This window comes from Microbacterium aquilitoris (assembly GCF_031932285.1).
Lineage (GTDB): Bacteria > Actinomycetota > Actinomycetes > Actinomycetales > Microbacteriaceae > Microbacterium > Microbacterium aquilitoris.
Genome location: NZ_JAUZVT010000002.1, coordinates 842,663 through 898,862, shown reverse-complemented (window position 1 = coordinate 898,862; position 56,200 = coordinate 842,663). Strand labels below are relative to the sequence as shown.

The following is a 56,200-nucleotide window of genomic DNA, read 5'->3' as shown; positions in this document are numbered from 1 at the left end:
GGCACGTACTCCCCCATCGGCACGGGATGGGTCTTGTCGTGGATCGCCAGCGGGTTCTTCCGGCCTGCCTGCCACAGCATCGAGGTGTTGTAGACGAGCGAGTCGCGCTCGGTGGCGGCATTCACGAGTAGGGGCGCCTCCACCTCCCGGGACAGGTCGTCCAACGCTCCTGCGATGGAGCTGTTGTTCAGCGGGTCGGCGTCGACACCGCCCTCGGGCCACAGCAGGACGTCGAGCTTCTTCCCGATGAGGGGCTGTGTCGCGGCGAGCTGGGCCCGGAACACGTCGTAGGGCTCACGCCTGTCGAAGAAGCCCGAGGGTCCGTTGCCCTGCACCGCGCCGACGCGCATGGTTCCGGCATCCGTCGTCGGGAACTGCGGGATGAGGACCAGGACGGCGGCAGCGACGGCGGCGGGTGCGAGCAGGCGTACGCGACGCCACACGCGCAGGCGTACGGCTTCGATGGCAGCGGCGACGACGAACACCATCACGAAGGTGAGACCACTCACACCGAGCCACGACGCGAGCTCCGCGAGCGGACTGTCGGCCTGGCTCATTCCGAGTCGTGCCCAGGGGAAGCCGGTGTAGGGCCACGAGCCCATGAACTGCTCGCGCGCCGTCCACGCTGCGGCGACGAGCGCCGGAAGGAGGGTCACGCGTGCCCAGGACCCGGGGAGCAGACGCGGTAGCCATCGGTAGGACAGCGTGATGACGATCGCTCCGACCGCGCTGAGGATCGTCTCCACCCCCGCGAGAGCGAACCACGGGACAGCGCCGAGGTAGCGGGTGATCCACGCGATGTGGAGCAGGTAGAAGGATGCCGCGAACACGGCGCCCACGGCGACGGAACCCCACGCGGAGCGGCCGATCAGGGTCACGAGCGTGAGCGCGGCGCCGACGAACGCGAGCGGCCAGATGCCGATGTCGGGGAAGGCGAGGTCCAGCACCGCTCCCCCGGCGATCGCGACGGGCAACGCGAGCCACAGGGGCAGCAGGGGGCGTTCGGGCACGGACGGAAGCCTAGATGAGTCGGGCTATGGCGAGGCTGGAGACGGTCCCGGTCGCCAGACGGTCCCGGTCACGAGACAGCACCGTGCCGCTCGGCGTGACCGAGGTAGATCTCCGCGTTGCGGAGGATCCCGGAGCGCTCCTCGTCGGTCAGCTCACGTCGAACGCGCGCGGGCACACCCGCCACGAGCGACCCGCTCGGGATGACCGTCCCCTCGAGGACCACGGCGCCGGCGGCGATGAGGCATCCGGGTCCGATGTCGGCACCGGACAGGACGACCGCCCCCAAGCCGACGAGCGTTCCGTCGCCGATGCGGCAGCCGTGGACGACGGCGTTGTGGCCGATCGAGACGTCCTCTCCGACGTCCACCCCGTGCGCGGCATCGACGTGGATCGCGACGCCGTCCTGCACATTGCTCCGCGCCCCGATCGCGATCGGCGCGCTGTCGCCCCGGAGGACGGCGTTGCACCAGATGCTCGCGCGCTCTCCGAGGGAGACGGCGCCGACGAGGCGGGCGCCCGCGGCGACGAAGGCCGAGTCGGGGACGGACGGGACGCCGCCCGCCACGGAGATCACAGTGGCGTCAGGTGACACGGTCATGGTTCTGCTCCTCAGCCGTCGATGTGGGTGAGGCGGCCGGCGAGGATCGTCGCTGCCGCGCGCGTCGTCCGCAGCTCGGGGTCCGTCGCGGTCAGCGGGTCTCTGTCGACGACGACGAGGTCGGCGGTGCCCCCGGGCTCGAGGGCGCTCCCCGTCAGCGAACCTCCGGCGGTGGATGCCGCGAGCGCGATCGCTGCAGACAGTCCCTGATCCGGTCGCCACGGCTCACGTCCCCCGCGCGTGCGGTGGACCGCCGCAGCCATCGCGGCCCAGGGGTCGAGCGGCGAGACCGGGGCATCCGAACCGAACAGGAGGTTGGCACCGGAGTCGGCGAGCGAGCGGAGCGGGTAGGGCAGGGCGGTCTGCGCGGACCAGACGGAATCGGTCAGGTCGCGGTCGTCGATCGCGTGCTCCGGCTGCACGCTCGCTCCCACCCCCAGCCGGGCGAACCGGGGGATGTCGGCATGGGCGACGAGCTGCGCGTGCTCGATCGTGCCCGTCGCGCCCGTGGCTGCGAACGCGTCGAGCGCGTGGGAGTTGGCGACGTCGCCGATCGCGTGGATCGCGCAGGACAGCCCCGCACCGGTCGCCCGCACCATCAGGGCACGGAGATCGTCCGGTGCCACCGTCATGACGCCCGTGTTGTGCGGATCGTCGGGGTAGGGATGCGAGCACGCCGCAGTGCGGGTCCCCAGTGATCCGTCGGTGATCACCTTCAGCGATCCCACCCGGATGAGGCCGCGGGGATCGAGCGCATCGCCGGTCGCGAGTCCCTCGGCGACGGCCCGTTCGAGGAACTCCGGGTACACGCCGAAGGCGACGCGCACGGCATCGAAGCCGGCCGCGACTCGGCGAGCCCAGGCATCCGCGTTCCACGCCATGTCGAGGTCGACGATGCCGGTGACACCGCGGGATGCCGCGCGGTCGAGCGCCGCGACCACGTACCGATCCACCACTGCCGGCTCGAGGTCGTTGAGGCGCCGGGAGATCTCGAACGCGGGTTTCTCGCGCAGGATCCCGTCGGCGGTGGGAGCGATCGATTCCCGGCGGAACGCGGCGCTGTTCAGCCACACACTGTGGACGTCGGCGTTGATGAGGTAGGTCGGAACCTCCCCCGTCGCCGCGTCGAGCAGATCGAGCGTGGGGGCGTCCGCCCAGAACGCGTCGCGGAAGCCGGTGCCGATACGACGCCCGTCGTCGAGGACGGGGGCGCGTCCAATGACGGATGCCGCCTCCACAGCACTCGCGACGTCGCCGAGCGGCGTCCGCTGTGCGGTGAGGGCCCATTGGACCGTGTGCACATGGTGATCCCAGAGGCCCGGCAGGAGCCACCCACCGGCGCCGTCGACGACGGTCCCGCGGGCGGGCAAGGCACCCGCGGGTGCGATGTCGGCGATCACGCCGCCTCGCACGTGAACGTCGACGGGGTCGTCACCGAACGGGTCGACGCGGTCGGCCCCCGTCAGACGGACCCCTGCGATGACGCCGACCTCATCGCCCCGTTCGGCACTCATCCTTGCCCCTCACGCGCCCGGCGCATGGCGTCGCGCGAACGGCGCATCTCGTCGGCGAGGCGGGGATCCGCGTAGGGGCTCGCCCCGGCATCCAGTCGATCGATGATCGTGTCGACCACCTCGTCCGGCCGGTTCTGGCTGAGCTTGCGCTTCGCCGTGACGTGAGTGGGCGTGAGCCGGAAGCCGACGGTGCCCTTCTCGAGCCGACGGACGAACTCCTCGTCGTTGGGCGCCTGCCACATCGGTCGCGGTTCGGGCAGCCCCGATTCGAAGCGGTCGACCAGGCGCTCGAGCACCTCGAGGTTCTCCTCCGAAGTCAGGATCTCGGGAACGCCGCGGAGGTGGACCGAGACGAAGTTCCACGTCGGCACCGCCGGGCCGTCGCCGTACCAGCCGGGCGAGATGTACCCGTGCGGGCCTTGGACGATCACGAGGAGCTCGGACTGCCCCAGTCCGTGGATGAGGTCGTCGGGCCGCCCGACATGGCCGACGATCGTCAGATCGTCCCGCGTCGGGTCGAGGAGGACGGCGTAGTGCGAGGCGACGAGGCCCGCCTCGGTGTCGCTGACGATCGTGACCCACGGATGAGCGTCGATGAGGCGGCGCATCTCGGTCACGTCGGTCATGGCGAAGCTCGGATTCTGCCTCATCGCCGCTGCCCCTCCCCCGCCGTCACGCCTGGCACCGCGGGCACCAGTACAGCTTGCGGGCCGCCATCTCCTCGAGGACGATCTCCGTCCCGCACACCCGGCACGGCAGACCGGCCCGGTGGTAGACCCAGTGGCGGTCGTCGCGATGCGCCATGGCGCGTCGGTACGCCTCGGGGTCGAGGTCGTCCATCGTCATCATCTGACCGGTCTCGACACCGATGGCCAGGAGGCGCACCCAGTCCTGCCAGAGCAGTCGGAGGGTCTCCTCCGGGACGTCGCGGCCGGGGGTGTGGGGGTTCAGGTTCGCGCGGAAGAGCATCTCGGCGCGGTAGACGTTGCCGATCCCGCTGACGACCTTCTGGTCCATCAGCAGCTGCCCGATGGGGGTGGGCTTGCGGCGCGCGGCGGCGACGAAACGCTCCTCGCCCTCGGCGACGTCGTCGACGAGCGGGTCGGGCCCGAGAGCTGCGACGGTGGCGAGCATCTCGTCGACCGTCTGCACCTGACAGGCGGTGGGGCCGCGCAGGTCCGCGCACGTCGAGTCGGTCAGCAGGCGCAGACGCACCTGGCCGACGACGGGCGGCGGCCACTCGGCATCCGTCTGGCCGTCGAGACCTCGGGTCTGCTCGCTCATACGGACGGCGCCGCGGGCCCGCCGCGGCGCGCCGATGGACGCGAGCGAGTTCTCGCCGGCGGCGTCGTAAACGGGGTCGACGCCGCGCTGGTTCGTCTGCCCCATGCGTCCGTTCGCCGAGGCGATCGTCGGATCGAGCAGGATCTCGCCGGCGAAATCCCACGCGCCGTAGATGCCCAGGTGCACGCGCAGCCACACGTCCTCGTCGAAGGCCAGGAACATCTGCTTGCCGACCGCGCGCGCCTCGGTCGGTGTGCGTCCATCGAGGACGGCAGCCCCTTCGGAGAAACGCCCCTGAGGGCTCGAGGCGGACACGGGCCGCCCCACGAAGTTGCGGTCGAACTGGCGGGCGATGCGGTGGACGGAATGCCCCTCGGGCATCAGCCGGCTTCCGGGTCGAACGTCTCCGAGGCGTCGAGCACGTCGGGCGTCACGGCGCGAGGGTCGGCCTCGAGCGTGCCGTCGGTCTCGTACGCGGCGAGCTGGGCGATGCGCCTCGCGTGGCGCTCCTCGCCCGAGAACGGTGTGGCGATGAATCGATCGATGAACCCGACGGCCTCATCGAACGTGTGCTGGCGGGCGCCGATCGCGATGACGTTCGCGTCGTTGTGCTCGCGGGCCAGCTCGGCCGTCGCGATGCTCCAGACGAGGGCCGCACGGATGCCGCGCACCTTGTTCGCCGCGATCTGCTCGCCGTTGCCGGAGCCGCCGAAGACGACGCCGAGCGTCTCGACGCCGCGCGCCTGATCCTCGGCCACGGCCTGTGCCGCGCGGATGCAGAAAGAGGGGTAGTCGTCGAGGGGGTCGTACTCGATCGGCCCGTGGTCGACGACGTCGTGACCGCCCTCGGCCAGGTGGTGCTGCAGGCGGGTCGAGAACTCCATGCCCGCGTGATCGGTCGCGATGTGGATGCGCATGTGACGATTCTAGGGACGCCGGTACCACGTTCCGGCGAGACGGCGGCGTAGGCTGTGACGGTTGCCGTCGGCGCCAGCAGCGCCCGTCCGCGGCACCCCACCCTCACCCCTGGGAGACACGAACGTGCCTGGAGAGAACCTCACCCGCATCGAAGCGCAGGAGCGCCGCGCGACCGTCGAGACGCATTCGTACGACGTCACGCTCGATCTGACCACCGGTGACGAGGTCTTCGAGTCTCGGAGCGTCATCCGCTTCGCCGCGACCGCCGGCGCCTCGACCTTCGTCGATCTGATCGCCCGCGGCATCCGCGAGATCACCCTCAACGGCCGGATGCTCGACCCCTCCGCCGTCTACGCGGACTCCCGCATCGCCCTCGAAGGCCTCACCGACGAGAACGAGCTCGTCGTCGTCGCCGACTGCGAGTACACCAACACGGGCGAGGGCCTCCACCGCTTCGTCGACCCCGTCGACGGCGAGGTCTACCTCTATTCGCAGTTCGAGGTGCCGGATTCCCGGCGCGTCTTCGCCGTCTTCGAGCAGCCCGACCTGAAGGCGACGTTCCGCTTCACCGTCACCGCTCCGGACGCGTGGAAGGTCGTCTCTAACTCCCCGACCCCCGAGCCGCAGCCCGCCGGCGACGGCGTCGCGACCTGGTCGTTCGACCCGACCCCGCGCATCTCCTCCTACATCACGGCGCTCGTCGCCGGTCCTTACGAGCAGGTGTTCTCCGAGCTCACGAGTTCGGATGGTCGCACTATCCCGCTCGGCGTTTACGCGCGCAAGAGCCTGTGGCAGTACCTCGACGCCGACTACGTTTTCGAGAAGACGCGGCAGGGCTTCGCCTACTTCGAGGACAAGTTCGGCGTCCCCTACCCGTTCGCGAAGTACGACCAGCTGTTCGTTCCCGAGTTCAACGCAGGTGCGATGGAGAACGCCGGCGCGGTGACCTTCACCGAGACCTATGTCTTCCGCTCCAAGGTGACGGATGCCGTCAAGGAACGTCGCGTCGTCACGATCCTCCACGAGCTCGCCCACATGTGGTTCGGCGACCTCGTCACCATGAAGTGGTGGAACGACCTCTGGCTGAACGAGTCGTTCGCCGAGTGGGCCTCCACGATCGCGACCGCCGAGGCGACCGAATGGACCGAGGCGTGGACGACGTTCAACGCCATGGAGAAGACCTGGGCGTACCGCCAGGACCAGCTCCCCTCGACCCACCCGGTCTTCGCCGAGATCAACGACCTCGAGGACGTGCAGGTCAACTTCGACGGCATCACCTATGCCAAGGGCGGCTCCGTCCTCAAGCAGCTCGCCGCATGGGTCGGCATCGAGGCGTTCTTCGCCGGGGTGTCGGCCTACTTCCAGAAGAACGCCTGGGGCAACACGGAGCTCAGCGACCTGCTCGTCGAGCTCGAGGCCACCAGCGGCCGCGAGCTGACGACCTGGTCGAAGAAGTGGCTCGAGACCGCGGGCGTGAACACGCTCGCCCCCGAGATCCGCGTCGACGGCGACGGCACCATCACGCGTTTCGCCATCGTGCAGACGGCGCCCGCCGACTACCCGACGATCCGCCCGCACCGCCTCGGGGTCGGCTTCTACTCGCTCCAGGCAGACGCGCTCGTCCGGACCCACCACGTCGAACTCGACGTCGATGGCGACCTCACCGAGGCGCCCGAGCTCGTCGGCCTCACCCAGCCCGACCTCGTTCTCCTCAACGATGACGACCTGGCGTACGCGAAGATCCGGCTCGACGAGCGGTCGCTCAAGACGGCGACGGCCCACCTGAGCAAGATCAGCGACCCGCTCGCCCGTTCGCTCGTCTGGGGTGCCGCGTGGGATCAGACGCGCGACGCGGAAGCCTCGGCATCCGAGTACATCGATCTCGTGCTCCAGAACATCGGGACCGAGACGGAGTCCACGACCGTCCGCACGACGCTCGGGCAGCTCCAGTTGGCCGCGAACTCGTACGTGTCGCCGGAGAAGCGGGATGCCGCGCGCCGGCGTGTCGCCGACGGCCTGTGGGATCTCGCCCGCGATGCCGAGGCGGGAAGCGACAGCCAGCTGCAGTTCGTGACGGCCTACGCCTCGGCGGCCGCGACCGCCGCGGACTGGGAGCGAGTCGGACAGCTGCGCTCGGGTGAACTCACCCTCCCCGGACTCGACATCGATGCGGACCTCTCGTGGGCCCTCCTCGTGTCGCTCGCCGCCGGTGGCGTCGTCTCGGCTGCCGACATCGACGACGCGCTGGCGTCCGACAACACCGCCAAGGGCGGCGAGTTCGCCGCACAGGCGCGCGCCGCGCTGCCCACGGTCGACGCGAAGCGTGCCGCGTGGGCGTCGCTCATCGACAACGCCGATCTTCCGAACACGGTCGTCCGTTCGGCGGCGGCCGGCTTCGTCCACCCCGCCGGGATCGAGGCTCTCGGCGACTTCGTCGGCGCGTACTTCGACATGCTGCTGCCCGTCTGGGAGTCGCGCACGTACCAGATCGCGCAGTACCTCATCGTGGGCCTGTTCCCGGCGCCGCTGGCGAACACCGCGCTGCGCGACGCGACGCGTGGATGGCTCGCAGACCACCGCGACGCACCCGCGGCCCTGCGTCGTCTCGTGAACGAGAACCTCGCGGGCGTCGAGCGCGCCCTCTCGGTGCAGGAGCGCGACGCGCAGGACTGAGCACGGCCGCGGCGGGGCATGTCGTACCACAGGGGGACATGCCCCGCCGCGATCTCCCGCTCACGGGGGACGCGGGGTGGGCCAGCCGCTCCGTAGCGTGGGCTGCATGATCGTTGCAGAAGGCCTCACGAAGAGGTACGGAGACAAGACAGCCGTCGATGGCGTGAACTTCACGGTCCAATCCGGCAAGGTGACGGGGTTCCTGGGGCCGAACGGCGCCGGCAAGTCCACCACCATGCGGATGATCGTGGGACTCGACAAGCCGACCGCCGGACGCGTCACGCTGGACGGACGCGACTACCGATCGCTGCGTTCGCCTCTAACCGAGGTGGGGATCCTCCTCGACGCGAAGGCGGTGCACACCGGTCGGAGCGCGCGCAACCACCTGCTGGCCATGGCGGCGACCCACGGCATCCCGCGTTCACGCGTGGACGCGGTGATCGAGATCACCGGCCTGCAGAGCGTCGCGAAGCGCCGCGCCGGCAAGTTCTCGCTCGGCATGGGACAGCGGCTCGGAATCGCGGCGGCTCTCCTCGGCGACCCGCAGACGCTCATCCTCGACGAGCCCGTGAACGGCCTCGACCCCGAGGGCGTGCGCTGGGTGCGCCAGTTTGTGCGCGCACAGGCGGCATCCGGCCGCACCGTGCTGCTGTCGAGTCACCTCATGAGCGAGATGTCCCTCACGGCGGACCACGTCATCGTCCTCGGCCGCGGTCGAGTGCTGGCCGACGCCAGCATCTCGGATCTCGTCGCGGCATGGACACGGAGCGCCGTCAGCGTCCGTTCCCCGCGCGCCGCCGAACTCGCGCAGCTTGTCGCGGGAACCGGGATCACCGTCACGTCGTCGGAACCCGGCCTCCTCGACATCGCCGGCACCACGGCTGCCGCCGTCGGCGAGATCGCGGCGCAGCACGGCATCGCCCTCCACGAGTTGACCCCGCGCAGCGGATCGCTCGAGGACGCCTATCTCGCCCTCACCGAGGGATCCGTCGAATACCGCACGCAGGGGGCCGCATCATGACCATCACGACCGAGTCCCGCGCCGCGGCTCGGCCCACGGCACCATCGTCCTACCGTCTGGGCTTCTTCCGCCTGGTGCAGAGCGAACTGCTCAAGCTGTTCACCCTGCGTTCCACGTGGTGGTCGCTGATCGTCACGGTCGTCCTGGCGGTCGGCATCTCGCTGCTGATCGCGCTGGTCATGAACAGCCTTGGCGACTCCGCCGGTCAGATGTCGTTGAATCCGACGACCGCCGTCGTGTCGCCGCTGCAGTTCACGATGCTCGTGGCGGGCATCCTCGGGGCGATGGCGATCACGGGCGAATACTCCACCGGGATGATCCGGTCGAGCCTGACGGCTGAGCCGCGACGAGGTGCGGTGCTGCTCGCCAAGGCGCTGGTCGTGACCGTCACCCTGGTGGCCACCACCGTCGTGACCTCGCTCATCTCCGTGCTCGTCGTCACACCGATCTACGGTGAGAACGGTTTCGAATGGGGCGACGCGGAACGGACCTGGATCCCCCTCGGCTGGGCGGTCATCTCGATGGCGACGTTCGCCCTGCTGGGCCTGGGGTGGGGATTTCTCATCCGGAACGGCGCCGGGGCGATCGCGGCGACCGTCGGCATCCTCTTCGTGCTGCCGATCGTCGTGAGCCTGTTCTCGTTCGGCGGTGAGTCGTGGCAATGGCTCATCGACCTCTACAACTACCTGCCGTCGTCCGCCGCGGCGGCCCTGACGACGAACCCCGCGAACGAGACCGTGCGGAACGTCATCGTGCTGCTCGCCTGGCCTGCGGCAGCTCTCGTCGGGGGCTGGGCAGTCCTGCGGACGCGGGACGCGTAGGGTCTTGGCGTGACGAATCGAAGCCGCAGCTCCTCCTCCAGCGAGGGGGAGCTGCGGCTTCCGCGTCCGCCGGGGCTCCTCCGGCGGTACTGGGCACGGCATCCGCTGTTCGCAGACATCCTCGTCGTGGTCGTGTGCCTCCTCGTGTCAACGATTCCGGTGATCGCTACGCCGATCCTGCCCGAGGGCATCGGTACCAACTCGCGGGAGTGGCAGAGCGTGCTGCCCGCGCTGAGCGTCGTCGTCGTCCTGGGGTGCCTGGCTCTCCTCATCCGGCGACGGCATCCCCTCATCGTCCTCGCCGCCTCGTGCGTCGTGTCTCTCGCGTACATGTTCGCGCCGGCGCCGATCAACGGTCCGCTCCTGCTCGTCGCCACCTACACGGTCGCCGTCCACGTCGGTTCTCGCGCGGCTCTCATCGGAGCCGGGACCGTCATGACCGTCCTCACAGGTGCCGGTCTCGTCCTGATCGCGACCGATCTCAGCTCGACGACCGTCGTCTGGGGCTCGCTCGTCAACGAGGGCCTCAACGCGGTGATCGGCGGGCTGATCGGAGCCAACGTCGGTTCCCGCGCCAGGTACGTGAAGGCGCTGATCGACCATTCGCAACGCCTCGTCGTCGAGCGCGACCAGCAGGCTCAGCTCGCCGCTTCGACCGAACGCGAGCGCATCGCGCGGGAGCTCCACGACATCGTCGCCCACTCGCTCACCGTCATGGTCGCCCTGGCCGAAGGCGTGGCAGCCTCGAACGATGCCGAGCGCACGCGCCCCGGCGTCGAGGCCATCGCGGCGACGGGCAGAGAGGCGCTGAAAGACATGCGGGCGACCCTCGGCATCCTGCGCGACGCGGATGCGGCTCCGCTCGCGCCGCTCGCCCGGGACACCACGACGGAGACCGTCGCGTCCGCGCGTGCGGCCGGGTTCGACACCCGATTGGTCGTCTCGGGTGATCCGGCAGATCTCGACTCCCGCACTCAGCTCGCCGTCTCGCGGATCGTGCAGGAGAGCGTGACGAACGTCCTCCGCCATGCGTCGGCGGCCACTCGCATCGACGTGGCGATCCAGCACGATCCGGACGGCGTGTCCGTCACCGTCACGGACGACGGCCTTCCGACGTCCGCCTCGGAGCACACCGCCGGCTTCGGCCTGCGCGGTCTGCGAGAGCGCGTCGGGCTCGCGGGAGGCAGCATCACGGCAGGTCCGCGCCGTCCGCACGGCTGGTCGGTCGCCGCCCGCATTCCCCGACAGGAGTCCACCTCATGAGTACGTCCCCCTCCGCCGCGGTGCGGGTGCTGATCGTCGACGACCAATCGCTCATCCGCCTCGGGTTCCGCATGGTACTCGAAGCCGCCGACGGGATCGAGGTGGTCGGCGAGGCCGGGGACGGTGCGGAGGCCATCGAGGCGACGGCACGCCTGCGTCCCGATGTGGTCCTGATGGACGTCCGGATGCCGGGGGTCGACGGGATCGAGGCCACGGCGACGATCGCTCGGGACCACCCCGGCGTCCGCGTGCTCGTGCTCACCACGTTCGATCTGGACGAGTACGCGTTCGGCGCCCTCCGCGCCGGAGCGGGCGGCTTCCTCCTGAAGGATGCTGGGAGGGATGAGCTCGTCGCCGCTGTCCGCGCCGTCGCCGCGGGGGAAGCCACTCTCGCCCCTCGCATCGTCCGGCGGATGATCGAACTCGTGACCGCAGGACAGGGAGCGGATGCCGCTCCCCCGGCGGCGACGGGGTCGGCCGGGCTCGACCTCCTCACGTCGCGCGAGCAGGACGTGCTGCAGGCGATGGCGCGGGGCCTCACGAACACCGAGATCGCCGAGGAACTGTTCCTCGGCGAGTCGACGGTCAAGACGCACGTCGGCCGGATCCTCGCGAAGCTCCCGGCCCGCGACCGCGTCCACGCCGTCCTCATCGCCCACGGGCTGGCGAGTCCGTGGGAGCACGCCGCCGAGGGCGTTCAGGTGGACGGCGGGACCCGTCGTTAGGATCGAGACGATGACCACGATCGTTGACGCCGCATCCGCTTCGACCCCTCCCGAAGGGTGGGAGGCCATCCGCGACGGATTCTTCGCCTTCCTCGTCTCGGCCGGCTGGAGCTTCCTGTGGGTCGTCGTCACCGTCGTGCTCGCGCTGCTCCTCTCGTGGATCATGCGCCGGCTGATCGGCCGGGTCGTCGATCGCATCGTCACCGGCGCCAAGTCGCGCGCCGCGGCGGAGGACACGCGCGCGATCGACATGTCGCCGCTCGCACAGGTCCGCGTCGTGCAGCGCACCCGCACCCTGGGGTCGATCCTCACCAACATCGTCAACGTCGCGATCGTCATCATCGCCGCGCTGACGATCGTCTACATCCTGAACCCGGGTGTCCTCGCATCGTTCACGCTGCTGTCGGCGGCGATCGGCGCCGGCCTCGGTTTCGGTGCGCAGAACATCGTCAAGGACGTCCTCAACGGCATCTTCATCGTCGCGGAGGACCAGATCGGCATCGGCGACGTCGTCGATGTGGGGCTGGCGACCGGCGTCGTCGAATACGTGAGCGTGCGCGTGACGCACGTGCGCGACGTCAACGGCACCCTGTGGTTCGTCCGAAACGGCGAGATCACCCGCATCGGCAACATGTCGCAGGGCTGGGCGCGCGTCGTCATCGACGTGGGTGTGCCCACCGATGCCGACCTGGATGCCGTCGAGGACGCGATGCTGTCGGCCGCGAAGGACCTCGTCCGCGAACCGAAGTGGCGCACGCGCATCATCGACAAGCCCGAGGTCTGGGGTCTCGAGTCCATCGGCGGCGAGACCATCGTCACGCGCCTCGTGGTGAGGACCCGCCCGAACGCGAAGGACGACGTGTCCCGTGCGCTGCGCACGCGATTGAAGAAGGCACTCGACGAGCTGGGCGTCCCCCTCCCCCAGCTCGATTCCGTTTTCCTCACCGGCGCGGACGCGGCACAGAGCGTGCGGGGCGCGAACCCGCCAAAGACGAAGCCTCAGCAGATCACGCCGCCGGCGACGCCGCCGCGTCTCGCATGGCGGCCGAAGAAGCGGGGACGGACCGACGGGGACGCCCCCGAGGGGAGCGCGGCGCCGTGAGCGAGCAGACGAGCTTCTATGACGAGGTCGGCGGACACGACGTGTTCCGTCGCATCGTCGACGCGTTCTACCGCGAAGTGGCCGCCGACGACATCCTGCGGCCGATGTACCCCGAGGAGGACCTCGGACCCGCCGCCGAGCGGCTGCTGCTTTTCCTCGAGCAGTACTGGGGCGGACCGACGACGTATGGCGAGACGCGGGGTCATCCGCGCCTGCGCATGCGTCACATGCCTTTCCACGTCAACCCCGAGGCGCGCGACCGCTGGCTGCGCGCGATGCGGATCGCGGTCGACGAAGCACAGCTGTCGCCGCTGCACGAAGCGACCCTCTGGGACTATCTCCAGCGCGCCGCCCACGCGATGGTGAACACATTCGAACCGACCGGCGCCGGCCCGACAACCGAACCACGCGGCGGCACGAACCTGCCGTTGCACCCCGGGGCGTGAGTCCCCACGCGGTCAGCGACCGCCGGTCGAGCGGACCATGGTCAGTCCGGTCGGGTTGCCGGCCCGGACCAGCACGTGTCCGCGGGACAGGCTGACACGGGTCCACGTCCCGGTCCGTCGGACGGATGCTTCCTCGTTCCCGTCCGCGCCGAGGAACCCGAGGGCATCCGCCGCGAACGCCACTCCCGCGACGAGACCGTCCAGCTCCGCGTCGGGTGCGCCCCACACGACGGCTCGGACCGTCCGGACGAGGTCCTCGCCGGGTGCCGCCGGCAGCGCCGACGCCACGGCATCCACTCCGCGACGGACCGACCGTGCGAGCGCATCGACCGCGATCGGCGAGCCGGGAACCCAGCCCGAGCGGGGCGGCGAGATGCCCGCCCACGCGGCGGAGACGCCGCTGTCGGGAAGTCCCACACGCGTTGGGTCCTCGCCGGCGCGGAGGGCACCGGCATCCACGACGAGGTCGCACTCCAGTTCGGGGTCGATGGAGAGGAAGCGCATCCCGAGGACCGTCGGGGTGTCGTCGCCGAAGCCGCGCGGTGACAGCGGGGCCGCGGAGACGGCCAGGGTCCCGCCGGCGGCCCGCAGCCGCACCGCCGGGTCGCCCAGCCGGGCGGCCCGCCCGGCGAACGTGAGGAGGTCGGCCGCCGAGCGCGGGTCGGGGAAAACGAGCTGCGGGGACATCCGACCTAAACTACCAACCGGGCGCCCACGGGATGACATCGGGCTCCCCGGAAAGGAACGCCGTGAGCGAATCGGGCCACGTCGACGGGCTGCTGGCCGTCCTGGATCTGTCCTCGAGCGACGCCCGCACCACGGAGGACATCTTCACCGGGGTGTCGCAGGCGATGCCGTTGGGTCGGGTGTTCGGCGGTCAGGTCCTCGCGCAGGCGGTCATCGCGGCGGAACGGACGGTCGACGACGGCCGCGCCGCCCACTCGATGCACGGGTACTTCCTCCGCCCGGGTGACTCGACGCGCGGCATGACCTTCTCGGTTGATCGCATCCACGACGGGCGGTCATTCTCCACGCGGCGCACCCAGGCCTTCCAGGAGGGCGTGCCGATCTTCTCCATGATCGCGTCCTTCGAGATCGACGCGACGGGACTCGAGCACCAGGACGAGATGCCGAGCGGCATCCCCGGACCGGATGACCTGTCCGATGACTCCGTCCTGGCGGGGCTGCACCCGATGAGCAAGCGCCACTTCGATCAGAGCCCCGTCGAGGTGCGCCACGTCGAAGATCCCGTCTATGCGAGCGTCGGCAGCGACCGCGTCGCGCACCAGTCGGTGTGGGTGCGCACGCGCGGCGAGGTTCCCGACGATCCGCGCGTGCACCGGGCCGCGCTCGCGTACATGAGCGATCTGACGATCCAGGAATCGGTCCTCCGTGCCCACGGAGCCTCGTGGGCCACGCCCGGACTGAAGGTCGCGAGTCTCGACCACGCCATGTGGTGGCACCGTCCCGCCCGCGTCGACGAGTGGCTGCTGTACGTCCAGCAGTCGCCGAGCGCGCAGGGCGGCCGAGGGCTCGCGACGGGGCGGATCTTCTCTCGCGAGGGAGAACTGGTCGCCTCCGTCGCTCAGGAGATCATGGTCCGCATCCCGGACGCGGACTGACCGGACTCAGCGTCGTCCGAGCGGCGGCAGCGGTTCGCCGAGGAACGGCTCCCAGGCCTTCCGCGTTTCGGGCGACAACCGCACGGGACGGCCGGTCCCGGCATCCACCTGGACGATGACGGTGGATGCCCGGGCGTACAGCGTCTGCGGCTCCTGGCCCGCGGGCGTGAAGACCTCGTAGTGGACCTCGGCGCTCGATCCGCCGATCTTCCCGAACCACATCTGCACGTCGATCGGATCGCGCTGGTAGGGAACCGGTGCGAGGTACTCGATCTCCTGGCGGGCGATGAGGGTCAGCTGCGCCGCGCCGTGGCTCGCGTCGATGACCGCGGTCGGGACGACCCGCTCCCCCGCGCCGGGCACCCAGAAGGCGCGCACGCGCGCCTCCTCGAGGAGCTTCAGCATCGCCGCGTTGTTGACGTGGTTGTACGCGTCGAGATCGCCCCACCGCAGGTGGATGGGAACGCGGATGCGGGGGTCAGTCACGCGTGAGCTTGCGGTACGTCGACTTCGCGGGGTTCGCCGCGTCGGCGCCGAGCCGCTCGATCTTGTTCGCCTCGTACGCCTCGAAGTTGCCCTCGAACCAGTACCACTGGTCGGGCTTGTCGGCGGTGCCCTCGTACGCGAGGATGTGCGTCGCGATGCGGTCGAGGAACCACCGGTCGTGGGTGATGACCACGGCGCAGCCGGGGAACTCCAGCAGAGCGTTCTCGAGGGAGCTCAGGGTCTCGACATCGAGGTCGTTCGTGGGCTCGTCGAGGAGGAGCAGGTTCCCGCCCTCCTTCAGCGTGAGCGCGAGGTTCAGGCGGTTGCGCTCACCGCCGGAGAGCACGCCCGCCTTCTTCTGCTGGTCCGGCCCCTTGAAGCCGAACTTCGAGACGTAGGCGCGCGAGGGGATCTCAGTCTTGCCGACCGTGATGATGTCGAGGCCGTCCGAGACGACCTCCCACAGCGTCTTGTTCGGGTCGATGTTCGAGCGCGACTGGTCGACGTAGCTGATCTTGACCGTCTCGCCGATCTTCAGGTCACCGCCATCGAGGGGCTCGAGGCCGACGATCGTCTTGAAGAGCGTGGTCTTGCCGACGCCGTTCGGGCCGATGACGCCGACGATGCCGTTCGGCGGCAGGCTGAAGCTGAGGCCGTCGATGAGCGAGCGGCCGTCGAAGCCCTTCTGGAGCTTCTTGGCTTCGATCACGACACTTCCCAGGCGCGGCCCGGGCGGGATCGAGATCTCCTCGAAGTCGAGCTTCCTCGTCCGCTCCGCCTCGGCCGCCATCTCCTCGTAGCGGGCCAGGCGCGCCTTCGACTTCGTCTGGCGGCCCTTCGCGCTCGAGCGGACCCACTCGAGCTCTTCCTTCAGGCGCTTCGCGAGCTTGGCGTCCTTCTTGCCCTGGACTTCGAGACGCTCGCCCTTCTTCTCGAGGTAGGTCGAGTAGTTGCCCTCGTAGCCGATGAGGCGGCCGCGGTCGACCTCCGCGATCCACTCCGCGACGTTGTCGAGGAAGTACCGGTCGTGGGTGATGGCGATGACCGCACCCTTGTAGGCCTGCAGGTGCTGCTCGAGCCAGAGCACGCTCTCGGCGTCGAGGTGGTTGGTGGGCTCGTCGAGGAGCAGAAGGTCCGGCTTCTGGAGCAGGAGCTTGGCGAGGGCGACGCGGCGCTTCTCGCCACCGGAGAGCGGGGCGATCGCGGCGTCTGCCGGAGGCGTGCGAAGCGCGTCCATTGCCTGCGACAGCTGCGAGTCGAGGTCCCAGCCGTCCGCGGCGTCGATCTCCTCCTGCAGCGTCCCCATTTCGGCGAGGAGCGCGTCGAAGTCGGCGTCGGGATCGGCCATGAGCGCGGAGATCTCGTTGAACCGGTCGAGCTTGGGCTTGATCGCCACGCCGTCCTGGATGTTCTCGAGGACGGTCTTCGACTCGTCGAGCTCGGGTTCCTGCATGAGGATGCCGACCGAGAACCCGGGCGAGAGCTTCGCCTCGCCGTTGGACGGTGTGTCGAGACCCGCCATGATCTTCAGGATCGTCGACTTACCGGCGCCGTTCGGGCCGACCATGCCGATCTTGGCGCCGGGCAGGAACGCCATCGTGACGTCGTCGAGGATGAGCTTTTCGCCGACGGCCTTGCGGGCGCGGACCATGGAGTAGATGTATTCGGCCATAACGGCCCAAGTCTACGTGGGTCGTCCCTCGTGACGGGACGGTCCGGGTGTCACCAATCGATCGATCGGGTCTGTCCCAGCAGGCACGCGCCGTCGGCGAGGCCGGGCATCACGAGCGCCGTCGGCTTCGCCACCGACGGACCGACCTGTCCGACGAGGCACTCGTCGCCGATTCGGACGGAGAACTGGATGCTGTCCGCGGGATTGCCGATCGAGGTCTCGTCCTCCGTGACCTGCATCGCCTTCTTCGGGAACCCCGCCGCCACCAGGGCGTCGACGTAGACGCGCCCCTTGACGGATGCCGAGTCCCGCCAGACGGCATCCATCACCGACGTGAAGTCGGGCAGACGCGCCTCGGCGGAGTCCGCAGCGGCTGTGGGGGTGGGTGTCGCCGACCCCGAGGGGCGGGGCGCAGCCGCAGAGGACGTCGCGGGCTCAGAGGGCGCCGGGCTCGACCCGGGTGCACATGCGGCGAGCGTCACCACCACCACGGGCGAGAGCGCGAGCAGGAGCAGGCGGGATCCCCGGGAGGGCTGGTGTCTGCGCACGGGCGAGAGTCTAGGGCGTGCGGCCTCCGAGCCGGCTGGGTGCGAGTCAGAACGGCGTGGCGGCGGGTTCGGCCTGCCAGGTCCGCTCGTCCGCGCTGTCTGCGTCGGCCCCGGATTCCGCGCCCGGCGCCGCCCACTCCGTCGCCGATTCGCCGGTGTCGGCCTGACCGCGCGGCTTCTCGTCGCGCGTGAACACCGACGTCCCGAAGGCGAGGTCGTGTCCCAGTGCGACGGCGTCGATCTCGGCATCCGTTCCGGACTTGTCACCGGCCTCCCACCGCTTGATGGCGAGGGTTCCGTGCACGACGATGCGCTGACCTCGACGGACGGAAGCGGCGACGTGCTCTCCGAGCGTCCGGAAGACCGAGACGCGGTACCAGCTGGTGAGCCCGTCGACCCACGCGCCCGCCTTCACGTCGTAACGGCGGTCGGTGCTGGCGACCCGCAGCGACACGACGGGCGTGCCGTCGGGAAGTCGACGGTACTCGGGGTCGGCCCCGACGTTGCCGACGATCGTGATGTGATCCTTCATTTCGACTCCTTCAGTCGTCGGGGCACGGCTGTGCCCGCTCGATGCTCCGACGCCCGCGTGCCCGGCGGGCGTCGGAGCCCCTTCAGGATTCCGTTGACGCCCGGCACGACGGCGCCCCGGTCGCCGAACGGTGGAAACCGTCGGCGACCGGGGCGCGTGGGGAGAAGACGGAGACCATGAGGTCCGCCGGGGAGGATCAGCGGCGGGCGTACTCCCCGAACCGGGCCCGGACCTTGTTCACCTTCGGCACCGCGACGGCCAGGCAGTAGCCCTGGCCCGGGTTCTTGGTGAAGAAGTCCTGGTGGTAGTCCTCGGCGGGGTACCACTCGCCGAGGGGCTCCATCGTGGTGACCAGTCCGCCACCCCACCAATCCGCGGCACGTTCCGCGGCGCGCTGGAACTCCTCGCGCTGCGCGTCATCGGCGGGGAACATGGCGGAGCGGTACTGGGTGCCGACGTCGTTGCCCTGCCGGTTGAGCTGGCGCGGGTCGTGCATGGTGAAGAACGCATCGAGGATGACGTCGGAAGGGATGATCTCCTCGTCGAACGTCACCTTGACGGCCTCAGCGTGACCGGTCGTGCCGGTGCACACCTGCTCGTACGTGGGCGACGCCACGGAACCGCCGATGTAGCCAGATTCGACCGACTCGACTCCCTCGAGAGCGCGGTACGCGGCGTCGAGACACCAGAAGCAGCCTCCGGCAAGCACATAGGTCTGCATGCGAGACCTTCCTTTCACTGTGGGATCGTCACGAGGGACAACGCCGACGGCGGGCGCGATGTTCCGTCCCGAAGGTGCGTGTCGGTGGCCGAGCGTACCCTGCGAATCGACGCAGAGGAGGCCCCGTGACCACCATCGCACCGAACACCGATGTCCGGCTCCGCCGATATCGCCTCACACCTGTCTCCGACCGCCTGTCGCGCGTCGTCGACCCCGAGGGCCGGGTCGTCGGACACGTGGCCCGCATCGGCGACGACCTCGCCACGCGCTATCGCGCGCGCCGGTTCCGCCCTGCGGCCGGTGGCTTCGTCGAGCTCGGCGATTTCTGGCGGATGGAGGACGCGGTGGCCGTCCTCCACGACTCGCGCTGACGCGCTCAGACGATGGCGGCGACGGCCTCGCTCTCGTCCTGCGCGTGCCCCGCGCCGGCGCCGCCCACTTCGGGCCACAGTCGTGCCAGCACCGTGATCGCGTCGCGCAGTTGCTCGGGCGGGGCGGTGAAGGGCACGCGAAGGTGCGCGTCGTATCCGCCGTCGACGGAGAAGCGTGGGCCCGCCGACAGGAGGACTCCCTCGCGCCGAGCCGCCAGGACGAGCGATCCGCTGAGCGGAGCGTCCATCCCCACCCACAACGAGACGCCGCCCGCCGGGACGGGGACATCCCACGTCGGGAACGATGCGCGGAGCGCGGCCACGGCGGCATCCCTCCCCCGGCCGAGCAGCTCGGCGCGCTGCGGCAGGATGTCGGGCATCAGACGCATGAGACGCGCGGCGACGGCTTGCTCGAACTCGGCGGTACCGAGATCGCGACGGGGGCGAGAAGCCACGAGTCGCCGCACGAAGGTTCGGTCCGCCCGCACCCAGCCGACCCGCAGCCCACCCCACACCGTCTTGCCCAGTGAACCGATCCGCACGGCATGGGGTCCGAAGTCCAACGGTTCCGGCGCGGTGCCGTCGATCATCAGCTCGGCGGTCGTCTCGTCGATCACGAGCACCGTCCCCGCGCGTTCGGCTGCGGCGCGGAAGGTCGCGGCATCCGTCGGGGACATCGACCGCCCCGTCGGGTTCTGGAACCACGGCATGAGATAGGCGAGGGTCGGACGCGCACGCCGGAAGGTCTGCTCGGCACGATCGAGGTCCCAGCCGCCGTCGACGGTCACCGGTGTTCCGGTCACGCGCGCTCCCGTGGCCTTGATCGCCTCGGTCGCATGCGGGTACGTGGGCGTCTCGAGCAGCGCCGTCATCCCCGGCCCGAGGAGAGCGGCCGTGACGAGGTGGATGGCGTGCTGTCCCCCGTTCGTGACCAGGATCTCGTCCGGGGCAGTCGGAATCCCGCGTGCGGTGTAGCGGTCGGCGATGGCCGTCCGGAGTTCGCTGCTGCCGACGATGTCGTAACCGGGCCGGCCGACGAGGGATGCGGCATCCGCTCCGACCTCGGCGATGACGCCCGCAAGGCCGGGCCACGCCGCCGGACTGGCCTGCTGCAGGTCGATGCCCTCGCCGTCGTCGAACACTCGACCGGCTCCTCGGCGCACCTGGGGAAGCGTGATGCTGCCCGATCCCCGCGTGCTCTCGATGTGACCGCTCTCGCGGAGCGAGCGATAGGCCGCCGCGACCGTCGCCCGACTCAGGCCGAGTGTCGCCGCGAGTTCGCGCTCGGCGGGCAGGGCGGTGTGGGCGGCGACGCGGTTATCGAGACAGAGAAGACGGATGCCGTCGGCCAGGGCCTCGTAGGTGGGCGTCCTGGTCCGCCAGCCACCGAGTGCAGCGGCGAGGCTTCGGGCACCGATCCGAGAGTCCATGGTCCACCTTTTCGAGATTGGACTGCATACAGAAGGCCAATCTTACGGTGGAATGGGTCCATGCTTCTGCGCCTCCTCCGCCTCGTCATCGGACTCGCCCTGTTCGGCATCGGCTGCGCCGTCCTCGTCCAGGCCGGCATCGGACTCGACCCCTGGACGGTCCTCGCCGAGGGACTCTCCGTGCAGACGGGTATCGGGATCGGCTGGATCGTCGTCATCACCGGCGCGCTCGTCCTCCTCGCCTGGATCCCGCTCCGTCAACGCCCCGGCATCGGCACGATCGCGAACATCCTCGTCGTCGGAACCGTCATGCAGGGGGCGCTTGCGGTCATCCCGCCCGTCGAGAACTACCTCTGGGGCGTTCTCGTCTTCGTGTTCGGTATCGCGCTCATCGCCGCGGCATCCGGGATCTACCTCGGCGCCGACCTCGGGCCGGGGCCGCGCGACGGGTTGATGACGGGCCTCCACGCTCGGTTCGGATGGCCGATCTGGGTCTGCCGGTTCGCCGTCGAAGGGAGCGTCCTCGTCACCGGGTGGTTGCTCGGCGGAACGGTGGGCCTCGGCACGGTGCTGTTCGCGGTCCTCATCGGTCCCGGCGTGCACGTCGCCCTCGATGTGTCGGCCCGGTGGCGCGCCCTGCGCGTGCGCCGCGCGACGATCTCGGTCTGAGCGGTAGCCTGGGGGACGAGCATCCTTCCCTCCATAGCTCAGTGGACAGAGCGAGCGGTTTCTACCCGCAAGGTCGGGGGTTCGAATCCTCCTGGAGGGGCTCCGAGTCGCCGCATCTGCGGTCGGCTCCTGTGGGAGGAGACCACGTGTCAGCTGCGGAGAACGACCGCCTCGTCTGGATCGACTGCGAGATGACGGGCCTCGACCTGTCGGTCGACGAGCTCGTGGAGGTCGCCGTCGTCATCACCGATTTCGAGCTCAACGTCCTCGACCCCGGCTTCCAGATCGTGATCAAGCCCGACGACTCCGCCCTCGCGCACATGAACGACTTCGTGACGAAGATGCACGAGAGCTCCGGCCTTCTCGCAGAGATCCCGAACGGGGTGAGCCTCGCCGACGCCGAATTCCAGGTGCTCGAGTACATCCAGCGGTTCGTCCCCGAAGGCAAGGCCCCGCTCGCCGGGAACACGATCGGCACCGACCGCATGTTCCTCGCGCGCTACATGCCCCGCGTCGATCGGTGGCTGCATTACCGCAACGTCGACGTGTCGAGCGTGAAGGAGCTCGCCCGCCGGTGGTACCCCCGCGCCTACTTCAACGCTCCGGCGAAGGACGGCGGCCATCGCGCCCTCGCGGACATCCGCGAGAGCGTCCGCGAGCTCGCGTACTACCGCGAGACGGTCTTCGTGGACGCCCCCGGACCGTCGAGCGACGACGCGCGCACCGCCGCGGCATCCGCCGTGTCGTCGTTCGCCTCCGGACTGTAATACACTTGTGGGGTTGCCCGGAGACGGGCACATGGTGGGTATAGCTCAGTTGGTAGAGCACCTGGTTGTGGTCCAGGGGGTCGCGGGTTCAAGTCCCGTTACTCACCCCATATCTTCTCCGCGTGAGGCGTGGTCATGATCGATATGGATGCCGAGGCATTCGAGGATCTGGTTGCGTCCGAACTCGATGGGTTGCCCGACGACATGGTCGCGGGGCTCGACAACGTCGTGTTCGTCGTCGAGGACCGTCCCGAGGACGGCTCGCTCGACCTGTTGGGGCTGTACGACGGTCTCGCGTTGACGGAGCGGGATCAGTACGGCATGGGTGACCTCCCCGATCGCATCATCCTCTACCGGGAACCGCACCTGGACGCGTGCGATGACATCGACGACCTCCGTGATGAGGTGCACACGACCCTCGTCCACGAGATCGCCCACTTCTACGGCATCGACGATGCCCGACTGCACGAGCTGGGGTGGGCCTGATGAGCATCGCGTCGCCGGAGATTGACGAGCGGACGGACCTGCAGGCATCCACCTCGGGACCCTGGCAGACCGTCGTCTGGAACGATCCCGTCAACCTCATGAGCTACGTCGAGCACATCTTCCGCCAGTACTTCGGATTCTCGCGTGAGAAGGCGCACCGGCTGATGCTCGCCGTCCACCACGACGGGCACGCGGTCGTCGCCGAGGGGTCGCGGGAGCAGATGGAGCTGCACGCTCAGGCGATGCACGACTACGGCCTGTGGGCGACCGTGCGAGAGGCGGGGTCGTGACTGGCCACGCTGTCGCCATGGAGCTGACGCTCCTCGAAGCCGCGCATCTGTCCGATCTCGTCGGACAGTTCGAAGACGTCGTGACCTCGCACGACGGCTCCGACCCGGCCGTGCGCCGACTCGTGCCGGACGCCTACGCCGACGACGCAGAGGCAGCGGCGGAGTTCCGTCGCCTGACCGAGGACGACCTCCTGGCACGACGGGCGGCGGATGCGGGCATCGTCCGCGCGTCCCTGCGGCACGACGGGCAGGACCTCGACATCGATCAGCTCGACCGCGCCGCCGCCGAGGACATCCTCGTGGTCGATCTGACCCCGGATGCCGCCGGTGCCTGGCTCCGCACGCTCGCCGCCCTTCGGCTGGTGCTGGCGGACCGGCTCGGGGTGACGGACGAAGAGCAGCGCGGCGACGGCGATGCCCGGTTCGGCGTGTACGAGTGGATCGGCTACCGCCTCGAGATGCTCGTGCAGGCGCTCGACGCCTGAGCAGGGACGTTCAGGGCAGCCGGAAGACGTGGCTCGCGAGCTGATCCGGGTGGTGATCCCGGAGGTGCGCCTCCTCTTGCCTCTCCCACCGCTCCCAGTGCGGTCGGTACGTCTCGCCGTCCCGTTCGAGCGCGCGCACCCGGCGGGCATCCCGGGGCGCGTCGAGCCATACGGCGACGTCCGCGAGCTCGGCCGATGCGGGCGTCAGCACACCGGAACCCTCCACGATGACGACGGCCGCGGGGGCGACGCGCCTCTCCTGCCCCGAGGGCCGATCCGTCGTCCAATCCCACACCGGCCACGACCCCGGTTCGCCCCTGCGCAGCGGCACGAGGACGCCCTGACGCACGGTGTCCGCGCCGTCGCGCAGGCCGTCCCAGCCGGGGTAGACGTCGTCGAGTCGCACGATCGCCGCACCCGCCAGCCGCTCGGCGAGGAGGTCCGCGAACGTCGACTTCCCGGCGCCGGAACGACCGTCGACCAGCACCACCGCCGGCTCGCGCCGCACGCCGTGAACGGCGTCCGCGACGTCGTCGACCGCGACGACGAGGGCAGCCCCGAGCGGATCAGCGCTTGAGTGCACGGATGACGCGGCTGAGCGCCCGTCCCGCGATCCACACGAACGGGATGCCGACGGCGACGAGCGAGACCAGATTCGGCTCGAAGCGCAGGTCATCGCCGGTGCGGATGTACGCACCGATCGGGATCGCGGCGCCACCGCCTCCGCCGCCCGCACCGCCCGACGTGTCCTCTCCCGCGCCGAAGCCCGACCAGGTCAGGGCGACGGGGATGATCCGGATGCCGTCGACGTCCTGCTGTTCGCCGTAGACGGTGGTCACGCCGAGCGAAGCGAACTGCTTGCCGAGTTCGAGGGGGAGGTTTGCCATGCCCTCACGGTAGCCGCAGGCGACGCGGAAAGCAGGGGGTTGCGCCGATTCGGGTCAGTCCGGCGCGGGGCGCGGGTTGGTGGGAAGAGCGTTGACGTCTCGTCGCGGCCCGAGGGTGCTCGCGCGCGTGACGGCGCCGCGGCCGAACCTGCTGCGGGCGTCGTCGAGAGCGGCATCCACCCTCCGCCACTCCGCGTCGTCGTCCCACAGTGCCAGACCGCCGATACCGTCGCCCGTGAGCTTCTCGCCTCGGACCCCGATCAACCGGACGGGCTGGACGAGGTCGATCTTTCCGAAAAGCTCGAGGGCGACGTCGCCGATCCGCTGACCGACGTTCGTGGGCTCAGGGACGCTCACCGACCGTGAGAGGTTCGTGAAGTCCGCGAACCGCACTTTTATGGCGATCGTCCGCGCTTCCCAGCCGCCCGCGCGCAATCGGGAGGCGACCCTGTCGGCGAGACGGCGGAATTCGCTCCGGAGCATCGCTGTGTCGGAGACATCCTCGAGGAAGGTCTCCTCGTGGCCGACGCTCTTCTCGGTGTGCTCCGTCTGCACCGACCGCGGGTCGTGGCCGCGGGCGAGCTGCGAGACACGCGCGCCCATCGCCGGGCCGAGCGCTCGATCGAGGACGCTCCGCGGGGTGTTCAGGATGTCGGACACCATCCGGATGCCGCGCGCTTCGAGAGCCTCTGCAGCTTTGGGACCGACGCCCCAGAGCGCGCTGACCGGGCGAGCAGCGAGGAACGCCTGTGTGTCGGGCTCAGCGACGATCAGCAGCCCGTCGGGCTTCGACACAGTCGAGGCGATCTTCGCGACGTGCTTCGTGGCCGCGACGCCGATGCTGCACGTCAGTCCGGTCTCCTCCAGAACCCGGCGGCGGACCATCCGAGCGATCTCGCCGGGACTCCCCCAGAGGCGGCGCGCACCGCTCACGTCGAGGAAGGCCTCGTCGATCGAGAGCGGCTCCACGAGCGGGGTGACGTCGCGGAAGATCGCCATGACCTTCTTCGACAACTCCGAATACCGCTCGAACCGCGGGACCACGACGATCGCCTGCGGGCACAGCTGGAGTGCCCGGCCGACCGACATCGCCGACCTCACCCCGAAGCGGCGAGCCTCGTACGACGCGCTCGAGACGACGCCGCGCCCCTCCATCCCGCCCACGATGAGGGGCTTACCCGCGAGCGACGGGTCGTACAGGACCTCGACCGACGCGTAGAAAGCGTCCATGTCGACGTGGAGGATCCGCGTGCCGGTGTCGTCGGCACCGTCGGGTGAGACGATCCGTCCCGTCCCGTCACCGCGTCCCATACCTCCATTGTCGACGATGCCGCCGACACCGAGCGCGGATCGGGCAGCGGCGCGGCGGCATCATCGATCGGCGTCAGGCTTGTCCGGCGCGCTCCAGGATGAGCTCGCGGACGCGTGCGGCATCCGCCTGGCCCTTCATGGCCTTCATCACGGCGCCGATGACGGCACCGGCGGCCTGGACCTTGCCGTCCTGGATCTTCGCCAGGACGTCGGGCTGCGCGGCGAGGGCCTCGTCGATGGCGGCGATCAGGGCGCCGTCATCCGAGACGACGGCGAGACCACGCGCGTCGACGACCTCCTGCGGGGTCCCCTCCCCCGCGATGACGCCCTCGAGCACCTGACGCGCGAGCTTGTCGGTCAGCGTGCCGGCATCCACCAGCTTCTGCAGCTCGGCGACCGACTCGGGCGAGACCAGCGCGGCGGGTTCGGCTCCCTGCGCGTTGGCGACGCGGGTGACTTCGCCCGTCCACCACTTGCGAGCGGATGCCGGGGACGCGCCGGCGGCGATCGTCGCCTCGACCTCGGCGAGGAGACCGCCGTTGGCGACGTCCTGGAACTCGAGGTCGGTGAAGCCCCACTCGGTCTTCAACCGTCGTCGGTACACCGAGGGCGCCTCGGGGAGCGCGGCGCGCAGCTCCTCGATCAACTCCTCGGACGGCTCGACGGGCAGGAGGTCGGGCTCGGGGAAGTACCGGTAGTCGTCGGCATCCGACTTCGGGCGGCCGGGCGAGGTGCGCCCGGTGTCCTCGTGCCAGTGGCGCGTCTCCTGCGTGATCGTGCCGCCACCGGCGAGGATCGCCGCCTGACGCTGGATCTCATAACGGACGGCACGTTCCACAGAACGCATCGAGTTGACGTTCTTCGTCTCGGTGCGCGTGCCGAGCTTCTCCTGACCGCGGGGGCGGAGCGAGACGTTCGCATCGCAACGGAGGTTGCCGCGCTCCATGCGCGCCTCCGAGATCCCGAGTGACCGCACGATGTCGCGGATCGCCGCCACATAGGCCTTGGCGACCTCCGGAGCACGGTGCTCGGTGCCGAAGATCGGCTTGGTGACGATCTCGACGAGCGGGACACCGGCGCGGTTGTAGTCGACGAGCGAGTACTCCGCGCCCTGGATGCGACCGGTCGAACCGCCCATGTGGGTGAGCTTGCCGGCATCCTCCTCCATGTGCGCGCGCTCGATCGGGACGACGACCAGGTCGCCGCCCTCGAGTTCGATCTCGACGCTGCCCTCGAAGGCGATCGGCTCGTCGTATTGGGAGATCTGATAGTTCTTGCCGAGGTCCGGGTAGAAGTAGTTCTTCCGCGCGAACCGGCTCGACGGCGCGATCGAGCAGCCGAGAGCGAGGCCCAGGCTGATCGAGTAGCGTACCGCGATCTCGTTGACCACCGGCAGCGAACCGGGCAGACCCATGTCGACCGGGGCGACGAGCGTGTTGGGAGCTGCGTCGTGGTTCGCCTCGTGCGCCGGGTTGGCCGCCGGCGAGAACATCTTCGTCTCGGTGTTGAGCTCGACGTGCACCTCGAAGCCCAGCACCGGCTCGAAGAGCTCGAGTGCTTCGTCGAAGTCCATCAGCGCGTCCTTGGCCATCAGCGGGCTCCTCCGAGGATCGGGGCGCGGTCCAGCAGCGGACCGCCCCAGCTGTCGACGAGCAGGGCCTCGAGGGCCGCGCCGACGCGGTACAGACGTGCGTCCTCCCGGGCGGGGGCGACGAACTGGATGCCGACGGGCAACCCGTCCTCCGCTGCGAGGCCCGAGGGGATCGAGATGCCGGGGACGCCGGCGAGGTTGACCGGGATGGTCGTCACGTCGTTGAGGTACATCTGGATCGGGTCGTCGAGCTTCTCGCCGAGGCGGAAAGCGGTCGTGGGCGCCGACGGCGTCGCGATGACGTCGACCTGCGCGAACGCCTCGTCGAAGTCGCGCTGGATCAGGGTGCGGACCTTCTGAGCGCTGCCGTAGTAAGCGTCGTAGTACCCCGCCGACAGGGCGTAGGTGCCGAGGATGACGCGCCGCTTGACCTCGTCGCCGAAGCCGGCGTCGCGGGTCGCGGCCATGACGTCCTCGACGGTGCCACCGGGCACGTTCACCCGCATGCCGAAGCGCACGGAGTCGAACTTGGCCAGGTTGCTGGAGGCCTCCGCGGGGAGGATCAGGTAGTACGCGGCGACTCCGTACTCGAAGTGGGGTGCGCTGACCTCGACGATCTCGGCGCCGGCGGCTTCCATCGCGGCGAGGGACGCGCGGAACGACTCCGAGACGCCGGTCTGGAAGCCGGAGTCGTCGAGCTCGCGGATGACGCCGACCTTCAGGCCCTTCAGGACCTCGCCGGTCGCCCCCTCGCGCGCAGCGACGGCGAAGGACGGCCACGCATCGGTGAGGGACGTGGCGTCGTGGGGGTCGTGCCCGCCGATGACGTCGTGCAGGAGCGCCGAGTCGAGGACCGTGCGCGAGACGGGGCCGACCTGGTCGAGGCTCGACGCGAGCGCGATGGCGCCGTAGCGGCTGACACCCCCGTAGGTGGGCTTCATGCCGACGGTGCCCGTCACATGGGCGGGCTGCCGGATGGAGCCGCCGGTGTCGGACCCGAGGGCCAGCGGTGCCTCGAAGGCGGCGACCGCCGCAGCGGAGCCACCGCCAGACCCGCCGGGGATCCGGTCGAGGTCCCACGGGTTGTGGGTCGGGCCGTACGCGGAGTGCTCCGTCGAGGAACCCATGGCGAACTCGTCCATGTTGGTCTTGCCGAGCGGCACGAGACCGGCGGCGCGGGAGCGCGACACGACGGTCGCGTCGTAGGGCGACATGTAGCCCTCGAGGATCTTCGATCCGCTGGTCGACGGCATGTCGGTCGTCACGAGGACGTCCTTGATAGCGAGCGGGACGCCAGCCAGTTCGCCGAGCTCCTCGCCCGCGGCGCGGCGCCGGTCGATGTCCTGGGCGACCTCGACCGCGTGATCCGAGACGTGCAGGAAGGCGTGGACGTCGCCGTCCACGGCGGCGATCCGGTCGAGGTGGGCCTGCGTGGCCTCGACGCTCGACAGCTCGCCGGAACGGAGCTTCGCCGAGAGGTCGGCAGCGGTCAGCTTCAGGATGTCGCTCACTGCTCCTCCCCCAGGATCGCGGTCACGCGGAACCGGCCGTCGGCGGCATCCGGTGCGTTCTGCAGCACCTCGTCGAGGCTCAGCATGTCGCCGGGGACATCGGGACGGAACACATTGCTCAGCGGGATCGGGTGGCTCGTCGCGGCGACCTCGGGGGTGGCGACCTCGGAGACCTTGGCGATGTTGTCGACGATCGCATCGAGCTGGCCGGTGAGGCGTTCCACCTCCTCGTCGCTCAGCTGGATCCGGGCGAGCACGCCGAGATGGCGCACGAGATCGGGGGTGATTTCAGACACTCCCCCAGTCTAGTTCGGGCCACTCGTCGTCCGAGCGCTCGCCCTAGGCTGAGGACGTGACCGATTCGATCTCCGCCGATCGCCCCTGGCTCTCGTCCTACGACGCCGGCGTCCCGCTCGATCTCCCGCCCGTCACCGGGTCGCTCATGGATCTGCTCGACGACTCCGTCCGCGATTACCCGAAGGCGGCCGCGCTGCAGTTCTTCGGCAAGGAGACGACCTACGCCGCGCTGGCGGATGCCGTGAGTCGAGCGGCGGCCGGGTTGCGCCGCCTCGGGGTGAAGAAGGGCGACCGGGTCGCGATCGTCCTTCCCAACTGCCCCCAGCACATCGTCGCCTTCTACGCCGTCCTGCGCCTGGGCGCCGTCGTCGTCGAGCACAATCCGCTCTACACGCCGCGGGAGCTGCGGACCCAGTTCCAGGACCACGGTGCGCGCCACGCGATCGTCTGGAACAAGGTCGTCGCGACGGTCCAGGAGTTCCCGGCCGACCTCCACGTCGAGGCACTGGTGTCGGTCGACATCACGACGGCACTCCCGCTGCACACCCGGCTCGCGCTCCGGCTACCGGTCGCGAAGGCGCGCGAATCGCGCGACGCGCTCACCGCGCCGGTGCGCGGGACGCGAACGTGGGACGACCTCGTCCGGACCGAGGCGCTCCCGGCATCCCACCCCCGTCCCGCCACGGATGACCTCGCGGTCCTCCAATACACCTCCGGAACGACGGGCACGCCCAAGGGTGCGATGCTCACCCATCGGAACCTCCTCGCCAACGCCCGCCAGAGTCAGGCGTTCATCCCGGCGGTGGTCCGCGGGGACGGATGCGTCTTCTACGCCGTCCTGCCGATGTTCCACGCGTACGGGCTCACGCTGTGCCTGACGTTCGCGATGTCGATGGGAGCGCGTCTCGTGCTCTTCCCGAAGTTCGACGCCGACATGGTGATCGACGCGATCAAGAAGCACCCGCCGACGGTCCTGCCCCTCGTCCCGCCCATCGCGGAGCGCCTGCTCGCTCGTGCCCGTGAGACCGGCGCGTCGATCCGGGGCATCGGAATCGGCGTGTCGGGCGCGATGGCCCTCTCCCCGGCGCTCGTCGAACCCTTCGAGGAGGCCACGGGCGGCTACCTCATCGAGGGCTACGGCCTCAGCGAGTGCTCACCCGTCTTGATGGTGAACCCGCCGGCCGACAGCCGGAAGGCGGGGACGATCGGCATCCCTGTCCCCGGGACCGACGCGCGGGTCGTCGATCCGGAGGACCCGTCGCGCGTCTTCGGTGTCGGTGAGCCCGGCGAGCTCGTGGTGCGCGGACCGCAGGTCTTCTCGGGGTACTACGGCAAGCCGGAGGAGACCGAGAAGGTGCTCGAGGACGGCTGGTTCCGCACCGGGGACATCGTCGAGCGCGACGAAGACGGCTTTTTCCGGGTCGTCGACCGGCTGAAGGAGCTGATCGTGACGGGCGGCTTCAACGTCTCGCCGTCCGAGGTCGAGGCGACGCTCCGTCAGCACCCGCAGGTCGCGGATGCCGCCGTGGTCGGCCTGCCCGATCCGCACAGCGGCGAGCAGGTCGTGGCCGTCGTCATCCCCGCCCCCGGCGTGACCGACCTCGACGTCGACGACATCCGCTCCTTCGCGCGGACACGACTGACGCCGTACAAGGTGCCGCGTCGCATCGAACCGGTCGACGACCTGCCGCGCTCGCTCATCGGCAAGGTGCTGCGGCGCCAGGTGCGGGACGCGCTGCTCGCGCAGAAGGACTGAGCCTCACTCCGCCGCAAGGGCCTCGCCGAGGGCGTCCGGCCCCTCGGTGACAAGCAGGTGGAACTGAGCCGCATCGATGATGCGGAGCCCGAGCGCTTCGGCCTTCGCCAGTTTCGATCCCGCGCCGGGGCCGGCAGCGACGAAGTCGGTCTTCTTCGAGACGCTGGATGCCGCCTTCCCCCCCGCCTGCATGATCGCCTCCTGCGCGCCCTCGCGGGTGTAGCCCTCGAGCGAGCCGGTCGCGACGACCGTGATGCCCTCGAGGACGCCGCCTGCTGCTGCGGCGGCACCGGGCCCGGGGTGGCCCGGGATCGACAGGCGCGCCCCGGCCGCGACCCAACGGTCGACGATGTCGACGTGCCAGTCGACGGCGAACCAGTCCTGCAGTGCGTCGGCGATGATCCCTCCGACGCCGTCGACCGCGGCGAGCTCATCGCGCGAGGCGGCGCGGATGGCGTCGAGTGAGCCGAAGTACTGCGCCAGCGCGCGGGCGGCGACCGGACCGACGTGCCGGATGTTGAGGGCGACGAGGAACCGCCAGAGGTCCTTCGTCTTGGCCTTCTCGAGTTCGTCGATGAGGGTGAGCGCCTGAGCCGACGGCTGCGGGCCGGTGAGCCCCTCCTTCTTCTCTGCCGCGCTGGGGTTGCGGCGGAAGGGAGCGCGCCGGATCACGTCGCCGGTCTTCTCGTCGACGCGTGCCTCGCCGGTCTCGGAGTCCCGGACGATGACCTCGATCGGGACGAGCCGCTCCACCGTCAGGTCGAACAGCCCCGCCTCGGTGTCGAGGGCGGGTTCCTGCGGCGGGAGCGGCTGCGTCAGGGCGGCCGCGGTGACCTCGCCGAGCGCCTCGATGTCCAGCGCGCCGCGGGAGCCGATGTGTTCGACGCGTCCGCGAACCTGCGCGGGGCAGCCGCGGGTGTTCGGGCAGCGCAGATCGATGTCGCCCTCTTTCGCGGGGGCGAGCGTCGAGCCGCACTCGGGGCATTCGGTCGGCATGACGAACGCCCGTTCGGTGCCGTCGCGCAGTTCTGCGACCGGCCCGAGCACCTCGGGGATGACGTCGCCCGCCTTGCGCAGCACGACCATGTCGCCGATCAGCACGCCCTTGGCCTTCACGACGTCCTGGTTGTGAAGGGTGGCCTGACGCACGACGCTTCCGGCGACGAGTGCGGGCTCCATCTGCGCGTAGGGCGTGGCCCGGCCCGTGCGCCCCACCGACACGATGATGTCGACGAGCCGCGTCTGCACCTCTTCCGGCGGGTATTTGTAGGCGATCGCCCACCGCGGCGCGCGACTGGTCGCGCCGAGCTCATCGTGCAGCGAGAGCTCGTCGACCTTGACGACGATGCCGTCGAGTTCGTGCGCGACGGAGTGACGCTTCTCGCCGTACTCCGCGACGAAACCGAGGACGCTGTCGACGTCGTCGAAGGTGCGCGGGTAGGGACTGACCGGGAGCCCCCACTCGGCCAGAAGCCCGTACACGTCGCTCTGCGCGGCGACGGGCGGGTCCGGCCACGCGCCGATCCCGTGCACGTACATGCGCAGCGATGCGAGACGGGCCTCGCCGGCCTCCAGCTCGAGACCCGACTTCTTGTCGAGCTGCTGGCGGAGCCCGCCGCTGGCCGCATTGCGCGGGTTGGCGAACGCGGGGAAGCGCCGGGCGGCGCTCTTCTGGGCCTTTTCCTCGTCGTACCGCGGCCGCGCGGCCGCGTCGGCGATGACGCGCTCTCGCAGCCGCGCCTGCAGCGCGTTGAGCTCTTCGAACGCCGCGACGGGGATGAAGACCTCGCCGCGGACCTCGACGAGAGCGGGATGCCCCTCCCCCGCCAGTCGATCGGGGATGCCGGCCACGCGCACCGCGTTGACGGTCACGTCCTCGCCGATGCGGCCGTCGCCTCGGGTCGCGGCCGAGGTCAGGACCCCGTCCTCGTATCGCAGCGAGATGGCGAGACCATCGATCTTGAGTTCGGTGAGCCAGCGCACCGGGCGTCCGGCCGACGCCTCGGCCTTCGTGCACCACTCCCGCAACTCCTCCGGCGAGAACACGTTGTCGAGGCTCAGCATCCGCTCCGCGTGCTCGACGGGGGCGAACATCGACGATTCGGCCGCGCCGACCGTCTGCGTCGGCGAGTCCTGGCCCTGCAGCTCCGGATGCGCGCGCTCGATGGCCTCGAGCTCGTGCATCCACCCGTCATAGGTCGCGTCGTCGACGAGCCCGACGTCGCCGCCGTAATACGCCTCGCGCGCACCGAGGATCTTCTCGGTGAGGCTCTCGGCGGCGGCGCGCGCCTCATCGAGTGTCAGTGCGGGGAGTTCTGCGTCAGCCACATCGACAGTGTAGGGAGCGCGGCCGACACTCCCGAGCCGCTGTCGTCGTCGCGCATGATGCGGTAGGCGAACGATCCCGAGTACCGGAAGACCTCGCCGAGGAGAGGCATCCGGAGCCGGACGTCGACGCGCTGACGCCCGTCGCCGCCCTGGCCCGCACTCTCCTGCACGGTGACCGAGGCGACCCGGGGCAGAGGGACGCGGATGCCGCGCACCCGCCACGCGAGTCGTCCTGAGCGCAGCACCATACGGCGGTCCTCGATTGCGGGACGAAGGCGTACCTCCAGCCCGCCGCGGCGGCCGAGCCGCTCGATGATCTCCCCGTCACCGGCACGCATCGTGTCGCGCATGACCCGGAGCCGGCCGGGGAACGCGAACCACCGCGATCCGGCGAGACCGTCCGCGACGGGTCGGTTCTCGACCAGGAACGGCACCTGCTCGCCCGCCTCGGGGAAGAGCATGTCGTGCCGCGTCGACCAGACCAGCACTGGCCACACGATCAGGCGGTAGCGGGATCCGACGGTGTCGTACGTCCCCTCCCCGACCCCGACGTGCCCAGGAGGGATGGGACCGAAGTACCGCGCCAGCACGGACGGCAGATCGCCGTACGCCTCACCGAGCACGCGTTGGTAGACGGATGCCGGGGCGTCCTCGGCGGCGGTGGTCATGCTCGGAATCTACCGCGGGCGGGGGTGGCGGCCGGTGCATGTACCGTCGAGGCATGAGCACCGACCGTCCCCGTGCCGTGGTCGCCGGAGCCGGCGGGTTCATCGGCGAAGCTCTTGCCGCCTCTCTCCGCGCCGACGGCTACGACGTCGTCGAGGTGGGTCGGACCTCCCGCGTGTCCTGGAACGACCCGGAGGCGCTCCATGCGGCGGTCGACGGCGCGGACCTTCTCGTCAACCTCGCCGGAAAATCCGTGGACTGCCGCTACACCGATGCGAACCGCGACGCGATCCTGGCTTCCCGAGTCGAGACGACGCGGGCGTTGCACGATGCGGTGGCGGCGGCATCCGTCCCGCCGAAACTCTGGGTGAACTCGTCGACCGCGACCATCTACCGCCACGCGATGGACCGGCCGAACACCGAGTCGACCGGCGAGCTCGGCGCCGGGTTCTCGGTCGACGTCGCGAAGGCGTGGGAGCGCGCCTTCTTCGCCGCCGACCTCCCGGCGACGAGGCGCGTCGCGCTCCGCCTGGCGATCGTCGTCGGCGACGGTCCCGCGACACGCATGCTGCTCACCCTCGCCCGGACCGGCCTCGGCGGGCCGCAGCACGACGGCTGGGTCCCGCCGCACCGTCGCTATCGCGGCATCGGCGACGAGCCCACCGGCGGCCGGCCGCCCTGGTACCGCACGCGCGGCCGTCAGCGGTTCAGCTGGGTGCACATCGACGACGTGCTCGACGCGATCCGGTTCCTCGTCCGGCGCGACGACATCGCGGGGGTCGTGAACGTCGCGGTGCCCGAGGCATCCGACAACCGGTCGCTCATGCGCTCCCTCCGGAGCGTCGTCGGGATGCCGGTGGGAATCCCCTCGCTCCGCTGGATGCTCGAGATCGCCATGTGGGTCCTCCGCACCGAGCCCGAGCTGATCCTGAAGAGCAGATGGGTCGCGCCCGAGCGACTGGTCGAGGCGGGGTTCCGCTTCTCGCACACCGACCTGCGCGAGGCGCTCGCGTCCGTCGAACGCGAGCGGAGGCTCAGGCGTCCTGCGGCACGGCGGACACGGTCCGCGCGATCGTGAACTGACCGATGACGCGCGTTCCGTCGTAGAGGACCGCCGTCTGACCGGGGGCGACCCCGTCGAAGGGCTCGTCGGGGACGACCGTCACCGAGCCTGCGGCCACCATGGCACGCGCCGGCACCGGGTCGGCGTGTGCCCGGATCTGGACGTGGCACGCGAACGCGCCGTCTTCAGGCGCACGGCCGGCCCAGCTGTGCCGTTCCCCGGAGATCTCCGCCGTCGCGAGCGCCTCCTTGGGACCGACGACGACGGTGTTCGAGACGGGACGCACCTCGAGGACGAAGCGCGGCTTGCCGTCCGCGGCCGGCACGCCGAGCTGCAGGCCGCGACGCTGACCGACGGTGAAGGCGTGCGCACCCTCGTGGCGGCCCACGACGGCGCCGTCCCGGTCGAGCACGTCGCCCTGCTCGGCGCCGACCTTCTCGGCCAGCCAGCCGCGGGTGTCGCCATCGGGGATGAAGCAGATGTCGTGGCTGTCGGGCTTCTGGGCGACGGTCAGGCCGCGCTCGGCGGCCTCAGCGCGGACGACCGCCTTGGACGGGGTCGTGCCGAGCGGGAAGTACGTGTGCGCGAGCTGATCCGCCGTCAGCACACCGAGGACGTAGGACTGGTCCTTCGCCTCATCCGACGCGCGGTGCAGCTCGCGGCCCTCGGGGCCGTCGACCAGGGTCGCGTAGTGGCCCGTGCAGACGGCGTCGAACCCGAGCTCGATCGCGCGCTCGAGGAGAGCCGCGAACTTGATCTTCTCGTTGCACCGCATGCACGGGTTCGGGGTGCGCCCCGCCCGGTACTCGCTGATGAAGTCGTCGATCACGTCGTCTCGGAAACGCTCGGAGAAGTCCCACACGTAGAACGGGATGCCGAGCAGATCCGCCGCGCGCCGCGCGTCTAGGGCGTCCTCGATCGTGCAGCAGCCCCGGCTGCCCGTGCGCAGCGTCCCGCCCGCACGCGAGAGCGCGAGGTGGACGCCGACGACGTCGTGTCCGGCGTCGACGGCTCGGGCCGCGGCAACCGCCGAATCGACCCCACCGCTCATCGCTGCCAGTACGCGCATCGTTCCAGTCTACGAGCGGGCGGCCGCACGGGCGCTGGATGCCGCGGCTCGCCGGTGCGCATCCGGGAGCGCCGCGAGGAACGCGTCGACGTCGTCCGCCGTGCTCGATCGCCCGAGGGTGATCCGCAGGACCGAGCGCGCCTCGCGGTCGCCGTATCCGAGCGCCATGACGACGTGGCTCGGTTCCGCGATCCCGGCCTGACACGCGGACCCCGTGGAGACCTCGACGCCGGAGTGGTCGAGCAGGAACAGCAGGGTCTCGCCCAGCGCGTCGGGGAACAGGACGTGGACGTGGCCCGGCAGCCGCCGGTCCGGCGAGCCCAGCAGGCGCGCCCCGGGGACGATGCGACGGATGCCGTCGGCCAGCCGACCCGCGAGCGCCGTCAGTCGCGGCGACTCGGCGTCCCGCTCAGCCGCTGTGAGCTCGAGGGCGACGGCGAGGGCAGCGGCACCCGCGACGTCGGGGGTGCCGGAGCGGAGACCTCGCTGCTGTCCGCCGCCGTGGAGGACGGCGCCGATCCGGGCGAACCGCGAGACCACGAGTGCCCCCGTACCGACGGGAGCGCCGACCTTGTGACCCGAGACGCTGGCGGCGACGAGTCCGTGCGGCGCATTCCCCGTTCCGCGGAGCGCCGCGAAGTCGATCGGTGTGTGGGCGATCGCGCCCACCGCGTCGAGGTGCAGCGGCACGGCGGCATCCGCTGCGGCCGCGGCGAGACGCGCCACGTCGGACACCGTCCCCACCTCGTTGTTCGCGACGAGCGCCGTCGCGAGGGCCGCACCCGGCAGCACCGCGGCGAAGGCGTCGGCGTCGATCGCCCCCTCCGGGTCCAACGGCACCGGGCGGACCTGTGCCCCCTGGGCTGCGGCGAGCCACTCGACCGTGTCGAGGGTCGCATGGTGCTCGCCGTCGGGCAGGACGATCGCCGAGCGGTCGGGCTCCCGCGCCCACCACAGGCCCTTCACGCCGAGGTTGACGGACTCCGTGCCCCCCGAGGTGAAGACGACCTCGATCGGATCGCAGCCGAGGACCGCCGCGATGCGCTCGCGCGCATCCTCCAGGACTCGGCGTGCGGCTTGCCCCGCACCGTGCACCGAGGACGCGTTCCCGGTCAGCTCCGCCGCAGCGAGCCACGCCTCGCGCGCTTCGGGCCGCAGCGGCGTGGATGCCGCGTGGTCCAGATAGACCCCCATCGCCCTCCGCCTGCCGCTGTCGTCCATCACCTGCTCACTACTGTAGAACGCATGATCTCCGCCCCGGCCGACCCGACCACCGCGGCATCCGTCTCCCCCGCCGCAGACCTCCTCTCGGACACGTACGACCGTCTCGGGGTACGTCTGCACGACGGCGTCGCCACCCTGCGCATCTGGTCCGGCGACGCGAGCGCCGTCGAGGTGGTCGTGTTCGACGACGACGACCCCGACTGGATCGTCGAGACTCTGCCGCTCTCGCCCGCGGGCGGCGGCGTCTGGGAGGTGACGACACCCGTGCTCCGCCCGGGCGTGCGATACAGCGTGCGCGTCGACGGACCGCACGGCCCGGGGATGACGTTCAATCCCGCGACCCTCCTCATCGACCCGTACGCGCGCGGACTGGCGGTGCCCGGCATCCATTCCTGGAGATCGGTCGTCGTCGACGAGTGCTTCGACTGGGGTGGCGTGCGCAAGCCCGAGACGCCCCTCGACCGCACCGTCGTCTACGAGGCGCACGTCAAGGGGCTCACCAAGCGGCATCCCGGGGTCCCGGCGGCGCTGCACGGCACGTACGCCGGCATGGCGCACCCGGCGATGATCGAGCACTACCAGCGCCTCGGCGTGACCGCCGTCGAGCTCCTCCCGATCCACGCCTTCGCCAGCGAGCCGCGCCTGCTGCAGCTGGGCTTGACCAACTACTGGGGATACAACTCGGTGGGGTTCTTCGCGCCCCACGCCCCGTATGCGACCGCGGCGGCGCAGGCCGAGGGCGCAGGCGCCGTGCTCCGCGAGGTCAAGGGCATGGTGAAGCTGCTCCACCAGGCCGGCATCGAGGTGATCCTCGACGTGGTCTACAACCACACCTCCGAGCAGGGGCTCGGGGAGCCGCGGTCGAGCTTCCGCGGCATCGACAACCGCGCCTACTACCGGCAGGCCGAGGACGGTACCTACATCGACGTGACCGGATGCGGGAACTCCGTCGACACCTCGACGGATGCCGCGGCCCGATTGGTCCTCGACTCCCTCCGCTACTGGGCGAACGGGGTGCAGATCGACGGGTTCCGATTCGATCTGGCGCCGACCCTGGGACGGGATGCCTCGCACACGTTCACCGCTGACCATCCGCTGCTGCGCGCGATCATCGACGACCCCGCGCTCACCGGCGTGAAGAAGATCGCCGAGCCGTGGGACGTCGGCCTGGGCGGATGGCAGACCGGCGGGTTCGGCACGGGGTGGAGCGAGTGGAACGACCGGTACCGCGATCGGGTCCGGAACTTCTGGCTGAGTGACATCGACTACTCGCGGCGCGCGGACGTGACGCCCGTCGGCATCGGCGGGTTCGCCACCCGCCTGGCCGGCTCCGCCAACACGTTCAGCGCCGAGCGGGGACCCCTCGCGAGCGTGAACTTCGTCACCGCGCACGACGGGTTCACCCTGCACGACCTCGTCTCCTACGACGTCAAGCGCAACGACGCCAACGGCGAGCACGGACGCGACGGCGCGGACACCAATCGATCCTTCAACCACGGCTTCGAGGGACCGACCGACGACGAGGCGGTCTTGCGCACGCGGCGGCGGGCCATGCGGAACCTCATGGGCACGCTCCTGTTGTCCGCAGGTGTCCCGATGATCACCGCGGGCGACGAGATCGGCCGGAGCCAAGACGGCAACAACAACGCGTACTGCCACGACTCGGACCTGACCTGGTACGACTGGGACCTGAGCGACTGGCAGGAGGAGCTCCGCGCGCACGTCGAGCTGCTCACGCGCATCCGCCGCGAGAACCCCGCGCTCCGCCCCGTGCGGTTCGCGCATGCCGACAAGACGGTACCGAGCGCCTCGGTGATCGACTGGTACGACGAGCACGGCCAGACGATGTCGGTGGAGCAGTGGACGGATCCGTCCCACCGGACCCTGCAGTACGACGCCCAGTCGACTCCGGAGCACGAGGCGCCGAACCGCATCCTCCTGGTCGTCCATGGTCGCGAGCGGGGGACGGACATCACGCTGCCCGCGCTGGACGGGGTCACCAGGTTCGTCCCGCTCTGGTCGAGCGTCGACGAACGGCCGTCCGATCACGCGGACGTCCGAACCCCCGGCGAGACGTTCCCCGCGGCGGGGACGTCAATGTACCTGTTCCGGGCCGAGTGATCCAGGGCCGTTTCCGGGCCCGCCCGGCAACGGTAGGTTCGGAACGTGGCCTCACCGATCTCCCCCGCTTCCGTCCGCAGCTCCGCAGAGATCCCCCTTCGCCCGGCGAAGGCGACGAAGAAGGATGCCGGGATCCGCAACGGCCGCATCCCGATCGCATCGCATCGTCCGAGCGTCCCGGGCGGCAGGTTCGCCCCGTCGGCCTTCGTGGGCGAGGCGGTGCCCTTCACGGTCGCCGCGTTCCGTGAAGGCCACGACCGGATCGGGGTGCACCTGCGGCTGACGTCACCCTCGGGAGTCGCTACTCTGCACCGGTTGCATCCGCTCGACGACGGCTTCGACACCTGGCAGGTGCACGTCGCACCCCTCGAACAGGGGGTGTGGCGCTTCCGGTTCGAGACGTTCGCCGATGACTACGCGACCTGGCGGCATGCCGCCGAGGTGAAGATCGCGGCCGGTGTCGACCCGATCCTCATGCGGGAGACGGGCGCTCGCCTGTTCGAACGCGCAGCCGCGGAGAAGACGCGACCTGCGGACGAACGGACCGCCCTCACCGCGGCCGCCCGCGCGCTCCGCGACGACTCCGTGGACGACGCTGCGGCACTCATCATCGTCCGCGACCCCGCACTCGCCGACGCGTTCGCCGACCGGCCCGCTCTTTCGCTCCACACCGTCCACGAGGAGAACACGCTCCTCGTGGAACGCGAGCGGGCGGGCGTCGGAGCCTGGTACGAGTTCTTCCCCCGCTCCGAGGGCGCCGAGCGGATGCCGGACGGCACCGTCCGCAGCGGCACCTTCCGCACGGCGGCGAAGCGCCTTCCCGGCGTCGCGGCCATGGGCTTCGATGTCCTCTACCTCCCCCCGATCCACCCGATCGGCGAAGTGAACCGCAAGGGTCCGAACAACACCCTCGACGCAGGTCCCGGCGACCCGGGTTCCCCCTGGGCCATCGGCTCCGCCGCCGGCGGGCACGACTCGGTCCACCCCGACCTCGGCACGTTGGAGGACTTTCGCGCCTTCGTCGACGCGGCTGCCGCCCAGGGGCTCGAGGTCGCGCTCGATCTGGCCCTCCAGGCCGCGCCCGATCACCCGTGGGTCACGGAGCACCCCGAGTGGTTCACGACCCTCCCGGACGGATCCATCGCGTTCGCGGAGAATCCGCCGAAGAAATACCAGGACATCTATCCGGTCAACTTCGACAACGACCCGGACGGTATCCGCGCCGAGGTCCTGCGCATCGTCCACCACTGGATCCGGCAGGGTGTCCGCATCTTCCGGGTCGACAATCCGCATACCAAGCCGCTGCAGTTCTGGGAGTGGCTCATCCGCACGGTGAACGCGGAGCACCCCGACGTGGTCTTCCTCGCTGAGGCTTTCACGCGCCCGATGCCGATGCGGGCGCTCGCGCAGAGCGGTTTTCAACAGAGCTATTCGTACTTCACCTGGCGCAACACGAAGACCGAGATCGAGGAGTTCTTCGCGTCGATCGCCGATGAGACAGCCGACTTCATGCGGCCGAACCTCTTCGTGAACACCCCCGACATCCTCACCGAGTACCTCCAGTTCGGCGGTCGTCCGGCGTACCGCATTCGTGCGGCGCTCGCCGCGACCGCGGGCGCCAGTTACGGCGTCTACGCGGGCTACGAGCTCTACGAGAACGTCGCGCGTCCCGGCTCGGAAGAGAACATCGACAACGAGAAGTACGAGTACAAGTTCCGCGACTGGGAGGCCGCCGAAGCATCCGGCGACTCGCTCGCGCCGTACCTGCGCCGGCTCAACGAGATCCGACGCGCGCACCCCGCGCTCCGCCAGCTCCGCGGGCTCCACCTCCTCGGCTCCGACGACGACGCGATCGTGGCCTACGCCAAGCACCTCCCGGCCGCCCTCTCGCCGACCGGGGAATCCGACACGATCATCGTCGTCGCCAACGTCGACCCCCACTCGGCCCGCGAGACGACGGTCCACGTCGACTCGGAGCTCTGGGGCATCCCCCGCGGCCACGACTACGACGTCGAGGACCTCGTCACCGGTGCCCGCTGGACCTGGAACGAACACAACTACGTCCGCCTCGACGCGTTCGCCGAACCCGTCCACATCCTCCACGTGAAGGCACGCTCATGACCCGTCCCGACGATTCGATCCTGGATGCCGTCGGTGCCGGCGCCTACCACGCCCCGCACGATGTGCTCGGCCCCCATCAGGACGGCGACGGGTGGGTGGTACGCGCGCGCCGTCCCTTCGCGCAGACCGTGACCGCCGTCCTCTCCGACGGCGCCCGCGTCGAGCTCCGACACATCCGCGCGGGCGTCTGGGAGGGCGAGACGACGGTCCAGCCCACCGCCTACGACATCGTCGCCACCTACGAGGGGGCGCCCGACTACCGTGTCGACGACCCCTATCGCCATCTGCCGACGGTCGGTGAGGTCGACCTCCACCTCATCCGCGAAGGACGCCACGAGCAGCTCTGGAAGGTGCTCGGTGCGCACGTGCGCCACTACGACGCGCTGAGCGGCGTGTCGTTCGCCGTCTGGGCTCCCAACGCCCGGGCCGTCCGCGTCGTCGGCGACCTCAACGGGTGGGACGGTACGCAGCACGCCATGCGTTCCCTGGGCTCCACCGGCGTCTGGGAGCTGTTCGTCCCCGGCATCGGCGTGGGATCCGCGTACAAGTTCGAGATCCTCACCGCCGACGGGCAGTGGGTCATGAAGGCGGACCCGATGGCGCGTCGCGCGGAGGTCCCGCCCGCGACGGCATCCGTCGTCACCGAGAGCGAGTACACCTGGTCGGACGACGAGTGGCTCGCCGACCGCGCGAGCGGATCGGTGCACGACCGGCCGATGTCGACGTACGAACTCCACCTCGGGTCCTGGCGTCCGGGACTCGGCTACCGCGAGGCCGCTGACGAACTCGTCGACTACGTCGGCGGGCAGGGCTTCACGCACATCGAGTTCCTGCCGCTCGCCGAGCACCCCTTCGGCGGCTCCTGGGGCTATCAGGTCACCGGCTACTACGCCCCGACGAGCCGCTTCGGTACGCCCGACGAGCTCCGCTACCTCATCGACCGCCTCCACCAGGCGGGCATCGGCGTCATCATGGACTGGGTCCCGGGGCACTTCCCGAAGGATGCGTTCGCTCTCGCCCGCTTCGACGGCGCGCCCCTGTACGAGCACCCGGATCCGCGCCGCGGTGAGCACCGCGACTGGGGCACGTACATCTTCGACTACGGCCGCAACGAGGTGCGGAACTTCCTCGTCGCCAACGCGCTGTACTGGTTCGAGGAGTTTCACGTCGACGGGCTGCGGGTCGACGCCGTCGCCTCGATGCTCTACCTCGACTACTCCCGCGAAGAGGGCGAGTGGGAGCCGAACATCCACGGCGGCCGCGAGAACCTCGAAGCGATGCGTTTCCTGCAGGAGGTCAACGCCACGGCCTACAAGCGCTACCCCGGCATCGCGATGATCGCCGAGGAGTCGACGAGCTTCCCGGGAGTGACCGCGCCGACCAGCCAGGGCGGTCTCGGCTTCGGCTTCAAGTGGAACATGGGCTGGATGAACGACTCGCTCGTCTACATCGGCCGCGACCCGCTGTACCGCGCTCACCACGAGGGTGAACTCTCGTTCTCGTTCGTCTACGCCTTCAGCGAGAACTTCGTCCTGCCGATCAGCCACGACGAGGTCGTGCACGGCAAGGGGTCGCTGTTCACCCGGATGCCGGGCGACCACTGGCAGCAACTCGCCAACATGCGCGCCTTCCTGGCGTACATGTGGGGGCACCCCGGCAAGCAGCTGCTGTTCATGGGCCAGGAGTTCGGGCAGATGTCCGAGTGGTCCGAAGGACGCGGTCTCGACTGGTGGATGCTGGACCAGCCCGCGCACCAGCAGCTGCAGCACTTCGTCTCCGCACTGAATCACACCTACCGGGACGAGGCTCCGCTGTGGGCGCGCGACAGCGACGGGTCCGCGTTCTCCCGGGTCTGGCCTCACTCCCCCGACAGCAACGTCCTCGGGTTCGCGCGGCGCGACCACGACGGCGGCACGGTCGTGGTTCTGTGCAACTTCGCCGGGTCACCGCGTCACGACGTGCGACTGACGCTGCCCGAGACCGGTGTATGGGCCGAGGTGCTCAACTCCGACGCGGCCGAGTTCGGCGGTTCGGGCGTCGGCAACTTCGGAGGCGTGACGACGGATGCCGACGGTACCGCGCACGTGACTCTGCCGCCGCTGGGCGTCCTCTGGCTCCGCCACCGCCGGGAGGCATGAGAAACCGCCGCGAGGCATGAGAAACAGCCGCGCGGCGTGAGAAGGGGGTCCGGGGCTCAGCCCCGGACCCCCTTCTCCGTCGTCTGCGGGAGACGTCAGAACAGCAGGCTCGCCAGACGACCGCGCGCCCGGATCACCCGCGCATCGGCGTCTCCGACGACACCGAACAGCTCGAGCAGGCGCTCCCGCACGGGAGCACGCTCCTCGGCGGGAAGAGCCGCGAACAGGTCCAGCAGGCGCGCGAACGCGTCGTCGACATGACCACCCGCGAGATCGAGGTCTGCGACCGCGAACTGCGCGTCGACGTCGGCCGGCGCTGATGCGGCAGCCGCGCGGGCCTCGGCGAGATCGAGGTGCTGCACGCGGGCGAGCAGGTGGACCTGCGCCAGCCCGGCTTTCGCATCCTCGTCACGGGGATTCTCCGTCAGCGCCTGTTCGTACGCGGTCGCGGCAGCGGCATAGTCGCCGGCCTCGATCGCATCGAACGCCGCCTGATGCAGGGGCGGGAGCGCGGGAGCAGCGTCATCGCCCTCGGCCGTCGGTGCCCCCTCCATCGGAATGGTGCCGGTGACGCCGTGCTGGGCGGCGAGCTGCAGAAGCTGCGTGAACACCTCGCGCACCTGCGCCTCGGGGACCGCACCGGTGAACAGCTGCACCGGCTGCCCCGCGACGAGCGCGACGACGAGCGGGATCGACTGGGCACGGAAGCTCTGGGCGAGCTGGGGATTCGCGTCGACGTCCACCTTCGCGAGCACGAGTCGACCACCGAGCTCGGTGACGAGCTTCTCGAGCACGGGACTCAGCTGCTTGCACGGACCGCACCACTCGGCCCAGAGGTCGACGACGACGGGAACCGTCTTCGACAACTCGAGCACCTGCCCGAAGTCCGCATCCGTGACGTCGAAGACGAGGCGGGATGCCGGTGCCTGCCCGTCCGGCGAGGGCGCGGTGCCGCCGGCGGGCGCCGGGCCGGCGGGCCGGTTGCGGAGGGACGAAAGGTCGACGGCGCCGCGCAGGACGGCACCGGGGGCGGGGGTACTCACTCTTTCTCAACCACCTTGGCGTCGAGGACGTTGGAACGGGAGGCGAGCAGCTGGATCTTGTCGTTCGACCCCTGCGCGGGGACGAAGAAGTACAGCTGATCGGTGTAACGGGTGCGGAATCCGGTGCTCGATTGCGAGACGCCGGACAGCGCCTTCACGACGACGTTGTCGCCGAGCTTGATCACGGCGTCCTCGTCGGTCGGCACGATCGTCTCATTCTCCGTCACCGTGACCGCGACGATCGCGCCGCTGTCGAGCGTGACGAGTGAGAGTGGCTCGGACGGGCCGGGCTCGGCGAGGAAGGAGACGCGGCCGGTCTTCTCACCGGTCTCGTTGAAGTTCTTCAAGAGCGTCGCGCGGTTCTCCGCCACCAGCGGGCGGAAGGTGTCGCTCTTCTCGTCGAACATGCCGGCGAATTCGCTCTTGGCACCCTTGTCGAGAACGTCCGCATACGCGGCCGCGAGGTCCTTGGGCGGCATGAGGAGGAACGGCGAGTTCGGCTCCACGGCGACGGCGCCCACGTACTTGGCCGCGAGGTTCATGCTGGCGTCGGCCCGGAGACTGGAGATGTAGGCGACCTTGTACTCGGCCCAGGGATTCTCCTGCGTGGCGGTCAACACCGTCCCGACTCCGTCGGCGTCTTCGACGACGGCGAGGAACATGCGGGGCCAGTCGTTCTGGGCCTGCGGGAGGAACGCCGTCATGTCACCGGAGGGGATCGCCGGGAGGGCCTCCGCCTTCGGAAGTGCCGTGCGCAGGCGGTAGTTGGTCTCCCGTTCCACGAGGGCGGGGCCTGTCAGCCTGGCCGCCGCCACCTTCGGGTCGTTGGCCTTGTCGGCGGCTTGCACCTGCTCGGAGATCCTCGTCAGGATCCGTTCGGCCTGCGTCTGGGTGACGGCCGGAGCACCCTGACCTTCCGGGACGATGACCGACGGAGTCGGAGAGGGCGTCGTCCCGGGCTGGAGATCGGGCCATGCCTCGGGCGAGCAGCCGGTCAGAGCGATGCCCCCTGCCACGAGAGCAGAGAGCGCGACCACGCTGCGCCGACGGCCGATCGTCAGGCGCCGCCGGGTGGGGGCTGCGGTGATCACGCCCTTCTCCGCTTCTTCGACCGCGAGGTCGATCGGCTGGGTCTGCGTGAGCGGCAGACCCTTCCGGCGGGGACCGCGGGAGCGCCGTACATGACGGAGAGCGAGGATGTAGAGGACCAACCCCACGACGGCCATGGCGATGCCGCCCGCCAGGAGAGGACCCGCCCAGGGGGTTGTCGCGCCCGTAGGCCAGGAGACACTCATGGCGGAGGGGGCGGCCGCCGAGCCGTCGGAGGCGACCAGGACGCTCATGTCCTCGGGCAGCCGCAGCGTCGTCGCCAGCGAACCGTCTTGCTGGAACTCGTCCAGCCACAGGTCGGAGCCGGCGGGAGACGCCGTCGGCGACGCACCTTCGACCGGAGCCGAGGCGGGGACCGTTTTCGACGTCGGTTCGCCGTCCTTACCGAGGGTCACGTGCACGTACGGCGTCGGTGCGAGCCACGCCGTGACATCCTGGGTCCGCCCGTAGGCGGCGAAGACCTGACCGGTCCCGTCGATGCGAACGGTCTGCGCACCGGGATGACTCGCGAGCACGGCCCCGTCGATCAGAACGTACGGCTCTGCACCATCCGTCGAGATCTTCGCCGTCTCGGTCGTGGGAGCCTCGAGGATCGTGCGCTGTGCGATGCCGGCACCGATCATCACCGTGGCCAGTACGAAGGCGATGATCGCCCACACGAATCTCACGAACCGCCGCCCTCCTCCGACCTGCATCAGGGAGTGCATGGCCGATCGACATTCCAGCCTAGCGAACGGCGCTGGCAAACGCGTGGGAGCGTGTGTCTGCTCATGAGGTCGCTATGAGAGAACTAGGGTGAGTGCAGACCTGGGAAAGGGCCGACGTGAAGATCCAGCATCCGTTCCGTACTGCACTGATCGCCACGCTCGGCGTGGGCGTGGGCATCCTCATCCTGACCGGTGTGCAGACGCTGTCGACGGTGTTCCTCTACATCGGCACGGCATTGTTCCTCGCTCTTGGACTCGACCCCGTCGTCTCCTTCTTTGAGCGCCGCGGCCTCCCGCGCTGGGGAGCCCTGGTGGCGACCTTCGCAGGGCTCCTCGCTATCGCGTCCGCCCTCGTGCTCATCGTCGTGCCCGTCCTCGTGGACCAGATCGCCAAGCTCGTCCAGCAGACTCAGCGCCTCGTGGACAGCGCGATCAACGGCGAGTGGAACCCGATCACGGTCGTCAGCAAGTGGCTGGCCGACACCTTCCCGCTCCTGCAGGTCGACATGGTCCTCAACTACGTGAACGACTGGTGGAACGGACTCGATTTCACCGACATCGGCGCGTCCCTCGGATCCGGCCTGCTGTCCTTCGGCGCGGGGATCGTCGCCTTCGCCACCGGGACGATCATCGTCCTGATCCTCACCATCTACTTCACCGCGTCGATGCGGTCGCTTAAGCGCTCCGTCTACCAACTCGCCCCGGCGTCCAAGCGGGAGCGGTTCGTCGACCTCTCCGAGCAGATCACCGCCTCGGTGGGCTACTACGTCATGGGGCAGGTCATCCTCGGTGCCATCAACGGCATCCTGAGCGCCGTCTTCCTCTCGATCATCAAGGCGCCGTTCCCGGCCGTTCTGGCCGTCATCGCCTTCTTCTTCTCTCTGATCCCGCTCGTCGGTACGCTCACCGGATCTGCCATCATCGTGATCGCATGCCTCGGGCTCGCCTCTCCCCTGACCGCCCTCGTGGCACTCATCTGGTACCTCGTCTACATGCAGGTCGAGGCGTACTTCATCTCGCCGCGCATCATGAGCCGCGCGGTCTCGGTCCCCGGCGCCGTCGTCGTGATCGCGGCGCTGGCGGGCGGTTCGCTCCTCGGCCTGTTGGGCGCCCTCATCGCCATCCCGGTCGCCGCGAGCGTGCTGATCATCTACCGACAGGTCCTGATCCCGCGTCAGAACGAACTCTGATCAGGCGATCCGCCAGCAGGCGGTGTGCCAGTGGCGCCGCGCCGCCAGATCGGCGGCATCCCCCAGCACACCGTCGGCACGCCAGACGACGACGTGCGCCGTTCCCCGCGGCACCGTGCGGCCGCAGCCGGGGCAGGTGTACTCCTTCTGCGCCTGGACGGCCGACACCGGTTGAACAGTCCATTCCACACCGCGTCGCTGCTCGGTCCGCTTCCAGCCGGCCAGCAGGCGATCGAAGGATGCGTCGGAGCCGGTGGGCTTCCGGCGGTGCGAGCGGGGCATCGGCTCAGTACCAGCCCGAACGCTGCGACTTCCCCCACGCGCCGCACGGGGTGCCGTACCGACCCTGGATGTAGCCGAGGCCCCACGTGATCTGTGTCGCCGGGTTCGTCTGCCAGTCAGAGCCCACGGACGACATCTTGCGTCCGGGAGTGGCCTGGGCGATCCCGTAGGCACCGCTCGAGGCGTTGTACGCGTTGACGCGCCAGCCCGACTCCTTCTTCCACAACGCGACCAAGCAGGCGAACTCCGAGTCGCCCCAGCCGCGCGCGGTCACCATGTCGTAGGCGATGGCCTGCGCGCTCCCGGGATTCGGGGTCACGAACGGCGGGCTCCACCCGGATGACGAGCCCGAGCCGGACTTCTTCGCGGGGGTGGGAGTGGGCGTCGGAGTGGGGGTCGGCTTGACGTACACCGTGTACTCGCTCGCACGGTCGAGTTCGAGGACCGGGGCCTCGCCGGCGTGATACTGCTGCGCGTCGTGGACCGTGGAGGCGTAGAGCGACATCGGGTCGAGTTCGGTCGCCTCAGCGGTGTTCGGGAACGAGACGAGCGGGACAAGGGATGCCGCCACGAACCCCGCCGTCGCCATCACCGCGAACGCCCCGAGCACACCGCGACGACGCGACCAGCGGGAAGCAGGTGCGACGCGTGCCGAGTGCCGGCCCGACCGCGCGGCGACGCCGGTGCGGGACGGGAGGATCTCGTTGCCGGAAGTCACAGTGCACCGATCATATCCGCGGCGGGGAACCGCCGCCACGCGGTCATCCGACGGACTGCATCACGTCGACCACCGCGTCCAGCACGGCATCCACCTGCGCCTCGTCGTAGCCACGGAGCTGCATACGGAACGCCACCGTGCGCACCTGCTCGATCGTGAGCCCGTCGCCTGCCTCGAGGTACCGCGCGACGCGACCCGCGACGAGGTCGACCTCGTCGACGCGATACCCGAAGCGAAGGGGCGAGACGCGCCGGAACTTGTGGTGGGCGGGGCGGGACAGCCTGTCGAGGATCTCCTGGGCGAGCGCACGGGACGCGCCCACCCACGCGCGCGCGCCGCGCTGCGACATCGCCGCGGCCCGCTCCCGCTGCGCGAACGCATCCTCGATGCGTGCCAGGGCGGCATCGACGGCCTCGACGGCGTACCCGTCCCGGACGATCGGGAAAGCCGCGCTCCGGATGTCCTCGGACGTCACCGTCGTACCCTCGGTCTCGAACGCCGCGCGCGTCGAGGCGAGGAACTCGTCGACGGGCTGACGCGCGTAGCCCTTGCGACGGCCGGAGGCGGGGAAGGCAGCGGGCGAAGTCAGTTCGGTCATGTCAGTGCGCTCAACGGATTCAGGAGGATGTACAGGGCGAGGCCGGGGACGAGCGACGGGAGGATCGAATCGAGGCGGTCCAGCACTCCCCCGTGGCCGGGGAGGAACGAGCTCATGTCCTTGATGCCGAGGTCGCGCTTGATGAGGGACTCGCCGAGGTCGCCCACCGTCGCGGAGACGAGGATGGCGAGTCCGAGGATGAGGCCGGCCCAGAGCGGGATCTGCAGCATCAGGACACCGAGCAGCCCGCCGGCGACGAGGCTCGCGACGACGGCGCCGCCGAACCCCTCCCAGGTCTTGTTCGGGCTGATCCGAGGGGCCATCGGGTGCCGACCGAGCGCGACTCCGCTGGCGTACGCACCCGTGTCCACCGCCACGGCGATGACGAGCACGGCGAGCAACCACAGCTCGCCGTGATCCTGACGCAGGATCACCAGTGCGAGGCTGCCGTGGAACACGACGTACACCTGGATCAGACCGCTGGCGAGGACATCGCTGACCACATCGCCGTACCGCCGCCCGTCATGAGCCGCCATCTGGGCGACGAGACGCCACACGACGACGAGGACGACGGCGGCGAAGATGACGAACCACTGCGTCAGGTAGCCCACGAACGCTGCGCCGAGGACCAGGACACCGCCCGACAGCTGCGCGGCGAGGTCGATCCGACGCCCCGCGGCCTGGAGAGCACGGGTGAACTCGAGCGCTCCCATGAGGCACAGCGGCACGGCGAAGGCGATGAACGCCCACTTCCAGAACAGCAGCGACCCCAGCACCACCGCACCGATCGCGAGACCGATCAGGGTGGCGACGAGGAGATTGCGCCCGGAGCGCGCGTTCAGGCGCTCGTTGGCCTCTTCGAACTCGACACGGGCACGTTCGATCTGGCTCTCGAACTCGCTGCGCGCCGCACGCACGTGAGCCTGGAACGACGACGAGTCCGCCGCGGCATCCCCGCCGCGGCGCGAGTCGGATCGGCTCGGGGAGGCGTCCGGTCCGGGCGCCTTCCCCGATGCGTCTTCGGACATGACGATCTCAGACCTCGAGGAGTTCTGCCTCTTTGCGCTTCAACGCCTCGTCGATCAGGTCGACGTGCGTCTTGGTCACCGCGTCGAGCTCCTTCTCGGCACGAGCGAGGTCGTCGTCGCTCACTTCGCCCTTGAGAGCGTCGAGCTCGTCCTTCGACTTGCGACGGATGCCGCGGACGTGCACCTTCGCGTCCTCCGCCTTGGTCTTGACAAGCTTGACGTACTCCTTGCGGCGGTCAGCCGTCAGCTCGGGCATCGTGACGCGGACGACGTTGCCGTCGTTCGACGGATTCGCGCCGAGGTTCGGCATGTCGCGGACGGCCTGCTCGATGCCCTTGAGCGCGGACTTGTCGTACGGGGTGATGACGAGCGTGCGAGCCTCGAGCGCGTTGAGCGATGCGAGCTGCGCCAGCGGGGTCGGGGTGCCGTAGTACTCGACCATGACCTTCTGGAACAGCTGCGGGTTCGCGCGCCCGGTGCGGACGGTCGAGAAGTCCTCTTTCGCAGCCTCGACGGCGCGGTCCATGCGGGTCTTCGTGTCGGCCAGGATCTCGGCGATCACGGTCTCTCCATTCGTCGGTACGTCCTGTTGAGTCTAGTCGTCGGCCGGGGTGGACCTCAGACGCTGACGAGCGTGCCGATCGATTCTCCGAGGAGTGCACGGGTGACGTTGCCGGCCGGCTCCATACCGAACACGCGCATGTCCATGCCGTTGTCCATGCACAGGCTGAACGCCGTTGAATCGACGACTTTGAGGCCACGCTGCAGAGCGTCGCGATAGGTGATCGTGTCGAGCTTCTGCGCCGAGGCATCCGTCTTCGGGTCGGCGGTGTAGACGCCGTCGACGCCGTTCTTGGCGACGAGGACCTCGACCGCTCCGATCTCGAGGGCGCGCTGCGCGGCCACCGTGTCGGTCGAGAAGTACGGAAGTCCGGCGCCGGCGCCGAAGATGACGACGCGGCCCTTCTCGAGGTGACGCTCGGCGCGGCGCGGGATGTAGGGCTCGGCGACCTGTGTCATGGAGATCGCGGACTGCACGCGTGTGGCGGCGCCGGCCTGCTCGAGGAAGTCCTGAAGGGCGAGCGCGTTCATCACCGTGCCCAGCATGCCCATGTAGTCGGCGCGGCCGCGGTCCATGCCGCGCTGGCTCAGCTCAGCGCCGCGGAAGAAGTTCCCGCCGCCGACGACGACGGCGACCTCCACGCGGTCGACGGCCGCCGCGATCTCTCGGGCGATCTGGCTGACCACGTCGGGGTTGACGCCGAGCTGGCCGGCACCGAACGCTTCGCCGGAAAGTTTCAGAAGGACGCGACGGCGTCCGGTGTTCTCATCGATCACGCGGGGATCCTCTCGTCTAGGGGGAGACTATCGAACGGCACGGAAAAGGGGTCCGCATCTTCCGATGCGAACCCCTCGTCCATCTGCTTACGCGCCGACCTTGAAGCGGGCGAAGCCGGTGATCGTGATCCCGGCGTCGGCCGCGACCTTGGCGACGGACAGCTTGTTGTCCTTCGCGTAGTCCTGGTCGAGCAGGGCGACCTGCTTGAAGAACGCGTTCACGCGACCCTCGACGATCTTCGGAAGGGCGGCCTCGGGCTTGCCCTCGTTGCGGGAGATCTCGGTGACGATCTCGCGCTCCTTGTCGACGTCGGCCTCGGGGACCTCGTCGCGCGAGAGGTACGTCGGGTTGGCGAACGAGACGTGCTGCGCGATCGAGCGAGCGGTCTCGGCGTCGTCACCCGAGTAGGCGACGACGACGCCGACCTGCGGGGGCAGGTCCTTGCTCGTCTTGTGCAGGTAGACCTGGAACGCGTCACCGGACAGGGTGCGGACGCGGCGCAGCTCGACCTTCTCGCCGATGATGGCGGCCTCGTCGGAGATGAGGTCGGCGACCGTCTTGCCACCGGCGTCGGCGGCGAGAGCAGCCTCGGCCGAGTCGGCACCGGCTGCAGCAGCCGCGTCGAGGACCTTCTCGGAGAGCGCGATGAAACGCTCGTTCTTGGCGACGAAGTCGGTCTCGGTGTTCAGCTCGATGAGCGTGACCTTGCCGTCCTGCTCGCGTGCGGCGATCAGGCCCTCGCTCGTGGAGCGGTCGGCACGCTTCGCGTTGCCCTTCGCGCCCTTGAGGCGGAGGATCTCGACGGCCTTCTCGAGGTCGCCCTCGGCCTCCTCGAGCGCCTTCTTCGTGTCGACCATTCCCGTGCCGAGCTGCTCGCGCAGCGCCTTGATGTCGGCGATGGTGAAGTTTGCCATGGGTGGCGGCTCCTCAGTAGTTGGGTGGTTGTATCCGGACGTCGGCGCCCCGCGGGTGGCGGGGCGCCGACGGGAAGATCACTCGGCGGACTTGGCCTCGGCGGGAGCCTCGGTCGCCTCGGCGGCCGGAGCCTCCTCGGCAGGAGCCTCGGCAGCGGGAGCGGACTCCTCCGCAGCCGGAGCGTCGGCCTGCTCGGCGGGAGCGGACTCGAGGAGCTCGCGCTCCCAGTCGGCCAGCGGCTCGGCCTCGGCCGACTCATCGGTCGGGTTGTGGCGCTGGATGAGACCCTCGGCGGCGGCGTCGGCGATGATGCGCGTCAGCAGGCTGACCGAGCGGATCGCGTCATCGTTGCCCGGGATCGGGAACTGGAACTCGTCCGGGTCGGCGTTCGTGTCGAGGATGCCGATCACGGGGATGCCGAGCTTCTGCGCTTCGCTGACCGCGAGGTGCTCGCGCTTCGCGTCGACGATCCAGATGGCCGACGGCGTCTTGGTCAGGTTGCGGATACCGCCGAGCGACTTGTGCAGCTTGTCGAGCTCGCGCTTCTTGAGAAGCAGCTCCTTCTTCGTGAAGCCGCTCTCCGAGGGGTTGTCGAAGTTGAGCTCCTCGAGCTCCTTCATGCGAGCGAGGCGCTTGGAGACCGTCGAGAAGTTGGTGAGGAGGCCACCGAGCCAGCGCTGGTTGACGAAGGGCTGGCCGACGCGCGTCGCCTGCTCGGCGATGATCTCCTGCGCCTGCTTCTTGGTGCCGACGAAAAGGACGGTGCCGCCGTGGGCAACGGTCTCGCGGACGTACTCGTACGCCTTGTCGATGTAGCCGAGCGACTGCTGCAGGTCGATGATGTGGATGCCGCTGCGCTCGGTGAGGATGAAGCGCTTGACTTTCGGGTTCCACCGGCGGGTCTGGTGTCCGAAGTGGACGCCGCTGTCGAGCAGCTGGCGAATGGTGACGACGGCCATGGCCGTTCTCCTGTTCTGTGTGGTTGATCGCGCCGGACCGTTGGTCGCGACGAGCCTGGTGCCCGGCACGCACCCGCTCCCGGAGGAGACCGCTGGGTGGGATGCCGCGATGTCGATCGACGTGGTCGGATCGAGCCGCTCAGGGCACGCGTAGTCACCCCGACGAGCGAGGTGCCCCATCAGCATAGCAAGAACGGGGCTTCTCCCCCGCGCCGCGGAGCGACGGATCATCCCCCGGATGGCGAACCCGTCGTCGCACGGTTGTGGCACCCGTCGACGATCAGGGGATGCACCCCCGCATCCTTCGCTCCCCCGCGTCGACCGCGGCTCTCGCCCTTCTGCTCGCTCTGGCGCCCTGGGGCGCGGCTGCCGCGGAGGACCCGCCGCCCTCCTGGCGGCTGCCGGTGAGCGGAGCCCGTGTCCTCGTTCCTTTCGAAGCGCCCGCGCACGATTACGGACCCGGGCATCGGGGCATCGACATCGGGCCCGTCGACGACGTAGTCGCGGCGCCCGCGGACGGGGTCGTGGCGTTCGCCGGCACCGTCGTCGATCGCGGGGTGGTGAGCATCGATCACGGGGGCGGATGGGTCACGAGCGTGGAGCCCGTGACGCCGACCGTCGCCCCCGGTGACGTCGTGCGGGCCGGCGACCCCATCGGCCGGATCTCCGAGGGCGGTCATGCAGGGCCGGGCTCCCTCCACGTCGGCGTGCGGCAGGACGGCGAGTACGTGAACCCCCTCGCGCTGATGGGTCGCGTCCCACGGGCCGTGCTACTGCCCTGCTGCTGAGCGCCCTAGGCGCGCGGGTGGGCCAGCCGGTAGGCCGCGGTCAGTCGTTCGGTGGACACGTGCGTGTAGATCTGCGTCGTTCCGAGGCTCGCGTGCCCGAGGAGTTCCTGCACCGCGCGGAGGTCGGCACCGCCGTCGAGCAGGTGCGTGGCGGCCGAGTGGCGGAGCGCGTGGGGGCCGACGGCATCCGCTCCCACGACGGGGCCGACGATGCGGCGGACGACGTCGTACGCGGTGCGCACGCCCAGGCGTCCGCCGCGCGCGCCGAGGAAGAGCGCGGATGCCTCCGTACCGGCGAGGAGGGCGGGCCGTCCACGGACGATCCAGGCGTCGAGCGCGAGAGCTGCGGGCGCCCCGTAGGGCACGACGCGCTCCTTGCCCCCTTTACCGAACACCCGGACCGTCGCCGCTCCGCGGTCGAGCGAGTCGAGATCGAGGCCGCAGGCTTCGGAAACCCGCAGGGCCGAACCGTAGAGGAGTTCGAGGAGCGCGGCATCGCGGAGGACGATCGGGTCCCCCGAGGCGTCAGCCTCGACGCGCAGATCGTCGAGGGCGTGCTGAAGCGACGACGTCGACGCGACGGCAGGGAGGGTGCGGCCTCGCTTGGGGGTCACGAGCCGCAGGGTCGGGTCGTCCTCGCGCAGTCGCTCCCCCGCCGCCCACGCGAAGAAGCCGCGCACGGATGCGGTGCGTCGAGCAAGACTCGCCCGCGCAGTGCCGCGCTGGGTCGCCGCCCACAGCCACTCCCGCAGGTCTTCCACGTCGATGCGATCGAGCTCGGGTTCGCCCAGGAAAACGGCGAGGTCCGCGAGGTCGGAGCGATACGCCCGCACCGTGGCGGCGGAGAGCCGGCGCACGCGTTCCGCGTGCTCCGTGTAGAGCAGGACCGCCGCCGACATACGCACCTTCCCAGGATGCCGCGCGATGACCGCGTCGTCGGGAGGCGTGCCGATGCGCGGCGGAGGCGCCGCCTCATCCCGGGGACGCTGAACGCCGCCATCCGTCCGGACCGCGCCGAGCCCGCGCCTCGAGCTCGAGCACCGCGAGGAGCCCTCGGGCCTCTTCGGGCGCGAATCCCGCCCGGAGCGCGACATCCTCCGGCGTCCTCGGACTCCGGATGCTCAGGGCGTCAAGGACGCGCGTCCGATCGTCCGTCCTGTCCGGCGACATCGATCCGGATGTCTCCGTGCCGCCGTACAGTTCCGCGGCATCGTCCGCAGACGTGATGCAGCGCGCGTCGTACTCCCGCAGCAACCGGTGACATCCCGCCGACGCCGCGCTCGTGACCGGTCCCGGGACGGCCCCGAGCGGTCGGCCCAGCGCCGCTGCATGACCTGCGGTGTTGAGCGACCCGCTGCGCCAGCCCGCCTCCACCACGACGGTCGCGCGGCTGAGCGCAGCGATCAGCCGGTTGCGCTGGAGGAACCGCCACTTCGTCGGCGCCGTCCCGCACGGAACCTCGGCAACGACGACCCCGGGACCTCCGGCGATGCGCCCCAGCAGATCGGCGTGACCGGCTGGATATGCGCGGTCGACGCCCCCTGCGAGCACGGCGACGGTGACTCCGCCCGCTGCGAGGCACGCGCGGTGCGCCATGCCGTCGATGCCGTACGCGCCCCCCGACACGATCGACGCGCCCCGGTGGGACAGTTGCGTGGCGAGCTCAGCGGTGACGTGCTCCCCGTAGGCGGTCGCCGCACGGGCTCCGACGAGGGCGAGGGCGGAACCGTCTCGGCGCAACGCCTCCGCGTCGCCCCGGGTCCAGAGTGCATGAGGCGAGTGGATGCCGAGATCCTCCACCGCCGCGGGCCATGTGGCGCTTCCCGGCACGATGAGCGACGCGCGGACGCGCCTCGCGCGGTCGAAGGCGTCGTCGACGGTCGCCCAGCGCGCACGCCAGCGGCGTCGCCCGGCGTCGACGGCCGCGTTCCCGGTGTCGGCATCCCTGACGGCGACATCCAGTGCCTCGACCGCCCCCATCTCAG

General features: G+C 70.0%; 57 protein-coding genes and 2 tRNA genes (2 of these 59 cut by a window edge). 24 read left to right on the top strand and 35 right to left on the bottom strand.

Annotation, left to right across the window (positions count from 1 at the left end):
- The 6 genes from lnt to Q9S78_RS11160 form a co-directional block, all read right to left on the bottom strand.
- Positions 1-1,010 carry the 5' portion of an apolipoprotein N-acyltransferase gene (gene lnt / locus Q9S78_RS11185; RefSeq protein ID WP_311870236.1) on the bottom strand. The gene continues 544 nt to the left of window position 1, outside the view, so the window shows 1,010 of its 1,554 coding nt (coding positions 1-1,010); it begins with the start codon at positions 1,008-1,010; the stop codon falls past the left edge of the window.
- A gap of 68 nt (positions 1,011-1,078) precedes the next feature.
- Positions 1,079-1,609, bottom strand: a complete 531-nt coding sequence (locus Q9S78_RS11180) for a gamma carbonic anhydrase family protein (RefSeq protein ID WP_311870234.1) — start codon at positions 1,607-1,609, stop codon at positions 1,079-1,081.
- 11 nt (positions 1,610-1,620) lie between these two features.
- The gene (locus tag Q9S78_RS11175; RefSeq protein ID WP_311870233.1) at positions 1,621-3,123 is read right to left on the bottom strand and encodes an amidohydrolase; all 1,503 of its coding nucleotides are present in this window, start codon (positions 3,121-3,123) and stop codon (positions 1,621-1,623) included.
- A complete protein-coding gene (locus Q9S78_RS11170) occupies positions 3,120-3,773 on the bottom strand; it encodes an FMN-binding negative transcriptional regulator (protein WP_311870231.1) in 654 nt (217 codons plus the stop codon). Before Q9S78_RS11170 ends, Q9S78_RS11175 begins: the two co-directional genes overlap by 4 nt.
- 22 nt (positions 3,774-3,795) lie before the next feature.
- Positions 3,796-4,788, bottom strand: a complete 993-nt coding sequence (locus Q9S78_RS11165; RefSeq protein WP_020097250.1) for an Fpg/Nei family DNA glycosylase — start codon at positions 4,786-4,788, stop codon at positions 3,796-3,798.
- A complete protein-coding gene (locus tag Q9S78_RS11160; protein WP_020097249.1) occupies positions 4,788-5,324 on the bottom strand; it encodes a ribose-5-phosphate isomerase in 537 nt (178 codons plus the stop codon). The genes Q9S78_RS11165 and Q9S78_RS11160 overlap by 1 nt, the downstream gene beginning before the upstream one ends.
- Before the next feature lie 124 nt (positions 5,325-5,448).
- On the opposite strand from Q9S78_RS11160, the gene pepN reads away from it, so the two are divergent.
- The 7 genes from pepN to Q9S78_RS11125 all read left to right on the top strand — a co-directional run bounded on the left by pepN (position 5,449) and on the right by Q9S78_RS11125 (position 13,376).
- Positions 5,449-7,998, top strand: coding sequence for an aminopeptidase N (pepN, locus tag Q9S78_RS11155; protein ID WP_311870229.1), 2,550 nt, complete (start codon positions 5,449-5,451; stop codon positions 7,996-7,998).
- A gap of 106 nt (positions 7,999-8,104) precedes the next feature.
- Positions 8,105-9,019, top strand: a complete 915-nt coding sequence (locus Q9S78_RS11150; protein WP_311856781.1) for an ABC transporter ATP-binding protein — start codon at positions 8,105-8,107, stop codon at positions 9,017-9,019.
- Positions 9,016-9,840, top strand: coding sequence for an ABC transporter permease (locus tag Q9S78_RS11145; RefSeq protein WP_311870228.1), 825 nt, complete (start codon positions 9,016-9,018; stop codon positions 9,838-9,840). The genes Q9S78_RS11150 and Q9S78_RS11145 overlap by 4 nt, the downstream gene beginning before the upstream one ends.
- 9 nt (positions 9,841-9,849) lie before the next feature.
- On the top strand, positions 9,850-11,103 hold the full coding sequence (locus Q9S78_RS11140) for a sensor histidine kinase (RefSeq protein ID WP_311870227.1): 1,254 nt from the start codon (positions 9,850-9,852) through the stop codon (positions 11,101-11,103).
- Positions 11,100-11,828: a response regulator transcription factor gene (locus tag Q9S78_RS11135; RefSeq protein ID WP_181900459.1), complete on the top strand. Its 729-nt coding sequence runs from the start codon at positions 11,100-11,102 to the stop codon at positions 11,826-11,828. The genes Q9S78_RS11140 and Q9S78_RS11135 overlap by 4 nt, the downstream gene beginning before the upstream one ends.
- A gap of 10 nt (positions 11,829-11,838) precedes the next feature.
- Entirely contained in the window at positions 11,839-12,930 is a 1,092-nt protein-coding gene (locus Q9S78_RS11130) for a mechanosensitive ion channel family protein (RefSeq protein ID WP_116229067.1), read from the top strand.
- Positions 12,927-13,376: a globin gene (locus tag Q9S78_RS11125; RefSeq protein WP_311856787.1), complete on the top strand. Its 450-nt coding sequence runs from the start codon at positions 12,927-12,929 to the stop codon at positions 13,374-13,376. The genes Q9S78_RS11130 and Q9S78_RS11125 overlap by 4 nt, the downstream gene beginning before the upstream one ends.
- A 12-nt stretch (positions 13,377-13,388) precedes the next feature.
- Here Q9S78_RS11125 and Q9S78_RS11120 read toward each other — a convergent pair whose 3' ends face one another.
- Complete coding sequence (locus tag Q9S78_RS11120; protein WP_116229065.1) at positions 13,389-14,063, bottom strand: DUF8185 domain-containing protein; 675 nt, start codon at positions 14,061-14,063, stop codon at positions 13,389-13,391.
- Between the two features lie 62 nt (positions 14,064-14,125).
- On the opposite strand from Q9S78_RS11120, the gene Q9S78_RS11115 reads away from it, so the two are divergent.
- On the top strand, positions 14,126-14,998 hold the full coding sequence (locus Q9S78_RS11115; protein WP_311870226.1) for an acyl-CoA thioesterase: 873 nt from the start codon (positions 14,126-14,128) through the stop codon (positions 14,996-14,998).
- A gap of 6 nt (positions 14,999-15,004) precedes the next feature.
- Here the strand turns inward: Q9S78_RS11115 and Q9S78_RS11110 are convergent, their stop codons facing one another.
- The 5 genes from Q9S78_RS11110 to msrA all read right to left on the bottom strand — a co-directional run bounded on the left by Q9S78_RS11110 (position 15,005) and on the right by msrA (position 18,957).
- Positions 15,005-15,484 carry an acyl-CoA thioesterase gene (locus tag Q9S78_RS11110; protein ID WP_116229063.1) on the bottom strand — a complete coding sequence of 160 codons (480 nt, stop codon included), beginning with the start codon at positions 15,482-15,484 and terminating at the stop codon, positions 15,005-15,007.
- Positions 15,477-17,156 (bottom strand): energy-dependent translational throttle protein EttA, encoded by a 1,680-nt coding sequence (ettA, locus tag Q9S78_RS11105; RefSeq protein WP_311870225.1) that lies wholly within the window; start codon positions 17,154-17,156, stop codon positions 15,477-15,479. Before ettA ends, Q9S78_RS11110 begins: the two co-directional genes overlap by 8 nt.
- A gap of 50 nt (positions 17,157-17,206) precedes the next feature.
- A complete protein-coding gene (locus Q9S78_RS11100; protein WP_311856792.1) occupies positions 17,207-17,704 on the bottom strand; it encodes a DUF6993 domain-containing protein in 498 nt (165 codons plus the stop codon).
- A 46-nt stretch (positions 17,705-17,750) separates the two neighbouring features.
- A complete protein-coding gene (locus tag Q9S78_RS11095) occupies positions 17,751-18,236 on the bottom strand; it encodes a single-stranded DNA-binding protein (RefSeq protein ID WP_018187997.1) in 486 nt (161 codons plus the stop codon).
- A 196-nt stretch (positions 18,237-18,432) separates the two neighbouring features.
- Complete coding sequence (gene msrA, locus Q9S78_RS11090) at positions 18,433-18,957, bottom strand: peptide-methionine (S)-S-oxide reductase MsrA (RefSeq protein WP_018187998.1); 525 nt, start codon at positions 18,955-18,957, stop codon at positions 18,433-18,435.
- A 125-nt stretch (positions 18,958-19,082) separates the two neighbouring features.
- On the opposite strand from msrA, the gene Q9S78_RS11085 reads away from it, so the two are divergent.
- On the top strand, positions 19,083-19,328 hold the full coding sequence (locus Q9S78_RS11085; protein ID WP_018187999.1) for a hypothetical protein: 246 nt from the start codon (positions 19,083-19,085) through the stop codon (positions 19,326-19,328).
- A 5-nt stretch (positions 19,329-19,333) separates the two neighbouring features.
- Here Q9S78_RS11085 and yczR read toward each other — a convergent pair whose 3' ends face one another.
- A complete protein-coding gene (gene yczR, locus Q9S78_RS11080) occupies positions 19,334-20,758 on the bottom strand; it encodes a MocR-like transcription factor YczR (protein WP_020097241.1) in 1,425 nt (474 codons plus the stop codon).
- Positions 20,759-20,818: 60 nt separating this feature from the next.
- Between yczR and yczE the strand changes: the two genes are divergently transcribed.
- The 7 genes from yczE to Q9S78_RS11045 all read left to right on the top strand — a co-directional run bounded on the left by yczE (position 20,819) and on the right by Q9S78_RS11045 (position 23,455).
- On the top strand, positions 20,819-21,427 hold the full coding sequence (gene yczE / locus Q9S78_RS11075) for a membrane protein YczE (protein WP_020097240.1): 609 nt from the start codon (positions 20,819-20,821) through the stop codon (positions 21,425-21,427).
- Positions 21,428-21,454: 27 nt separating this feature from the next.
- Positions 21,455-21,527, top strand: a tRNA-Arg gene (locus Q9S78_RS11070).
- A gap of 46 nt (positions 21,528-21,573) precedes the next feature.
- Entirely contained in the window at positions 21,574-22,194 is a 621-nt protein-coding gene (gene orn / locus Q9S78_RS11065; protein WP_018188002.1) for an oligoribonuclease, read from the top strand.
- 34 nt (positions 22,195-22,228) lie between these two features.
- Positions 22,229-22,304: transfer RNA gene (locus tag Q9S78_RS11060), tRNA-His, on the top strand.
- A 25-nt stretch (positions 22,305-22,329) separates the two neighbouring features.
- A complete protein-coding gene (locus Q9S78_RS11055; RefSeq protein WP_311856794.1) occupies positions 22,330-22,680 on the top strand; it encodes a metallopeptidase family protein in 351 nt (116 codons plus the stop codon).
- Entirely contained in the window at positions 22,671-22,970 is a 300-nt protein-coding gene (gene clpS, locus Q9S78_RS11050; protein WP_018188004.1) for an ATP-dependent Clp protease adapter ClpS, read from the top strand. Before Q9S78_RS11055 ends, clpS begins: the two co-directional genes overlap by 10 nt.
- Positions 22,967-23,455, top strand: a complete 489-nt coding sequence (locus Q9S78_RS11045) for a DUF2017 family protein (RefSeq protein WP_311870224.1) — start codon at positions 22,967-22,969, stop codon at positions 23,453-23,455. Before clpS ends, Q9S78_RS11045 begins: the two co-directional genes overlap by 4 nt.
- Positions 23,456-23,465: 10 nt before the next feature.
- Here Q9S78_RS11045 and Q9S78_RS11040 read toward each other — a convergent pair whose 3' ends face one another.
- The 6 genes from Q9S78_RS11040 to gatC all read right to left on the bottom strand — a co-directional run bounded on the left by Q9S78_RS11040 (position 23,466) and on the right by gatC (position 29,051).
- Positions 23,466-24,038, bottom strand: coding sequence for a nucleoside/nucleotide kinase family protein (locus tag Q9S78_RS11040; RefSeq protein ID WP_311856797.1), 573 nt, complete (start codon positions 24,036-24,038; stop codon positions 23,466-23,468).
- Positions 24,022-24,342 (bottom strand): hypothetical protein, encoded by a 321-nt coding sequence (locus Q9S78_RS11035; protein WP_018188007.1) that lies wholly within the window; start codon positions 24,340-24,342, stop codon positions 24,022-24,024. Before Q9S78_RS11035 ends, Q9S78_RS11040 begins: the two co-directional genes overlap by 17 nt.
- A 54-nt stretch (positions 24,343-24,396) precedes the next feature.
- Complete coding sequence (gene dinB, locus Q9S78_RS11030) at positions 24,397-25,653, bottom strand: DNA polymerase IV (RefSeq protein ID WP_311870223.1); 1,257 nt, start codon at positions 25,651-25,653, stop codon at positions 24,397-24,399.
- A gap of 73 nt (positions 25,654-25,726) precedes the next feature.
- Positions 25,727-27,244: an Asp-tRNA(Asn)/Glu-tRNA(Gln) amidotransferase subunit GatB gene (gene gatB / locus Q9S78_RS11025; protein ID WP_311870222.1), complete on the bottom strand. Its 1,518-nt coding sequence runs from the start codon at positions 27,242-27,244 to the stop codon at positions 25,727-25,729.
- A complete protein-coding gene (gatA, locus tag Q9S78_RS11020) occupies positions 27,244-28,755 on the bottom strand; it encodes an Asp-tRNA(Asn)/Glu-tRNA(Gln) amidotransferase subunit GatA (RefSeq protein ID WP_311870221.1) in 1,512 nt (503 codons plus the stop codon). Before gatA ends, gatB begins: the two co-directional genes overlap by 1 nt.
- Positions 28,752-29,051 carry an Asp-tRNA(Asn)/Glu-tRNA(Gln) amidotransferase subunit GatC gene (gene gatC, locus Q9S78_RS11015; RefSeq protein WP_018188011.1) on the bottom strand — a complete coding sequence of 100 codons (300 nt, stop codon included), beginning with the start codon at positions 29,049-29,051 and terminating at the stop codon, positions 28,752-28,754. Before gatC ends, gatA begins: the two co-directional genes overlap by 4 nt.
- Positions 29,052-29,107: 56 nt before the next feature.
- Between gatC and Q9S78_RS11010 the strand changes: the two genes are divergently transcribed.
- A complete protein-coding gene (locus Q9S78_RS11010; protein ID WP_311870220.1) occupies positions 29,108-30,808 on the top strand; it encodes a long-chain-fatty-acid--CoA ligase in 1,701 nt (566 codons plus the stop codon).
- Between the two features lie 3 nt (positions 30,809-30,811).
- Here Q9S78_RS11010 and ligA read toward each other — a convergent pair whose 3' ends face one another.
- Together ligA and Q9S78_RS11000 are read right to left on the bottom strand one after the other, a co-directional pair.
- Positions 30,812-33,136, bottom strand: coding sequence for an NAD-dependent DNA ligase LigA (gene ligA, locus Q9S78_RS11005; protein ID WP_311870219.1), 2,325 nt, complete (start codon positions 33,134-33,136; stop codon positions 30,812-30,814).
- Positions 33,109-33,804, bottom strand: coding sequence for a DUF4166 domain-containing protein (locus tag Q9S78_RS11000; protein WP_311870218.1), 696 nt, complete (start codon positions 33,802-33,804; stop codon positions 33,109-33,111). Before Q9S78_RS11000 ends, ligA begins: the two co-directional genes overlap by 28 nt.
- 53 nt (positions 33,805-33,857) lie before the next feature.
- Here Q9S78_RS11000 and Q9S78_RS10995 point away from each other — a divergent pair, with 53 nt between their 5' ends.
- A complete protein-coding gene (locus Q9S78_RS10995) occupies positions 33,858-34,880 on the top strand; it encodes an epimerase (RefSeq protein WP_311870217.1) in 1,023 nt (340 codons plus the stop codon).
- Here Q9S78_RS10995 and mnmA read toward each other — a convergent pair.
- Both mnmA and Q9S78_RS10985 read right to left on the bottom strand, forming a co-directional pair.
- Positions 34,837-35,934 carry a tRNA 2-thiouridine(34) synthase MnmA gene (gene mnmA / locus Q9S78_RS10990; protein ID WP_081626465.1) on the bottom strand — a complete coding sequence of 366 codons (1,098 nt, stop codon included), beginning with the start codon at positions 35,932-35,934 and terminating at the stop codon, positions 34,837-34,839. The two genes, Q9S78_RS10995 and mnmA, sit on opposite strands and share 44 nt — an antisense overlap.
- Before the next feature lie 9 nt (positions 35,935-35,943).
- Positions 35,944-37,128, bottom strand: coding sequence for a cysteine desulfurase family protein (locus Q9S78_RS10985; protein WP_311870216.1), 1,185 nt, complete (start codon positions 37,126-37,128; stop codon positions 35,944-35,946).
- A gap of 51 nt (positions 37,129-37,179) precedes the next feature.
- Here Q9S78_RS10985 and glgX point away from each other — a divergent pair, with 51 nt between their 5' ends.
- From glgX to glgB, 3 genes are read left to right on the top strand one after another with little or no spacing between them, the layout of a single operon-like run.
- Positions 37,180-39,279, top strand: coding sequence for a glycogen debranching protein GlgX (glgX, locus tag Q9S78_RS10980; RefSeq protein WP_311870215.1), 2,100 nt, complete (start codon positions 37,180-37,182; stop codon positions 39,277-39,279).
- A gap of 45 nt (positions 39,280-39,324) precedes the next feature.
- On the top strand, positions 39,325-41,400 hold the full coding sequence (locus tag Q9S78_RS10975; RefSeq protein ID WP_311870214.1) for an alpha-1,4-glucan--maltose-1-phosphate maltosyltransferase: 2,076 nt from the start codon (positions 39,325-39,327) through the stop codon (positions 41,398-41,400).
- Complete coding sequence (gene glgB, locus Q9S78_RS10970) at positions 41,397-43,538, top strand: 1,4-alpha-glucan branching protein GlgB (RefSeq protein WP_311870213.1); 2,142 nt, start codon at positions 41,397-41,399, stop codon at positions 43,536-43,538. Before Q9S78_RS10975 ends, glgB begins: the two co-directional genes overlap by 4 nt.
- Before the next feature lie 95 nt (positions 43,539-43,633).
- Here the strand turns inward: glgB and Q9S78_RS10965 are convergent, their stop codons facing one another.
- Entirely contained in the window at positions 43,634-44,581 is a 948-nt protein-coding gene (locus Q9S78_RS10965; RefSeq protein WP_311870212.1) for a tetratricopeptide repeat protein, read from the bottom strand.
- A complete protein-coding gene (locus tag Q9S78_RS10960; RefSeq protein WP_311870211.1) occupies positions 44,578-46,359 on the bottom strand; it encodes a DUF8094 domain-containing protein in 1,782 nt (593 codons plus the stop codon). The genes Q9S78_RS10965 and Q9S78_RS10960 overlap by 4 nt, the downstream gene beginning before the upstream one ends.
- 155 nt (positions 46,360-46,514) lie before the next feature.
- Between Q9S78_RS10960 and Q9S78_RS10955 the strand changes: the two genes are divergently transcribed.
- Positions 46,515-47,588 (top strand): AI-2E family transporter, encoded by a 1,074-nt coding sequence (locus Q9S78_RS10955; RefSeq protein ID WP_018188023.1) that lies wholly within the window; start codon positions 46,515-46,517, stop codon positions 47,586-47,588.
- On the opposite strand, the gene Q9S78_RS10950 is transcribed toward Q9S78_RS10955, so the two are convergent.
- The 8 genes from Q9S78_RS10950 to rpsB form a co-directional block, all read right to left on the bottom strand.
- Positions 47,589-47,870: an Rv1322 family protein gene (locus Q9S78_RS10950; RefSeq protein ID WP_018188024.1), complete on the bottom strand. Its 282-nt coding sequence runs from the start codon at positions 47,868-47,870 to the stop codon at positions 47,589-47,591.
- Positions 47,871-47,874: 4 nt separating this feature from the next.
- Positions 47,875-48,588 carry an aggregation-promoting factor C-terminal-like domain-containing protein gene (locus tag Q9S78_RS10945; RefSeq protein WP_116229046.1) on the bottom strand — a complete coding sequence of 238 codons (714 nt, stop codon included), beginning with the start codon at positions 48,586-48,588 and terminating at the stop codon, positions 47,875-47,877.
- A 43-nt stretch (positions 48,589-48,631) separates the two neighbouring features.
- The gene (locus tag Q9S78_RS10940) at positions 48,632-49,186 is read right to left on the bottom strand and encodes a DivIVA domain-containing protein (RefSeq protein ID WP_020097221.1); all 555 of its coding nucleotides are present in this window, start codon (positions 49,184-49,186) and stop codon (positions 48,632-48,634) included.
- Positions 49,183-50,214, bottom strand: a complete 1,032-nt coding sequence (locus Q9S78_RS10935) for a phosphatidate cytidylyltransferase (protein ID WP_311870210.1) — start codon at positions 50,212-50,214, stop codon at positions 49,183-49,185. The genes Q9S78_RS10940 and Q9S78_RS10935 overlap by 4 nt, the downstream gene beginning before the upstream one ends.
- 7 nt (positions 50,215-50,221) lie before the next feature.
- Complete coding sequence (gene frr / locus Q9S78_RS10930; RefSeq protein ID WP_018188028.1) at positions 50,222-50,776, bottom strand: ribosome recycling factor; 555 nt, start codon at positions 50,774-50,776, stop codon at positions 50,222-50,224.
- 56 nt (positions 50,777-50,832) lie between these two features.
- A complete protein-coding gene (gene pyrH / locus Q9S78_RS10925; RefSeq protein WP_018188029.1) occupies positions 50,833-51,552 on the bottom strand; it encodes a UMP kinase in 720 nt (239 codons plus the stop codon).
- Between the two features lie 87 nt (positions 51,553-51,639).
- A complete protein-coding gene (tsf, locus tag Q9S78_RS10920) occupies positions 51,640-52,467 on the bottom strand; it encodes a translation elongation factor Ts (protein WP_018188030.1) in 828 nt (275 codons plus the stop codon).
- A 78-nt stretch (positions 52,468-52,545) separates the two neighbouring features.
- The gene (gene rpsB, locus Q9S78_RS10915) at positions 52,546-53,427 is read right to left on the bottom strand and encodes a 30S ribosomal protein S2 (protein ID WP_018188031.1); all 882 of its coding nucleotides are present in this window, start codon (positions 53,425-53,427) and stop codon (positions 52,546-52,548) included.
- Between the two features lie 19 nt (positions 53,428-53,446).
- On the opposite strand from rpsB, the gene Q9S78_RS10910 reads away from it, so the two are divergent.
- Both Q9S78_RS10910 and Q9S78_RS10905 read left to right on the top strand, forming a co-directional pair.
- Positions 53,447-53,581 carry a hypothetical protein gene (locus Q9S78_RS10910; protein ID WP_311856821.1) on the top strand — a complete coding sequence of 45 codons (135 nt, stop codon included), beginning with the start codon at positions 53,447-53,449 and terminating at the stop codon, positions 53,579-53,581.
- A gap of 133 nt (positions 53,582-53,714) precedes the next feature.
- On the top strand, positions 53,715-54,215 hold the full coding sequence (locus tag Q9S78_RS10905) for a murein hydrolase activator EnvC family protein (RefSeq protein ID WP_311870209.1): 501 nt from the start codon (positions 53,715-53,717) through the stop codon (positions 54,213-54,215).
- A gap of 5 nt (positions 54,216-54,220) precedes the next feature.
- Here the strand turns inward: Q9S78_RS10905 and Q9S78_RS10900 are convergent, their stop codons facing one another.
- The gene (locus tag Q9S78_RS10900; protein WP_311870704.1) at positions 54,221-55,114 is read right to left on the bottom strand and encodes a tyrosine recombinase XerC; all 894 of its coding nucleotides are present in this window, start codon (positions 55,112-55,114) and stop codon (positions 54,221-54,223) included.
- Positions 55,115-55,187: 73 nt separating this feature from the next.
- Positions 55,188-56,200, bottom strand: the 3' portion of a protein-coding gene (dprA, locus tag Q9S78_RS10895; protein ID WP_116229043.1) for a DNA-processing protein DprA. Its footprint extends 154 nt past the window's final position; only the last 1,013 of its 1,167 coding nucleotides appear in the window; its start codon lies beyond the right edge, outside the window — the gene reads right to left on this strand; it ends in the stop codon at positions 55,188-55,190.

Bases quoted from the DNA above. Each gene is read 5' to 3' on its own strand.
- Q9S78_RS11180 (WP_311870234.1), bottom strand. From the start codon at position 1,609: ATGACCGTGTCACCTGACGCCACTGTGATCTCCGTGGCGGGCGGCGTC.
- Q9S78_RS11175 (WP_311870233.1), bottom strand. From the start codon at position 3,123: ATGAGTGCCGAACGGGGCGATGAGGTCGGCGTCATCGCAGGGGTCCGT.
- Q9S78_RS11170 (WP_311870231.1), bottom strand. From the start codon at position 3,773: ATGAGGCAGAATCCGAGCTTCGCCATGACCGACGTGACCGAGATGCGC.
- Q9S78_RS11165 (WP_020097250.1), bottom strand. From the start codon at position 4,788: ATGCCCGAGGGGCATTCCGTCCACCGCATCGCCCGCCAGTTCGACCGC.
- Q9S78_RS11160 (WP_020097249.1), bottom strand. From the start codon at position 5,324: ATGCGCATCCACATCGCGACCGATCACGCGGGCATGGAGTTCTCGACC.
- Q9S78_RS11150 (WP_311856781.1), top strand. From the start codon at position 8,105: ATGATCGTTGCAGAAGGCCTCACGAAGAGGTACGGAGACAAGACAGCC.
- Q9S78_RS11145 (WP_311870228.1), top strand. From the start codon at position 9,016: ATGACCATCACGACCGAGTCCCGCGCCGCGGCTCGGCCCACGGCACCA.
- Q9S78_RS11135 (WP_181900459.1), top strand. From the start codon at position 11,100: ATGAGTACGTCCCCCTCCGCCGCGGTGCGGGTGCTGATCGTCGACGAC.
- Q9S78_RS11130 (WP_116229067.1), top strand. From the start codon at position 11,839: ATGACCACGATCGTTGACGCCGCATCCGCTTCGACCCCTCCCGAAGGG.
- Q9S78_RS11120 (WP_116229065.1), bottom strand. From the start codon at position 14,063: ATGTCCCCGCAGCTCGTTTTCCCCGACCCGCGCTCGGCGGCCGACCTC.
- ettA (WP_311870225.1), bottom strand. From the start codon at position 17,156: ATGGCCGAATACATCTACTCCATGGTCCGCGCCCGCAAGGCCGTCGGC.
- Q9S78_RS11095 (WP_018187997.1), bottom strand. From the start codon at position 18,236: ATGAAGGATCACATCACGATCGTCGGCAACGTCGGGGCCGACCCCGAG.
- msrA (WP_018187998.1), bottom strand. From the start codon at position 18,957: ATGCAGACCTATGTGCTTGCCGGAGGCTGCTTCTGGTGTCTCGACGCC.
- yczR (WP_020097241.1), bottom strand. From the start codon at position 20,758: ATGGACTCTCGGATCGGTGCCCGAAGCCTCGCCGCTGCACTCGGTGGC.
- yczE (WP_020097240.1), top strand. From the start codon at position 20,819: ATGCTTCTGCGCCTCCTCCGCCTCGTCATCGGACTCGCCCTGTTCGGC.
- Q9S78_RS11055 (WP_311856794.1), top strand. From the start codon at position 22,330: ATGATCGATATGGATGCCGAGGCATTCGAGGATCTGGTTGCGTCCGAA.
- Q9S78_RS11035 (WP_018188007.1), bottom strand. From the start codon at position 24,342: ATGGCAAACCTCCCCCTCGAACTCGGCAAGCAGTTCGCTTCGCTCGGC.
- dinB (WP_311870223.1), bottom strand. From the start codon at position 25,653: ATGGGACGCGGTGACGGGACGGGACGGATCGTCTCACCCGACGGTGCC.
- gatB (WP_311870222.1), bottom strand. From the start codon at position 27,244: ATGGCCAAGGACGCGCTGATGGACTTCGACGAAGCACTCGAGCTCTTC.
- Q9S78_RS11000 (WP_311870218.1), bottom strand. From the start codon at position 33,804: ATGACCACCGCCGCCGAGGACGCCCCGGCATCCGTCTACCAACGCGTG.
- Q9S78_RS10995 (WP_311870217.1), top strand. From the start codon at position 33,858: ATGAGCACCGACCGTCCCCGTGCCGTGGTCGCCGGAGCCGGCGGGTTC.
- mnmA (WP_081626465.1), bottom strand. From the start codon at position 35,934: ATGCGCGTACTGGCAGCGATGAGCGGTGGGGTCGATTCGGCGGTTGCC.
- Q9S78_RS10985 (WP_311870216.1), bottom strand. From the start codon at position 37,128: ATGGGGGTCTATCTGGACCACGCGGCATCCACGCCGCTGCGGCCCGAA.
- glgX (WP_311870215.1), top strand. From the start codon at position 37,180: ATGATCTCCGCCCCGGCCGACCCGACCACCGCGGCATCCGTCTCCCCC.
- glgB (WP_311870213.1), top strand. From the start codon at position 41,397: ATGACCCGTCCCGACGATTCGATCCTGGATGCCGTCGGTGCCGGCGCC.
- Q9S78_RS10950 (WP_018188024.1), bottom strand. From the start codon at position 47,870: ATGCCCCGCTCGCACCGCCGGAAGCCCACCGGCTCCGACGCATCCTTC.
- Q9S78_RS10940 (WP_020097221.1), bottom strand. From the start codon at position 49,186: ATGACCGAACTGACTTCGCCCGCTGCCTTCCCCGCCTCCGGCCGTCGC.
- Q9S78_RS10935 (WP_311870210.1), bottom strand. From the start codon at position 50,214: ATGTCCGAAGACGCATCGGGGAAGGCGCCCGGACCGGACGCCTCCCCG.
- tsf (WP_018188030.1), bottom strand. From the start codon at position 52,467: ATGGCAAACTTCACCATCGCCGACATCAAGGCGCTGCGCGAGCAGCTC.
- rpsB (WP_018188031.1), bottom strand. From the start codon at position 53,427: ATGGCCGTCGTCACCATTCGCCAGCTGCTCGACAGCGGCGTCCACTTC.
- Q9S78_RS10905 (WP_311870209.1), top strand. From the start codon at position 53,715: ATGCACCCCCGCATCCTTCGCTCCCCCGCGTCGACCGCGGCTCTCGCC.
- Q9S78_RS10900 (WP_311870704.1), bottom strand. From the start codon at position 55,114: ATGTCGGCGGCGGTCCTGCTCTACACGGAGCACGCGGAACGCGTGCGC.